The organism is Ruegeria sp. HKCCA5491, assembly GCF_013034565.1.
In the GTDB taxonomy this organism is placed as follows: Bacteria; Pseudomonadota; Alphaproteobacteria; order Rhodobacterales; family Rhodobacteraceae; genus Ruegeria.
Genome location: NZ_WQGG01000010.1, coordinates 54975 through 110564, shown reverse-complemented (window position 1 = coordinate 110564; position 55590 = coordinate 54975). Strand labels below are relative to the sequence as shown.

Below are 55590 nucleotides of genomic sequence, written 5' to 3'. Positions count from 1 at the left end.
AGGAGTGACGCCGGATGCCCTCGAAACTCGTCTGTCAGAATTTAGTGAGCTGATAGTGGAAGCCCTGAAAACAGATGCCGACGAAATTCTGGTCGTAGGACACAGTTCAGGGGCACATCTCGGAGTTAGTGTGCTGGCGCAGGTCTTACGGTCAACAGATCGTCCGGCAAAAGGGCCAGAGCTTTCGTTTCTTACGTTGGGACAGGTCGTTCCCATGGTGTCGTTTTTACCGGGCGCGCATAATTTGCGTAGTGACCTTCGCTATCTGTCTCAGCGGGACGATCTGACATGGCTGGACGTTTCAGCGCCCGGAGATGGGTGTTCATTTGCACTTTGCGATCCGGTTGCGGTTTCGGGTGTTGGAACGGACAGGTCGAAATGGCCACTTGTTCTGTCGGCGGCCTTCACGCAAACGCTGTCCGCCGAGCGTTGGAAAGAGCTCCGCTGGCGTTTCTTTCGCTTGCACTTTCAGTACCTTTGCGCGTTCGACCGGGTGGGGACATATGACTATTTTCGGATTACCGCCGGTCCAATGACATTGGCGCAAAGATATGAAGGGCGTGCGCCTTCAAAGTCCCGGATAGACGCACCAGTGTCAAAATTCAGGTCGGTGCAAGCATGACCCCGCCAAAGCCAGCCTCGCGCCCCGACAAGGTCTCGCTTTGGCGCTACTTCAAACTCTTTCGAAAAGATATCCTGTCAGCACAACCGCATCGTCTGTACCGGGCGTGGATGGCAGAGTTTCGAACCCCGTTCTTCAGTTCATACCTGATCAACCAACCTGAACTTGTTGATAAAGTTTTGAAAAAGCAACCTGATCAGTTTCCGAAATCGGAACGGATCAGCGAAGGGCTTCGCCCATTGTTAGGAAATTCGGTGTTCCTGACCAATGGCAAAACTTGGAAACGCCAGAGGCGCATTATCGACCCGGCATTTGACGGAGGCCGGTTGAAAGACACGTATCCAGCAATGCTGGACGCGGCGAATGCTGCGGTCGAGCGGTTGCGGCCTCTTGCGGGCACTGAATTGGAATGTGAACAGTTCACCAGCTACGCGGCGGCGGATGTCATCTTTAGGACGCTGTTCTCAGTCCCGATTGACCACAAGATCGCAGCCGAAGTGTTTGATAAATTTCACAGGTATCAGCGCGCGCAACCTCTGCTGAACCTTGCAGCCCTTTTTCCACTGCCAAAGTGGGCCCCGCGATTTCATTCGTCCGAAACCAAACGAAATGCCAAGGAGATCAGGTTTCTGATCAAACAGCTTACGGCTGACCGCGCGAAACAAATCGCCGCTGGTTGCGCCCCGAACGACCTGGCCACCAAGATCATGACCACGCCCGACCCGGCAACGGGGCAATGCTTTGGGCAAGATGAAATGGTGGATCAGGTCGCCATCTTTTTCCTCGCCGGTCATGAAACCAGTGCTTCTGCATTGGCCTGGACCCTCTATCTGATGGCGTTGTACCCAGATTGGCAGGACAATGTCGCCAACGAAGCGCAAAGCCTTTTCGACCAAGGTTTCACGACCATTCCCCGGTTGAAACTCAGTCGGGACGTGTTTCGCGAAGCATTGCGATTGTATCCGCCGGTTCCGATGATGGTCCGCGAGAATACCTGCCCGGTAACGTTTCGGGACCGGGTGGTTTCAGAAGGATCGCAAATAGTTATCAGTCCTTGGCATCTTCACCGGCACGAGCGATTGTGGGAAAACCCGGACGCATTTGATCCGGCCCGATGGGAAACCGAAAACGGACGCTCATGTCAAAGGGATGCCTTTATTCCCTTCTCGGCGGGCGCGCGCGTCTGCCCGGGTGCCGGATTTGCGATGATCGAGGGGCCTTTGTTGTTGTCGATGCTTCTGAAATCCTTCCGCTTTGAGCTGATTGAGGGGCGCGAACCCGTACCCGTTGCCCATCTTACGGTCAGATCGAAAGATGGGATTTGGTTGCGCGTGCGTGAGCGCTAAACGCCTATCAACATCCGACGCCTTGCTGTATGCGGTTGAAAACAGCGGAATCATTTCGAACGGGAAAGTCTTATGTCCAAATCAGAACAGCGCGAACAAATGTCTAACGGAGCGGGCTTTATTGCCGCTTTGGATCAAAGTGGCGGTTCAACCCCCAAGGCACTGGCGCTTTATGGGGTCGAGGCATCGGACTATTCTTCGGATGAAGAGATGTTTGGTGAAATCCAGAAGATGCGCGCTCGGATTATTCTGGGTAATGATTTCACCAAGGATAAGGTGATTGGCGCAATCCTGTTTGAACGCACTCTGTCCGAACAGATCGACGGGCGCCCCGTCGCCGACTACCTATGGTCGGTCAAGGGAATCGTTCCTTTTCTTAAGATCGACAAAGGGTTAGAGGACGAAGCGAACGGCGTTCAGATGATGAAACCTATCCCGGGGCTGGCCGAAACGCTGGCCAAAGCAGAGGGTGTGTTTGGCACCAAAGAACGCTCGGTCATTCACGAAGCAAACGCCGAAGGCATTGCGGCCATTGTCGCCCAACAGTTCGACGTCGCCCGTGAGGTTGTCGCCGCCTGTATGGTTCCGATTGTTGAGCCAGAAGTAAATATTAACTCTGCGACCAAAGCTGAAGCCGAGGACATCCTGAAAGCCGAAATCCTGAAGAATCTGGATCAGTTGCAGGATGGGCAGGATGTGATGCTTAAACTGACTATCCCCAGCCAAGCCAACTTGTACGATGAAGTGGCCGATCATCCACGCGTCGTCCGTGTAGTGGCCTTGTCAGGTGGGTACTCAACCGAGCAAGCCTGTGATCTGCTGGATCAAAATGAAAAGATGATCGCGTCTTTCTCACGCGCCTTGACCGAAGGCCTTTCAAAGCAACAGTCCGATGCAGAGTTCAACACCGCTTTGGGTGGGAACATCGACAAGATTTTCAAAGCCTCCGTCTAAAATCGGTTAGCTTACTGGTTTCGTGAAATCGCGGCGCAACTGCGCCGCTTTTTCGCGCATGATGCAACCAACAGCATGGTCGTTCACCAGACCCATCGCCTGCATAAAGGCGAATACCGTTGTTGGCCCTACAAATTTCCACCCCCGTTTCTTAAGGTCTTTCGACATCGCAATAGATTCTGGCGATGTTGAAGCTGTTTGCGGGTTTTCTGGCGTATCAGCCTCAAACCTCCAGACGTAGGCGGCAAGGGATCCTTCGGCTGCAACTAGTTCCTGGGCACGCCGGGCATTGTTGATAACAGCTTCGATCTTTCCACGATGGCGAACGATCCCTTCGTCCTGAAGCAGACGGTTAACATCAGCCTCATCAAACTCAGCCACCTGTGTGAAATCAAAGTGTTTAAACGCTTTTCTAAAGTTCTCGCGTTTAGACAAGATCGTGCGCCAACTTAGGCCAGACTGAAAACTCTCGAGGCACAGTTTTTCGAATAGCCGCTGGTCGTCCGCAACCGGATAACCCCATTCCTGATCGTGGTAGTCAAAAAACTCAGGCGCGGAGTTACACCATGCACAGCGTGGTTTGCCATCTGGCCCGGCTACGGTCTTGCTCATTAAATGTACCCCCTTTGTTCCCATATGACACTAAATAGTAATGTTCGAAAAACTCAACCGCTTTCCGTCAGGCCCGGTACCAATTCAGAATGAAAACGCGGATGGCCGATGCAAGCCCCACATCTGGGTCCCGCTGCACATCAATTTCCGCAGCTAACGCATTGATTGGAGTATTCTTTGACTTGGCGATATCCCGAAACGCCAGCCAAAACTCATCCTCCAACGACACGGATGTCCTGTGCCCTTTGAGCGTCAAAGATCGTTTGACAGGGCGGCCGCTCATTTATCCAACTCGTGCTTGTCGAGGTCTGAGCGTTGCTTTTCCTGTTGTTTTTGCAGGACTTCTTTTTCAGCCTTGCTGCGCCCGAATGCGACAGAGTTCTGATCCGCGCGGGCTTTTTTCTCAGCCCGCGCTTTTTCTTTTCGATACCGGTTGAGGTTAACCGGCTTTCCCATCAGCTTTTGGGTCCGATCATGTGTTCCGGACGGACCACTGCGTCAAAGGTTTCTTCGTCAACAAACCCAAGGGCGATCGCCTCTTCCTTGAGGGTTGTCCCATTCTTGTGGGCCGTTTTTGCGACGGTCGTAGCATTATCATACCCGATCGTGGGGGCCAGAGCGGTCACCAGCATCAGAGATTCTTTCATCAACTTTTCGATCCGAGGCTCGTTAGCCTGAATGCCCATCAACATGCGCTCGGTAAAGCTGTCGGCAGCGTCGCCCAACAACTGAATGGACTGCAGCAGGTTGTAGGACATCATTGGGTTATAGACGTTCAGTTCAAAATGTCCCTGGCTGCCCGCGAATTTGATTGCGGCGTCATTGCCCATAACATGCGCGGCGACTTGGGTAATCGCCTCGGCCTGCGTTGGATTTACCTTGCCCGGCATGATAGACGATCCGGGCTCATTTTCAGGCAAGATCAGTTCACCCAGACCCGAGCGCGGACCAGAGCCCAACAGGCGGATGTCATTCGCAATTTTGTAGCAGCTTCCTGCAATGGTCGCCAAAGCACCAGACAGGAAGACCATCGCATCGTGCGACGCCAAAGCCTCGAACTTGTTTGGGGCGGTGACGAAGGGCAGATCAGTAATCTCGGCCATATTGGCAGCGACGGCTTCGCTCCAGCCGTCATGCGTGTTCAGGCCGGTTCCGACGGCCGTACCGCCTTGTGCCAATTCATAAATTCCGGGCATCGCGGCCTTTACCCGTTCGATACCCTGACGAATTTGATGCGCATATCCACTGAATTCCTGACCCAGTGTCAGAGGCGTGGCATCCTGTGTATGCGTGCGCCCGATCTTGATGATCTCGCTGAATTCCTCGGATTTCTTCTCGAGCCCCGACGCCAGTTTTTCCAGTCCAGGCAGCAGAACATCGCGCACGCTCATGGCGGTGGCGATGTGCATCGCGGTTGGGAAGGTGTCGTTGGACGATTGCCCCATATTGCAGTGATCATTGGGATGAACCGGATCCTTCGAGCCGATCACGCCGCCCAAAATCTCGATCGCGCGGTTCGCAATCACCTCGTTCGAGTTCATGTTGGACTGCGTACCCGATCCGGTTTGCCAAACGACAAGCGGGAAGTTGTCGTCAAACTTGCCCTCGATCACCTCGCCAGCGGCCTGAATAACTGCGTCCGCGATCTTGGCGTCAAGCTTGCCGATCGCCTTGTTCTCCATCGCACAGGCTTTTTTGATCACACCAAGCGCGCGAACGATGGCGACGGGCTGCTTTTCCCATCCAATCGGGAAGTTCATGATTGAACGCTGAGTTTGCGCGCCCCAATATTTGTCAGAAGGAACTTCCAGCGGGCCAAAGCTATCGGATTCGGTGCGGGTCTGAGACATCGGTCACTCCGTCGTGTATACAGTCGTATGCCGTTTACCTGCAGCAGAGCCACCATGCAATCGGCCAGTTTCGCGCACCTTAAACTTAGGGAATGGAAAGGTATAGATAAGCGCGTGCCTGATTTTTCTTGAACCAATGACAATTCGCGCCATTGTCTGTGCCACCGGGTAGGCTAAGATAAACAGATCATAAATTTGGAGGCTAAGGTGGCCCAACTAACACGGCTTCACCCCCTGAAATTCTTCGCCTTTTTCACGGGCATCACTCTTTTCGTTTTCTTATTCAGCCTTCAGGCCCGCGCCGCAGACATTGAAGATTTTGTTGGCGATTACGTCGGTTCGGCGAATGTTGTGGATCAGGACGGCAGCGAAACACCGCGTGATATGAGCGTGTCAATCCAAGCCACCAAGGACGGCTTCAATGTCAGTTGGAAAACCACGACGTACAAAGCGGATGGCCGTGTGAAAGAGCAATCTTTTTCGATTGATTTCAAAGAATCCGAACGGTCGGACGTTTATTCTGCCGCAATGAGACGGAATGTCTTCGGTCACGAAGTCCCATTGGACCCGATGCAGGGCGAGCCCTTTGTTTGGGGCCGGATCGAAGGGGACACTATGACTGTGTTTTCGTTGTTTATTGACGAAAACGGCGGATACGAACTTCAGCAATTTGACCGGACGCTTGCCGACGGCGGATTAAACCTTTCATTTTCAAGGTTCCGAAATGGGATCAAATCCCGGTCGGTGGAGACCTTTCTAAAACGTCAGTAGAACAAGCCCGGGAATAATTACTTCCGAAAGCTGTCTAGTGACACTACATCCGCATCATGTTGATCCTGAGGTTCTTCTACCTGGATCGTTTCCTCGGCGACGTGCGGCATTTCTTCGTCATCTTCCGGGCTTTCAAAGCGAAGGCCGAATTCGACTGACGGGTCCACAAATGTCTTAATCGACGCGTAGGGAATATAAAGGGGTTCTGGCGCATCCCCGAAGTTCAGCGTAATTGCGAATCCGTTGTCACCCACCTCGAGGTTTTCGAACCAATGCTGCATGACGATAGTCATTTCATCGGGGTAACGCTCGCGCAGCCAATCCGCCAGCTCGACGCCGTCGTGGCCTGTGTCAAAAGTGATAAAGAAATGATGCGCACCGGGTAGGCCGCGCTCGGAAACTTCTGTCAAAACAGTCTTGATAAGGCCGCGCATGGCGGTGTGCATCAAGTTGCCATAATCAATGTCCTGCGACATGTGCCATCCTCAAAAGTAATTACCCCAAGCATAAGGGATTCCAACGGAAACGAAAGGCCGCGTATTCACAGGTTGTTCAAAGAAAATGAAATCCGATACCAGCCGCAGCCATGACCGCCAGCGTCAGCCCCATGCCAAATTTTAGTTTGAATATCAACACCCCAGCCAACATTGTCAGCACTACCGCCGACGGATTTAGACTGGCTGGATCAGGCCACGGAACCGAGGCAATGCCCAGCTGTTTCTGCGAAATATCGCCAAACAGAACATTAAGGCCAAACCAAACGGACAGATTGAGAATCACACCCACTACGGCCGCCGTTATCCCATGCAACGCAGCGGACAGTCGTGGGCGCGCGGCCAAGTGTTCCAGATACGGCGCGGCAAGAAATATCCAGAGGAAACATGGTGCGAACGTCGCCCAAAGCGCGACTGCACCTGCTGCGATCGCCAAAGACACACCGCCTTCGATCTGGCCCGTCAGCATGGCGACAAACTGTGTTACCAGAATTAGAGGTCCCGGAGTTGTCTCGGCAAGCCCAAGGGCGTCAATCATCTGGTCTGTGTTGATCCACTGATACTTGTCCACAACTGTCTGTGTCATATACGCAAGGACTGCGTAAGCGCCACCAAAGGTGACAACTGCAAGGCGGGCAAAGAACCAACCCAGATCACTCAGCAGTTTTTGTCCTGCTAGTCCCAACAGAAACAAAGGGGTCAGCCATAGACTCAACCAAATTACGCAGGTTCGAACCGGATGCGTCGCCGATACGGGCGGTGAGGAGCTCACCTGAGCACCTGTATTTTTGTACCGTGCGTATCCCCAAACGGCGGCCGCCAGGATGATCAGAGGAAAGGGCAGGTTCAACGCAAAAATTGCCAAAAACCCCAACCCGGCGATAATGCGATGTTCGGTGTCCGACAAAGCCTTGCGTGACAGTTTATGCAAAGCCTGCAGCACGATCACAATCACAGTCGCCTTAATGCCAAGAAAGCCGGCCTGAACCAAAGGCAGAGTGCCAAACGCAGCGTAGAGCCCAACCAGAACCGATATGACAAGGGCCCCGGGCAGAACGAAAAGACCACCTGCGATCAGACCGCCTGATACCCCACGAAGACGCCATCCAGCGAATGTGGCCAACTGCATAGCTTCTGGCCCGGGCAGCAACATGCACAGGGACAACGCCCTAAGATACGTCTGCTCATCCAGCCACGGACGCTTTTCCACCAATTCCTGATGCATCAACGAAATCTGCGCGGCGGGCCCGCCGAAAGACAACAGCCCAATCCGTCCGAAAACCCTGATCAAGTCGGCAATAGTCGGCGTCATGATTTCTTGTCCGTTGGCCAGTCGTGACGTTCTTCGAAACCGTCGCGTGCCCAGCGATACAGCGCATCATATAGCTGCAGTCCGGCCACAAGATTCTGGTGATCATCGCGGTATTGCCGGGACAGGCCTACAGAGATCGCCAGCAATCCCGCGGCTTCGGGGGATAGGTCATGACTGTTTGTATCCGCCGCGCGAATAACGGTTGCCATCCGATCCAATGCTGGGGTGCGCAGGGCAAATTCATCCAGCATCGTATCAAAGGTGCACTGGTCGTTACGGTGGCTCCAGAACACGTTTTCGACGTCAAAGGGGGTGGCTTCGAAAGCGTCTGCAACACTCTGAAACTCATTCGGGGCTACGAACAGAAACCGCGCTTTGGGGTCCACAAACCGTCGGATCAACCAGGGGCAGGCTATACGGTCAATCTTTGGCCGATGGCGCGTGACCCAAAGAGTATTCTCACCCCCCAATCCAGAGAGAGTTGATGCGGGGATCCGTGGCGCATCTGGTGTTTTCCGCCACGCATGCATCCCGCCGTCCAGATACTCGGCATCTACCCCCTCACTTCGCAACCAGGAAACAACTCCTTGGCTTAGTTTCTTGCCCTTTTGGCAGATGATCACAGCAGGGCGGTCGCCAACGGTCTCTTTCAAGCTGTCAAAATCAAGGGCGGAACGGCGGAACGATCCCGGTATCAGGAAAGGGTCCTTTTGAAAGTCTTCATCGACGCAAATGTCGACCAACACCGGGGCTTGAGGTGTTCCGATCAATCGTAACAGCTGCTTGGGGGTCATCGAATTGGGCGCGGGCATAGCATGTTTCCTGTGTTAGTCGGATACATGCGAAACTTGGGCAGGCGCCTCACGGGGCGTTCGCAATCTTACCCCATGCCCCTTGCTACAGTGCTTGGGACAGGGGGGTCAAGATTTCTTGCCGGGACTCTCAGGCCCAATCCAGCCTTTGACCTGTCATGCAGACGGGCAGGGTGTCTTGTGGAAATTGGCCGAGCTGCTCGAACAGTGAAATAAAGTCAAACTGGTTGTACGCCTCAACGACGCGCCCGTTTTTGATACGCCCGATCATGCTTCCGGTTGCCTGCAGCGGGGCACCGTTGTCGGCCCGGGTTGTGCTGACATGCAGAATCGCCGAAACCCAATCCCCATCCTCGATAATCTTGGGAATGTTGACCTGTATGTCGCCCAGAATATGCCGAAATGCCATGACCAAATCGCGAAGTTCGTCCGCGCCGACCTGCATTTCCGGGATCAGCCCCTCAGCCATGGCTTCCGGGGCAAAGTATTGGTCGATTGCGTCGGTATTGCCGTTTTCCCAAACCTCAGAATACCACTCTCTGAGCACTTCTGCATGCGACATCTCAGTTCTCCTGTCTTTATGAACAGAGCATCACTGCAATCAGTGAATAAACTCTGAACATAAGAACAGAAGACTTCCGGAGCGACTTTGGGAAAATGCAGGTTTCTGTTGCCAGGTACCTGCGAACCCCGCCTTACGCGGCTAGGCGCAAGGGCTTAAGTTTCGGTCTTGTTACTGCTTACGCAGCAACTGCAACCGGAGCACGATTGTCGTTTGCAATTGTACTATTTTCGCCGGTAACGGTGGCAGACAGCCGAGACAAAGCTAACCCCTTTAGACGTTCGTCGATCCTATTTCGGCCCCATGATCCCCAAACGAGAGATATTGGTGGAGCCGCCGGGTACCGCCCCCGGGTCCGATCCGCTTATTACGAGCGCGTTTATGTCTATAGTCCCGAAGGACTCTCTCTATATAAGTGAGCATACGCCCGGATGCAAACGCGGAAACATCTGCAGTCTTTCTTATAAATTTTAGATAATTAGGTGGTCTTGTTGAAGTTCGCGAGGATCAGCCACAACGCCAGGACCAATTCGATTCCACCGAAGGTCAGTGCCTTGACCAGTGGTGGATTGTCCAGCACGACCGATACGAACCGCCCCAGTGCGGCACCCGCATAGACGACACCCAGCATCACATAGCCCATTGGATTATTCAGCAGCAAAACCACTGCACCGGTCACGACAAACAGCCCTCCGACCGACGCGCGCATTTCGCTCAACCCCATATTGCTGTCGGTTGGAGCCAAGTCCAGCGAGGCTGCGGTGAAGGCCGGGGCAAGGAATCCAAACAAGCCGAAACCGATGGTCAGGATCGCGGCAATTACATTAAGTCCTGTGGTCATCATGCCCTCATTAAACAGTTTTTTTGCGCCGATCAGCGACATCCTGCGCCAGCTTTCGGGTATAGTTTTCCAGCTTTACGAGTGTTTCATCAACAATGTCGGGTTCTCTTTCTTGCAGAGCATCCACGATCCGGCTGTGCAGCGAGATGATCTCTTCGCGTGATCTTTCCGTAAAGGTAATCATGTTCATCAAGGGCTGCATCGCCTCAACCGCGCCCGCCAATTGGTAGGACAGAACCGGATTTCCTGCACCGTCGACCAACGCGCGATGAAAGGCCACGTCTGAGGCACAAAATGCCTCATCCGTAAGGCCGGGTTGTTCTTGTCTGAAAATTTCAGCCCGCATCGTTGCCAATTGATCCGCTGTTCGACGCTGTGCCGACAAAGGCGCACAGGCGCGTTCCAGCGCATAGCGGGCTTCACACGCGGTATCGAAGTCCACGGCGTTCATAGACAGCAAAAGGGTCGATGTCGTGATTTGCTGCGAATACGCGTCTTCAAAGCTTAGACGATTGACAAAGGCCCCACCGGTCGCGCCCCGCTGCGTACGGATCAGAGACTGTGCAGCAAGCCGTTTCAGGGCTTCGCGGACGGTCGGGCGCGAAACCTGAAATTGATCGGCAAGTTCCGCTTCGGACGGCAACCGCTCATCAACGATCAACTGCCCTGAGATGATCGCGTCGCGGATAGCCTGAGCGATCTGCGCGGAGAGATCTACAGGTTTTTGAGGGTCGATTTTCATAATCTTAGACATTTTTCTAATTTTTATTTGTCTGACATTTAAAAGTCTGACATTTGAAAAGCAAGGATTGAGTCGGGAGGCACAAGTGAGTCGCGCAGTTCTACGTAACGGCTTTTGGCTGGGCTTCTATGCTTTGATCCTTTGGGCGTGGTGGATGATGTTTGCCATGAGCCGTGACATGGACCTTGACTGGATTGGCCGCCCGGGCCCGATGGGTCAGGCGATGGCAGCCATGGACCCGCGCATGGATATGTACATGCCCATGGCCGAGTTCGGCCCTTTGTTCTGGATGTGGGCGATTATGATGGCGGCCATGATGCTGCCCACGCTGGTTCCAACCTTGCGCAGTTATGATGACCTGATCCGCAGTGCTGATGGTACGCGTGCTGGATGGCTTGGCGTTCTTAGCGGCTATTTTCTGGTTTGGGTCGGCTTTGCCGCGCTCATCACCGGCGTGCAGCTTGTTCTTCTGTATGGCGGCGTGGTGGATATGCTGGGCGTTTCCAAGTCCAACATACTTGCTGCCGGGCTACTTATCGCCGTTGGAGCGTTCCAATTCACCCGCGCAAAAGAAGTCTGCCATGGCGTGTGCCACGCCCCGATGACCTATTTTCTGGGCCATTGGAAAACAGGGTTTTCCGGCGGGCTGCGCATGGGGCTAGGCCTGGGCGCGTTTTGCGTGGGATGTTGTTGGGGCTTCATGGCGCTTGGGTTTGTCGGCGGCGTGATGAGCCTGTTGTGGATGGGTCTGGCGACCCTGTTCATGGTTTTCGAAAAACTACCTCAGATCGGGCACGCCGTGACGCGGCCGCTGGGGTTTGCTCTGATAGCGGGCGGACTTGTTCTGCTCGTTTACCCTTTTGCTTACGGAGGATAAGTATATGGCTAAAAACAGAAAACAAGACGCTGACCGTTTACCGATCAGCCAGCGCATCGACAGCCGTATGCCCAATCCAAAGCGGCGCGAAATGAGCCCGACAGATTGGGCGATCAAGGGTGAGCTGATACTTAACTGTTCCTGCGATGTGTTCTGCCCATGCGTCGTATCCCTGGGGGCGCACCCTCCGACGGAAGGGCATTGCCATGCATGGATGGGCGTGATCATCGACGAAGGTCACTATGAAGGCGAAGACCTCTCGGGGCTGAATGTCGGGCTGTTGGTCGATATTCCGGGTCGAATGGGCGAGGGCCAATGGAAAGTCGCCGCCTACGTGGACGAACGTTCCAGCGGAAAAGCTTATAACGGCTTGCTGCAAATCTTCAGCGGTCAGGCGGGCGGTACAACCGGTCTGTTCACCATGTTGGTAAGCGAAATAATTGGCGCCGAACGCGCCCCGGTGCAGATTGAGCGTGACGGGAACAAACGCCGCATCTCGATTGGCCGCAAAATTCAGGGCGAGATCGAAATGATGGCAGGCAAAGATGCCGACCATCCGGTCATGGTATCCAACTCCAAATACTGGATGGGGCCAGATATCATTGTCGCCCGTGGAACAAAGTCCAAGGTGCGCGATTATGGCAGGGTCTGGGACTTTGGTGGAAAGTCTGCGGAAATCTGCCCGATCGACTGGCACGGCCCCAAGTAGCGAGGATTTGCAATGGCACAGATTTCGCTTTCCCGTCGTTTGCGCCGTACCCCTTTTTCCGAAGGCGTTGAGGCTGCGGGTGTCAAGGCATACACGGTTTACAACCGCATGCTTTTGCCAACGGTTTTCGAATCCGTCGAAGACGATTACCGACATCTGAAAACCCATGTTCAGGTATGGGATGTCTCATGCGAGCGGCAGGTGGAATTGCGCGGGCCAGAAGCGACGCGCTTGATGCAGATGCTGACTCCGCGTGATCTGCGGGGCATGCTTCCGGGGCAGTGTTTCTATGTTCCCATCGTAGATGAAACCGGCGGGATGTTGAATGATCCCGTCGCAGTGAAACTGTCTGAAGACCGTTGGTGGATCTCGATTGCAGACAGCGATTTGCTGCTGTGGGTCAAGGGCATTGCGAACGGATACCGTCTAGACGTGCTCGTTGATGAGCCAGACGTGTCACCGCTTGCAGTGCAAGGCCCCAAGGCGGACGAATTGATGTCACGGGTCTTTGGTGATCGCGTTCGGGACGTCCGCTTTTTCAAGTTCGACATGTTCGACTTTCAAGGGCGCGATCTGGCCGTGGCCCGGTCAGGGTATTCCAAACAGGGCGGGTTCGAGATTTATGTCGAAGGGTCCGACATCGGGATGCCGCTGTGGAACGCCTTGTTCGAGGCAGGAAAGGACCTGAACGTTCGTGCGGGATGTCCGAACCTAATTGAACGCATCGAAGGCGGTTTACTGTCATACGGCAATGATATGACCGACGACAACACGCCGCATGAATGTGGCTTGGGCAAGTTCTGCAACACGCATACGGCCATCGGTTGCATCGGGCGGGACGCTTTGTTGCGCGTGGCCAAGGAGGGCCCGGTTCAGCAAATTCGGCCCCTGGCAATCGACGGAGACCCGGTACCTGCCTGTCATGGCACGTGGCCGATTTTGGCCGGCGGTAAACGGGTAGGGCAGGTGACCTCGGCCGCATGGTCCCCTGACTTCAAGACAAACGTGTCGATTGGGATGCTCCGGCTGAGCCATTGGGACGCGGGAACTGAAGTCATGGTTGAAACACCGCAAGGAACACGCCGCGCCGTCGTTCAGGAAAAATTCTGGATTTGATCACGTCGCCAGACGTGCAGCACACAAGAAATGAAAGGAAATCATATGTTTAACGCGCTGGTTATGGATAAGGATGAAGAAAGCGGGCTTGCAAGCGCCTCGATAAAGCAGCTTTCGACTGATGACCTGCCTCACGGTGAAGTCACCGTGGCTGTCGAATATTCTACCGTGAACTACAAGGACGGCCTGTGCTTGTCTGCAAAGGGCGGCGGACTGGTCAGAAACTATCCTCACGTGCCCGGCGTCGATTACAGCGGTACAGTCGAATCTTCGACCGACGATCGCTACAAACCCGGTGACAAAGTGGTTTCAACCGGCTGGCGCGTCGGCGAAGCTCATTGGGGTGGATATGCGCAAAGAGCCAGCGCTTTGGCCGATTGGCTGGTGCCTTTGCCCGACGGACTGAACACGCGGCAGGCGATGGCAGTTGGTACTGCGGGATTCACGGCCATGCTGGCCGTAATGGCGCTGGAAGACCACGGTCTGACACCTGGTAACGGACCTGTTTTGGTAACTGGCGCCGCTGGTGGTGTCGGATCTGTAGCGACCGCAATTCTTGCCAATCTCGGCTATGAGGTCGCAGCCGTCACCGGCCGCCCAGAAGCGGGCGAATACCTCAAATCACTGGGTGCGACCACCATCGTTCCGCGTGAGGACCTGAACGAGACTGTCAAACGCCCGTTGGAGAGCGAAACGTGGGCGGGATGCGTCGACGCGGTAGGCGGCGAGATGCTGGCGCGCGTTCTGGGTCAGATGAAGTATGGGGCATCTGTTGCAGCGGTTGGTCTGGCCGGAGGGGCAGGGCTTCCGGCCTCGGTCATTCCGTTCTTGTTGCGTGGCGTGAATCTTTTGGGCATCGACAGCGTGATGCAGCCTTATGAAAACCGCGTGCGTGCGTGGCAAAGGGTGGCAACCGACCTGCCGATGGACAAGCTTGATGCGATGATTCAACCCGCCACGCTGAATGATCTGCCACAATTGGGGGGCGATATCCTTAAAGGGCAGGTTAAAGGGCGTGTTGTTGTAGACGTAAACGCCTGATCCCGAAGTCTTCCTGGGGACCGACCGGTCAGTGGACCGGTCGGTCTTTTTGCCTTCTGAAGAACTCGAAAATACCGGAAACAACTCTGGTCATTGACGCATTTCCCCATCATCATTGCTATACATCCCAACCGTGATGTCTTATGAGCCTAGCAAATAGCACCTGAACACGGGGAGTGAGCAGCATGTCTGACGATTTCGAACTGGACACTGACGATCTAAAGCGCCGCATGGATGGCGCCATGTCCAACCTCAGAACCGAGTTTGCGTCACTGCGGACTGGTCGCGCGTCAGCGTCGATGCTGGAACCAATAATGGTTGACGCCTATGGCTCCATGACCCCAATCAATCAGGTTGGCACGGTAAACGTTCCCGAACCCCGTATGGTTACGGTCAACGTGTGGGACAAAGGTCTTGTCGGCAAAGTCGAAAAGGCCATTCGTGAAAGCGGGTTGGGAATTAACCCTCAACTGAACGGCACGATCATTATGCTGCCGATCCCCGAATTGAACGAAGAACGCCGCCGCGAGCTTGGCAAGGTCGCGGGACAGTATGCAGAACATGCACGGGTCTCGATCCGCAATGTACGCCGTGACGGTATGGACCAGATCAAGAAAGCCAAGGCTGACGGAATGTCCGAAGACGACCAGAAGTTCTGGGAAAGCGAAGTTCAGGACCTGACCGACGAGATGATCAAGTCCGTCGACGCCGCGCTTGAAACGAAGCAGTCTGAAATCATGCAGGTTTGACGCCACTATGCCCGACACCGCACATACTGCACCAGTGGATGGTCCTCGTCACGTTGCCATAATCATGGATGGCAACGGTCGCTGGGCTCAGGCACGGGGCAGGCCGCGCCTGTTCGGGCATCAGGCAGGCGCGCGCCGCGTGCGTGACGTGGTCGAGGCGTGCCCGGGCCTGGGAGTAAAATATCTGACCGTCTTTGCGTTCTCGACCGAAAACTGGAAACGCACACAGGCAGAAGTTGCCGGTCTGATGAGTTTGTTCCGGCGCTATATCATCAAGGAAACACGAAACCTGACCAACAATGGGGTGCGGGTTCGGTTCATCGGTGATCGCGTTCGTCTGGATCGAAAGCTTATCGACCTGATGGATACTCTGGAAGACGCTACCAAGAACAATGATCTGGTACACTTGACCATTGCCATCAACTATGGCGGTCGGGATGAGGTCGCACGGGCCACCAAACGTCTGGCAAAGGATGTCGCGGAAGGGCGTCTGAAACCAGAAGATGTGGATGAGGAAACCCTGCCCAAGTATCTGGACACACATGTTCTTCCGGATCCTGACCTTGTTATACGCACAAGCGGTGAAGCAAGGATTTCCAATTTCCTTCTGTGGCAATCCGCCTACTCGGAATATGAGTTTATCGACACGCTGTGGCCTGATTTCACCGCAGAGGAACTCGAACGTTTGTGCCGCAATTTCGGGACGCGAGAGCGTCGGTTCGGAGCAATTTCAGCATGAGCGAAGGCCGATGGTCTGACCTGACGGCGCGCGTCCTGTCGGCGGCAGTTCTTGTCGCGATTGGCTCGATCGAGGTTTGGCTGGGCGGTCTTTGGTTTGAAGCCTTCATCGCAATTGCTTGTGGCCTGATGACATGGGAACTGGTCCGGATGATCGACCCGGATCGAACTGCGGTGGCTGTGCAATTGTCTATCCTGACGGGTGTGGCCGTTGTTCTAAGCTACCACGTGCCGCCGCTTTATAAGTTGCCGTTCCTGCTGGCACCAGCCCTTGTCGGGGCGGGGCAGATCAGTCGCGCCAAGGGGACATATGCACTGTTTGCCGTGTGGATTGCCGCTGCGGGCCTTGGGTTCATCTCAATCCGCGAAAATATGGGCTTTGGCTGGATGGTCTGGTTGATTGCCGTCGTGGTCGCCACAGATGTTGCGGGTTATTTCGTCGGCAAGGCATTTGGCGGCCCGAAATTCTGGCCGAAAGTCAGCCCTAAGAAAACGTGGTCGGGCACCGCCGGCGGGTGGGTCGCCGCTGCGGTGGTCGGGACTATTTTTGCCGTCTATGCCGGATTTGGCGTCTTGTTCGTTCTGGTTTCGGTACTGGCTTCGATGGCAAGTCAGGCCGGAGACATCATAGAAAGCGCCACCAAACGTAAGTTCGGAGTAAAGGACAGCTCGAACCTTATCCCTGGCCATGGTGGCTTTCTGGATCGCTTCGATGGGATGATGGGGGCCGCGTTGTTCGTGTTGATTGCCGGTCTGATTTACACTCCGGGTGCAATGTAATGCGCAAAGTTTCAATTTTTGGCGCGACGGGTTCCATCGGCCAAAACACGATAGACTTGATTGGCAGGGACCCGTCTGCATATGACGTCGTTGCACTTACTGGGGGCGCCAAGATTGAACAGCTTGCCAAGGACGCGCGTCGTTTGAACGCCGACTTGGCTGTGACAGCCCACGAGGACAGGCTGGGCGATCTTCGCGACGCATTGGCGGGCAGCGGTATTGAAGCGGCCGCCGGACAGCAAGCCCTGACCGAAGCAGCCGCGCGTCCGGCAGACTGGGTTATGTCGGCCATTGTCGGCTCGGCAGGCCTTCCGCCTGGCCTTGAGGCGCTGAAGCAAGGCGCAACCCTTGCACTGGCCAACAAGGAAACGCTGGTCTGCGCAGGCGCTCTAGTGCTTGAGACAGCGCGCAAGCATGACGCAAAGCTTCTGCCTGTCGACAGCGAACACTCTGCCGTGTTTCAAGCACTGGTTGGCGAGGATATGCAGGCCGTCGAACGTATCATCATAACGGCAAGCGGCGGAGCATTTCGCGACTGGCCCCTTAGCGATTTGGCAAGCGCCACGGTCGAACAGGCGTCAAGCCACCCAAATTGGAATATGGGCCAGAGGATTACTATCGACAGCGCGTCGATGTTCAACAAAGCCCTGGAATTGATTGAGACAAAAGAGTTCTTCGGCGTCGCACCAAGTCAGATCGAAGTATTGGTTCATCCCGAATCCATCGTTCATTCCTTGGTGGGATTTACTGATGGCGCGGTCATGGCCCATATGGGTGCGCCCGACATGCGTCACGCCATAGGATACGCCCTGAATTGGCCGGACCGACGCGACCTGCCGGTTGACCGGTTGAACCTTGCAAAATTGGGTCAACTTCGGTTCCACGACCCGGACGAGGCACGATACCCGGCCCTAAGGCTGGCGCGTCATGTGATGGAGCGGGGCGGGTTGTCAGGCGCAATCTTCAACGCGGGCAAGGAACGGGCGCTGGATCATTTTATCGACCGCAAGATCGGCTTTTTGGAAATGGCTGACATCGTCGAAACCGCTCTGGACAGAGCAGAGGCCGAAAGCAGCCTTATTGATGCCCCTTTGACACTTGATAACGTGCTGCAAACGGACCATCTGGCACGTAAGTGGGTAGATGAAACCGTAGCCCAACGCGCAGGATAGAATTTTGGACGTACTTTCACTGATCCCCCAATTCGGTAATCTGGTTTACACCATTGTTGCGTTTGTCATTGCGTTGTCGGTGATCGTGGCGGTGCATGAATACGGCCACTATATCGTGGGTCGGTGGTCTGGGATCCACGCCGAGGTATTCTCGATCGGGTTTGGCCCAGTCCTTTGGAGCCGAGTCGACAAGCGTGGAACACGGTGGCAGATCGCGGCGCTACCCTTTGGCGGATATGTGAAATTTCTGGGCGACGCCAATGCGGCATCGGGCAAGGACGAAGCCGCCATGTCCGAGATCACGCAGCAAAGCTCGGAAGAGTTGCGCAGAACGATGCATGGCGCGCCGCTTTGGGCACGTGCGGCGACGGTCGCTGCCGGGCCAGTTTTCAATTTCGCCATGTCCATCTTGGTTTTTGGGATGATCTTCCTGTCTCAGGGCGTAACGAAAGAGCCGTTGACGGTTGGCGCACTCGCCCCCTTGCCGGGTACGGTTCAGGAGCTTCGTGACGGGGATGAGATCATCGCCATCGCAGGCGTTCCACTACCCGAATTTGGAGAAGAGGGGGTGTGGTCCGAATTCTTGGAAGCGCTACCAGTTGAACCTGTGCTGGACTACACGGTCGTCAGAGATGGTCAGACATTGGACGTTTCCGCCCCCTGGCTGATGCCTCCGCTAATCCAGCAGGTGGCCCCGCGCAGCGCCGCAATGGATATCGACCTGAAGCAGGGTGACGTCATCACTGCGGTTGACGGTGAGCCGATCTTTGCGTTCGAACAGTTGAAGGACCATGTGGAAGCGTCTGACGGCAAGGTTCTTTTGCTGGATGTATGGCGCGACGGAGCAGAGCTGGAGTTTGCGCTGGCACCACGCCGCACCGATGAACCTCAGCCGGACGGCGGTTTTGTCACCCATTGGCGGATCGGGATTGTCGGCGGCATGATGCTGGAACCAGCTACGGAACCGGCGGGTATCGGCGATTCCCTTTCCGGTGGCGTAAGGCAGACAATTCGGATCGTTGAAGGATCCCTTTCGGGGATTTGGCATATGGTTACAGGTGCTATCAGTACATGTAACATGTCAGGGCCTATCGGTATCGCCGAAACCTCAGGGGCGATGGCAAGCCAAGGCGCGCAGAACTTCATCTTTTTCATAGCGGTACTGTCGACAGCGGTTGGTCTTTTGAACCTGTTTCCCATCCCGGCTTTGGATGGCGGGCATCTGGTTTTCTACGCTTACGAGGCGGTTGCAGGTAAACCACCCAGCGATGGTGTACTGCGCGTGCTGATGGGTGTCGGTGTATCGTTGATCTTGGGCTTGATGCTTTTCTCGGTATCCAACGATTTGTTCTGCTGATTGTGGCGCGTTCGGCGCGGAAAGGCCGCAATTCCGCCCCAATTTATGAGTAATCTCTATGGCAATCGGATGATTGTTTCAGAGGATGCCATGACACGGGCCCTGCAAAAGTCGTATAAAAGCTTCAGCTTCCTATTCCTGTTGAACTGGGACTCGATCCTGTTCTTCGGCGCGACCGCCTTGGCGATGTTTGGATGCGCTTATCTGATCACGATGTGATTCTCGCATTCCACTGAAAAACAACAGTTGGCGACCTTCTGGGTCGCTTTACTTTTTGGGCTTTTGACAAGATTTCTGAATACCGCTACTCAAACCTAAAGTCCTGAAAATTTGGGTAGAGAAAAATATGACTGATAGGCGAGGCGCAGGCACATCCTGCGGGGGGCAAAAGCTAACAAACAATATTTTGTGGCGAACGCTATCCGTTTTTTCCCTTATTGTTTTAGTGAGTTTAGTGTCGGCGCCGCAGGTCGCACAGGCGCAGAGTTACACCATCAATTCCTTCGACGTTGACGGGAACCGTAGGATCGAAACATCCACGATTATTGCCCGTACTGGCATCCAGCCCGGTCAGACCGTGACCGCCGGAGAATTGAACGACGCGTTTCAGCGTTTGCTTGACAGTGGTGTTTTTGAGACAGTCGAACTGACCCCGCGCGGCAATACTCTGCTGATCGAGGTTCAGGAATACCCGACGATCAACCAGATCAGCATCGAAGGAAACCGCCGCGTAAAAGATGACGTTCTGATCGAAGCAATCTCGTCTCAGCCACGCCGCGTGTTCACGCCACAGGTCGCCGAAGCCGACGCAGATCTGATCGCAGAGATTTACTCGGCGCAGGGCAGGGTGTCGGCCACCGTTATTCCGCGCATCATACGCCGCAGCGACAACCGCGTTGATCTTGTCTTTGAAATTGCTGAAGGCACGACAATCGAGGTTGAGCGCGTCAGCTTTGTCGGCAACCGCGCGTTTTCCGACCGCCGCTTGCGTCGGGTGCTTGAGACCAAGCAAGCCAATTTCCTGCGGACTTTCCTGCGGGGCGACACGTTTATCGCGGACCGGATCGAATTCGACAAACAGGTCATCCGCGATTTCTATCTGTCTCGCGGCTATGTCGACTTTCGCGTCAACAGCGCGAATGTGGAATTCACCCGCGAACGTGATGCGTTCTTCCTAGTGATGAATATCACCGAAGGGCAAAAGTTCTCGTTCGGTAAGATCTCGACTGTCAGCGAAATTCCCGGCGTCGATGCGGCTCCGTATCAGCAGGCGTTAAAAATCAAGCCCGGTGTGACTTATTCACCGTCGTTGGTTGAGAACTCGATCGCTCGTCAGGAGCGTTTGGGTATCAAGCAGGGCGTTGATTTCCTGCGCGTCGAACCGCGTGTCACTCGTAACCCACGCGACCTGACGTTGGATGTTCAGTTCGTCCTGACCAAAGGACCGCGCATCTTTGTTGAACGGATCGACATTGAAGGCAACACCACAACGCTGGACCGTGTCATTCGCCGTCAGTTCGACACCGTTGAAGGCGATCCTTTCAATCCGCGCGAAATCCGGCAGGCAGCCGAACGTATCCGTGCACTGGGCTTCTTTGCGGTGGCAGACGTTGAACCGCGCGAAGGCTCGACGGCCAGCCAGGTCATCGTCGACGTGGACGTGGAAGAGCAGCCGACCGGCTCGCTGAGCCTTGGTGGTAGCTACTCGGTTTCCGACGGTTTCGGGATTGCAATCGGCCTGAATGAATCGAACTTCCTTGGCCGAGGTCAGAATCTGGGTGTGACCCTGTCGACCGCGCAGGATGCCGAGCAATATACGCTGAACTTCACCGAACCCTACCTGTTGGGACGTAGGTTGCGTTTTGATCTTGGTCTGGGCCTTGCGTCCACGAACTCGAGCTTTGCAAGCTACGACACAGAACGGGTTTTCTTCAACCCACAGCTTAGCTACTCGATTGGTGAACTTTCCGCCTTGCGCGTGCGCTATGGCTGGGACCGCAGCGAGATGACGCAACAGGATGACGAAGTAAACGGCGCTGTGATTTCGTCAGAGATTGATCAGGGTAAGCGTACAACCAGTTCCTTGGGCGTTTCCTATGTGTACGACAGCCGGATTGGCGGTCTGAACCCGAATGCTGGTGTGTTGTTCGAAGTTGGTCTTGATGCCGCCGGACTGGGCGGAGACAACGAGTACTACAAATCAACCGCCAGAGCGATCGCTCAAACCCGTGTGCTCAGCGAAGAAGTCGTCTTGCGTGCCACGCTTGAAGCGGGTGCACTGCATTGGAGAGGCGACGACTTTAGCCGGACGATCGACCGGTTTGTGCTTGGTCCGAACACGTTCCGCGGCTTTGAACCCGCGGGTCTTGGTCCGCGCGATCTGTCCAACGGTCAGGACGACGCGATTGGCGGCAACTACTACTGGGTTGCCAGATTTGAATCGGACTTCCCGCTGGGCCTGCCCGAGGAACTGGGACTACGCGGTGGCGTGTTCTATGACGTGGGTAACCTGTATAACATCGACGATGTGAATACGGCCGGTGCTGATATCGTTGGTGCAAATGGCTCAATTCGCCACGTCATAGGGGTGTCGGTGCTTTGGGAAACACCGTTTGGACCTTTGCGGTTCAACTTCTCGAAGGCACTAAAGAAAGAAGACTTCGACCAGGAGCAGAATTTCGACCTGACCATTCAGGCGCAATTCTGACCAGAGGATGATGAACACATTATCTCTTAAATTTCAGGGCCCCTTTCGGGCCCTGTGTGTTTTTTTGCTCATTTTCCTTGCCGGTCCTGCTCAGGCTCAGCAACTGGGGGTTCCGCAAACGGCGGTTCTGACGATTTCCAGTGAGCGTCTGTTCGCAGATTCCGAATTTGGCCAACGTGTCCTGCGTGAGATCGAGGCTGAGGGCACATTGCTGGCCGAAGAGAATGAACGGATCGTTGCTGAGCTTAGTCGTGAAGAAAAAGACTTAACAGAGCAACGGGCCGAGCTTCCGCCGGAAGAGTTTCGACCGCTGGCTGAAGCATTCGATGAAAAGGTGCAATCCCATCGGGACGGGCAGCGGGCAAAGCTGGACGCACTTGCTCGGCGAAGTGAAGAAGCCCAGCAGATGTTTTTTGAGTTGATTCAGCCCGTGCTGATAGACCTGCTTCGTGAATCCGGAGCAACTGTCATTATAGAACGTTCAAGTGTCTTTTTAAGCTCGGACCGCACAGATGTGACCGAATCTGCGATTGCCCGGATTAACGTGGTAATCGGGGACGGAAGCACAATAGAAAACCAGGCGAACGAATAGGTTTGCTTGCCCTTGGGTCGCGGTGTTGCTAACCACGCCGGAAAGAGAAATCCAGAACGGGACACCTTCATCATGAGTACGGAAACCAAGAGCGCAGACATTCAGCTGATCCAGCGGATATTGCCGCACCGCTATCCGTTTCTGCTGGTGGACAAGGTCATCAACATCTCGGGCTATCAGTCTGCGGTTGGCATCAAGAACGTCACCATGAATGAACCGCATTTTCAGGGGCATTTTCCAGGTACTCCGATCATGCCGGGCGTCACCATCGTCGAGGCGATGGCGCAGACCGCCGGTGTGATGTTGGGCGTGGGCATGGATGTGATTGACAGCGAACTTCTGATCTATTTCATGAATATCGACAAATGCAAATTCCGCCGCAAAGTCGTACCGAGCGACGTGCTTGAGATGCATGTGGAAACTGTGCGTGGTAAAAAAGGCGGTAAGATTTTCAAGTTCAGCGGCCGCGCGACTGTTGAAGGCGAGGTAGCCGCCGAAGCTGAATTCTCGGCCTATGTTGATTGGGGCATGGAAAAAACGACATGAGCGGCATTCACCCCAGCGCAATCATCGAAGACGGTGCGCAGATCGGTGAAGACTGCATCATCGGGCCGTTCTGCTATGTCGGGCCTCAGGTCAAACTGAGCGACCGGGTCGAGCTGAAATCGCATGTGGTCGTGACCGGCGATACCTCGGTCGGGGATGACACGGTTATCTTCAATTTCTCGGTGATCGGTGAGATTCCGCAGGACCTGAAATTCGGCGGCGAAAATACCCGACTTGAGATCGGTAAGCGCAATCGAATCCGCGAGCATGTGACAGTAAATACGGGCACGGATGGCGGTGGCGGCGTGACCCGGATCGGGGATGATTGTCTGTTGATGGCAGGCGTTCACGTGGCGCACGACGTTCAGATCGGCAACCGGGTGATCATGGTGAACCACGCCGGTGCGGCTGGGCACTGCATCATTGAAGATGACGTGATCGTTGGTGGTATTTCTGGTTTGCATCAGTGGGTCCGGGTCGGACGCGGCGCGATCATCGGTGCGCTGACGATGGTGCCGAACGACGTCATTCCCTATGGGCTGGTTCAGGCACCGCGCGGCGAGTTGGACGGGCTGAACCTGGTTGGTCTGAAACGCAAAGGTGTTTCTCGCGAGGATATCTCGGCCCTGCGCGCGGCCTTCCGTGAGCTATCGACGGGCGATGGCACATTTATGGAACGTGCGCAGCGTGTTGGCGCAGAAAACGAAAGCGAATACGTGCAACGGATCGTCGATTTTGTCACCGGACAGACGGACCGTTCTTTCCTGACCCCGAGGAAGTAACCCATGCTGGCGCTGATTGCGGGAACGGGCGCATTGCCGGATGAGGTGGTTGGCCACCTCGAAACCAAACCGATCATTTGCGCAATGGAAGGGTTCACTCCGGATAAGCTCACCGCCGATATCGTCTTTCCGCTGGAGCATCTGGGCAGTTTCATTGCCGATCTGAAAGGGCGTGGTGTCACCGAAATCTGTATGGCGGGCGCTGTAAAGCGGCCTCAGATAAACGCCTCGCGCATTGATGCCGCCACGATGCCTCTTGTGCCCGTGATTCAGCAGGCGCTGATGTCCGGGGATGATAGTGCGCTGCGCGCTGTGATCGGCATTCTTGAAGAATCCGGTCTGACGGTACGCGCAGCACATGAAATCGCACCGGCCTTGTTGCCGCAACTTGGTTGTTTGACTAACACGCAGCCGTCGGATGGCGATCTGGCCGATGTAGACAGGGCGGCTGGTATTCTGCGCGCAATGGGAACGGCCGACATCGGTCAGGCCTGTGCGGTCTCAAAAGGGCAAGCGCTTGCTATTGAAAGCATCTTTGGAACTGACTGGATGCTGCAATCGCTGACCCAACGCCCCGATGCGGGCGGAGGAGTTTTGTTCAAAGCCCCTAAACCAGATCAGGACCGTCGTGCCGATCTTCCAACAATCGGCCCCGGCACAGTCTCGGGCGCCGTGGCTGCGGGTCTGACCGGAATCGTTATCGAAAAGGGCGGTGTCATTGTGTTGGATCAGGCGCGTGTCATTGAAGAATGCGACCGCCTCGGCCTGTTCCTATATGTCCGCGAGCGGGCCAACTGATGCGAGTTTTTCTGGTTGCCGGCGAACCTTCGGGCGACCGTCTTGGCGGATCGTTGATGGAAGGGTTGTGCAGCCTTGTTCCGGATGTTGAGTTCGACGGTGTTGGCGGCCCCTTGATGCAGGCGCAGGGTCTAAACAGCCGCTTTCCAATGTCGGAACTCTCGGTAATGGGTTTGGTCGAGGTTCTGCCAAAGTTCTTTCACCTCAAACGTCGCATTGCCGAAACTGCTCAGGCGGTTTTGGATATAAAGCCGGATGTTCTGATTACAATCGACAGCCCGGATTTTTCCTTGCGTGTCGCCAAGATTGTCAAAGCTCAAAGCAATATCAGAACCGTACACTATGTCGCCCCAACCGTATGGGCGTGGCGACCGGGGCGTGCGGATAAAATGGCCAAAGTCATTGATCACGTTCTGGCGCTGCTGCCCTTTGAACCCGCCTACATGGAACGGGCGGGGATGGAGTGTGATTTCGTCGGCCACCCTGTCGCCACTGAGCCAGTCGCCTCGGATCAGGAAATCACCAATTTTCGTACGGCCCATGAATTGGGTGATGCTCCGCTTTTGCTTGCTCTACCGGGTTCGCGCCGGGGTGAGGTTGATCGTTTGGCTCCAGTATTTGGACAGGCGCTTACGCTTTTTCTTCGTGATCACCCGGACATGCGGGTGGTTGTTCCGACGGTTTCGCATATGGTCGATGCGGTCCGTGAACATCTCAAAGACTGGCCGGGCAATCCGGTGGTTGTGGATCCGCGCGACCTGCCCACAGATCAAGCCGTAGCCGAGAAACGGGCCGCGTTTGCATCGGCGGATTTGGCGCTTGCAGCCTCGGGCACTGTTTCACTGGAATTGGCCGCACAAAACACACCGATGGTCATCGCCTACAAGCTCAGCTGGCTGACCCAGAAAATTGCAGAGCGCATGGTAAAGCTGAAAACGGTCACCCTCGTAAATCTGGTCTCTGATACCCATGCGGTCCCGGAACGTCTGCTGGATGACTGCACTCCGGAACTCATATTTGAGGCTTTGGCCGAAGTTTATTCCAACCCCAAGGCGCAGCAGACAGCGATGGACGTGACAATGAATCGTTTGGGACGCGGCGGCGAGGCTCCGGGCCTTCGTGCGGCACGAGCGGTGTTGGACAGGCTGCCCGCGCGCCATGGTTGAACATATTCTATTTGCCATTTCTGCCGGGATTGTGACGATTTCGACCAACTTGGACAACCTTGTCATGTTGTTTGGTCTGGTAATGGTGATGAAGACGGCACGCGCCGTTATCGGTTTTGCGGTTGCGCAAGTTCTGATCCTGTCCTTGTCGCTCGCTATTGCCAGCGGGTTGGATCAAACGAGCTTTCTGCACTGGGTCGGGTATCTTGGGATTGTTCCTCTTGCGCTTGGCCTGCGCGGTTTTTGGCACCAGATGTCCGGGAAAGATGATCACAAGATACCTGAGCGTGGCGCGGTCACATCGGTCGTTGTCCTGTTTCTGAGCCTGTCAATCGACACACTTGCGGCGATGACGCCTTTGTTGGCGGATTCAACACCTGCGTTCCGGGCAACCGCACTGATCGGTGCGGCCTTCGCGCTTACCGGGTTGATTGCCTTGGCGAGCTGGGGTGCCCCTCGTGCGCAAAACCTTGGTCCACGCATCGCACGACTGGACAGAATAGCCCCTTACATCATGGTTTCCGTCGGTCTTTATATCCTGATCAACAGCCCAACCGACGCCATGTGATTTTAGCGGATCAGTAGCCGCGCCAAATCCAGCCACCGCCAAAGATTCGGCTGCCTTCAGACGCGTAGAAGACACAGGCCTGACCCGGAGAAATGCCCTCCTCGGGCGTCAGCAGCTCGACTTCGGCGGTGGTGTCTGACAGGGGGCGAACGATCGCCTCGCGCGGTGGGCGAGTGGACCGGACCTTGACCTTCAGATGCCATTCCTCGCGCGACGTGAACGGCTCATCCCCAAGCCAGTTGATTTCGCGCACGGGTACTGTACGGGTTGCCAGCATTTCCTTGGGGCCGACAACCACCTGCTTCTTGTCCACGTCCAGCTTGACGACATAAAGCGGTTCGCTCAGGCCGCCAATGCCAAGCCCGCGCCGTTGGCCAATCGTATAGTGGATTACGCCGTTATGCTGTGCCAGCACACGACCGTCGGCATGGACGATCTCGCCGGGTTCAGCCGCACCGGGGCGCAGTTTTTCGATCACACTGGCATAGTTGCCATCGGGCACGAAACAGATGTCCTGACTATCGGGTTTGTCGGCCACGGCCAGCCCGTATTGCGCCGCCATCTCGCGCGTCGCGTCTTTCGAGGGCAGGTGGCCCAGCGGAAACCGGAGGAAATCCAACTGTTCAGACGTCGTCGAGAACAGGAAATAGGACTGATCGCGGTTCGCATCCTCGGCGCTGTGCAATTCCGGGCCGTTCGGGCCCATCTTGCGCTGAATATAGTGACCGGTGGCCATGCAGTCAGCCTCAAGGTCCTTGGCGGTTTCCAGCAGGTCCTTGAACTTTACCCGCTCATTGCAGCGGATGCAGGGCACCGGGGTGGCGCCCGCCAGATAGCTGTCGGCAAACTCGTCGATCACCGCGTCCTTAAAGATGTTCTCATAGTCCAGAACGTAGTGCGGAAAGCCGCGTTCTTCCGCTACGCGCCGCGCATCGTGAATGTCGATCCCTGCACAGCACGCGCCTTTCTTAGCCAGCGCCGCACCATGGTCATACAACTGCAGCGTCACACCCACGACGTCATAGCCCTGATCGGCCAGATGTGCCGCCACAACAGAACTGTCCACACCGCCGGACATGGCCACAACCACCCGCGTTTCCGACGGGGGTTTAGCAATGCCAAGCGAGTTCAACGGTGTCTCGGTATCGAGGGCCATGACGATTCCAGTGCGGATTAAGAAAGACCGGCAGAATATAGGAAAATTCTACACACTCTCAAGGGGTGGTTTCACCCAGCGTTAAGCACGCTGGCTTCAGCGTTGTCGCAGCAGAAAAGGTTATGAAGATGTATTTGCACAAAGTTGAAGGACCACGATCCGTAACCCTGCCGGATGGAACGGTTTTGTCGCGCGCAGACCTTCCTCCTGCGGACACGACACGATGGGTGGCATCGCGAAAAATCGTTGTTGTTCGCGGCGTACTTTACGGCCTGATCACGCTGTCTGACGCAAAGTCACGGTATGGGTTGAGCGATGAGGAGTTCAATTCCTGGGTCTCGGCCGTTGCGGAGCATGGAAAAGACGCCCTGAAAGTGACGGCTTTAAAAAATATCTACAACGTAAAGATGAAAGTGAATAAGTGATTCAACGGTAACGTCAGGTTAACCATTTTTGAGCAGGCTTAACCTAATTGGTACGTTGAACCGAATTGGAGCAGTAAATGCGTATACTTCTTGTCGAGGATGATCCCACTACGTCGAAAAGCATCGAATTGATGTTGACCCACGCCAACCTCAATGTCTATGCGACCGACCTCGGCGAGGAGGGGATCGATCTAGCAAAACTTTATGATTACGACCTGATCCTTCTGGACCTGAACCTGCCTGATATGAATGGGCACGAAGTATTACGTCAATTGCGCATTGCGCGGGTTGAAACCCCGATCCTGATCCTGTCTGGCGCTGACGACACCGAAAGCAAAATCAAAGGTTTCGGTTTTGGTGCTGACGACTACATGACCAAACCTTTCCACCGTGAAGAACTGGTTGCACGTATTCACGCAATCATTCGCCGATCAAAGGGCCATTCCCAATCCGTGATCCACACGGGCCGCGTCGCGGTGAACCTGGATGCCAAAACGGTTGAAGTCGAAGGCAAAGCCGTGCACCTGACCGGCAAGGAATACCAGTTGCTAGAACTGTTGAGTTTGCGCAAAGGCACGACGTTGACCAAGGAGATGTTCCTGAATCACCTCTATGGCGGCATGGACGAACCCGAACTCAAGATCATCGACGTCTTTATCTGCAAGCTCCGCAAGAAACTCAGCAACGCGACGGGCGGCGAAAACTATATCGAGACAGTCTGGGGCAGGGGATACGTCCTGCGAGACCCACAAAGTAACAGAATGGTCGACAGGCGGGTGGCGGTCGGTGCGTAACCCGGATTTTGAAATCTGGCCGTTGGTTCAGAGCGGTACCTTCAGTCTGTGAACGGCACGTCTGGACGTGAGAATAACCTCGCCCTATCACTGAGTTCCAAGATTACGTGACAGGGCGAGGGCATGAGCGATTCAACACCAGTATCCGAGCTGACAGAAGCACAGGCCCGATCCGAGCTTGCACGGCTGGCCCCGCTGATTTTACAGGCCAACACACTGTACCACTCGGAAGACGCACCCGAGATTTCGGACGCCGAGTACGACAGCCTCAAACAGCGAAACGCTGAGATTGAACGCCGCTTTCCGCACCTGAAAAGAACGGACAGCCCATCCGACCAGGTAGGTGCCCGACCTTCTGACGGGTTTTCTAAGGTCTCCCACGCCGTCCGAATGATGTCTCTTGGAAATGCGTTCAGCGAAGAAGATGTCGTCGATTTTGACCGCTCAGTTCGCAAGTATTTGGGTTTGTCGGATACGCAGCCGCTGTCCTTTACGGCGGAGCCAAAAATAGATGGTTTGTCTCTATCGCTCAGATACGAAAAGGGAATTTTGGTTCAGGCAGCGACCCGAGGGGATGGAGAGGTCGGCGAAAACGTGACAGCAAATGCGCGTACGATTTCCGATATTCCCCAGATCGTATCAGATGCTCCCGATATTCTTGAGGTCCGGGGCGAAGTTTACATGTCTCACAAGGATTTTGAGGACCTGAATGCACGTCAGGAGGCTTTGGGTGACAAACTTTTTGCCAACCCACGCAACGCGGCTGCCGGATCTCTCAGGCAACTGGATTCGGCAATCACGCGATCGCGACCGCTCAGGTTTTTTGCCTATGCATGGGGCGAATTGTCCGAACCTTTGGCCGACACGCAAATGGGCGCAATTGAGCGATTGGCCGGTTTTGGGTTTTCGACCAATCCACTGACCGCCGTTTGTGACACCAAGGACCAAATCCTGAACCACTACCGAAGTATCGAAGCGCAGCGCGCAACGCTTGGGTATGATATTGATGGCGTCGTTTACAAAGTAAATGACCTGTCTTTGCAATCTCGGCTTGGATTCAGGTCCACGACACCCAGATGGGCAATTGCTCATAAGTTCCCAGCAGAACTCGCATGGACCCGGCTTGAGGCGATCGACATTCAGGTTGGCCGAACAGGGGCGCTTAGCCCGGTCGCGCGCCTGCATCCGGTGACAGTCGGCGGTGTTGTCGTATCTAATGCGACGCTCCACAACGAGGACTACATCGTCGGGCGCGACGCCAAAGGTGGGATTATTCGGGAGGGTAAGGATTTTCGCATCGGCGACTGGGTTCAGGTTTACCGAGCAGGTGATGTCATTCCCAAACTTGCGGATGTCGACATTTCGAAACGCCCGGCTGACGCAGAACCTTATGTGTTCCCAACGACTTGCCCAGAATGCCAAAGCGACGCGGTTCGCGAGGAAGGCGACGCCGTAAGGCGCTGTACAGGAGGCATAATCTGCCCAGCCCAAGCCGTTGAGAAGCTGAAGCACTTTGTCTCGCGTAAGGCATTCGACATCGAAGGTCTGGGTGCCAAACAAATTGAGATGTTCTATGACGACTCTGATCTTCCGGTCAGAACCCCAGTTGATATCTTCACCCTGCAATCCCGCGACGCCGCAAACCTGAACAAGCTGGCGAACCGCAAGGGCTGGGGCGCGCAAAGCGCTGGTAACCTGTGGGCTGCGATTGATGAAAAGCGGGACATACCGTTCGGACGTCTTTTGTTTGCGCTGGGAATCCGCCACATGGGCGAAGCCGCGTCAAACCTGATCGCCAACCATTATGGGTCCTGGGAAGAGTTCGAAGAAGCCATCACCGCCGCCGCGGATTTTGTCGGTCCTGAGTGGGAAGATTTGCTGGCCATTGACGGGATCGGAGAGATCATGGCCCGCGCATTAGTTTCAGCATTTGCCCAAAATGCCGAGCGGTCCAGCATCGACGCTCTGGTGGCTCAGTTGGACGTACAGAAAGCGACTAGACCCGACACCTCTGGTAGTCCTGTGGCTGGTAAAACAGTTGTCTTCACCGGCACACTGGAAAAAATGACCCGCGCCGAAGCCAAGGCACGGGCCGAATCCCTGGGTGCGAAAGTATCCGGCTCGGTCAGTAAGAAAACCGATTTGCTCGTGGCTGGACCGGGCGCTGGATCAAAGGCAAAAAAGGCGGCGGAATTGGGTATCCAAACGCTGGACGAAGACGGCTGGCTGACCTTGATCGGCGCGTCATGAGCGGAAGGCCCGAAGTCCTGTTCCCACTGTTTGCCGGGCTAGAAACACTGGAAGGAGTGGGTCCCAAGACCGCGCAAACCATGGTGCAGGCCGGGGTTGAAACACCCCGAGATGTGCTTTTCGGTTTGCCTTATGCAGTGATAGATCGACGTAAAAGGGATACGATCCAGGGCGCTGATCTCCCGACAACCTTGACGGTTGAGGTGACGGTGGGACCGCATAGACCGCCGCGCAATAAGGGTGGTGCCTATCGTGTTTACGTCGAGGATTCGCAGGCAGAGTTCCAATTGGTTTTCTTCCATGCACGCGGAGATTACTTGAAAAAGGTTCTGCCCGAAGGATCGCGACGGGTGATATCGGGCAAACTAGAGCTGTTCGACTGCATGGCCCAGATGGTTCACCCCGATCATATGCTTCCGTTGGAAAACGCCTGCGACATACCGGAGTTTGAATCGGTCTATCACCTGACTCAGGGGATAACGCAAAAGACGGCTTACAAAGCAGCTCGTAGCGCATTGTCCCATGCGCCTGAACTGGCTGAATGGATTGATCCGGCGCAAGTCACCAAACAAGAGTGGCCTGACTGGGCAACTGCAGTCAAAGCAGCCCACAACCCACAAGGCGCGGATGATATCGCAAGCCATGCCCCTGCAAGACAACGCTTGGCTTATGATGAGTTGTTCGCTCATCAGATGACCCTCGCTTTGGCCCGGCAAAGGGAGCGAAAGGCGAGGGGCGTTGTCAGTGTTGGAACAGGCGCGCTTCAATCCAAGGTTCTGGCGAGCCTTCCGTACAAGCCAACCGGCGCGCAGATGCGGGCAATTGATCAGATCGCGGCGGATTTGGCCTCGGACGCGCGGATGAATCGTCTGTTGCAGGGGGATGTCGGTGCCGGCAAGACGCTGGTGGCATTCATGGCGCTGCTGGTCGCGGTCGAGGCCGGAGGGCAGGGCGTGATGATGGCTCCGACCGAGATACTTGCCCGTCAACATCTTGAAGGGCTGCGCCCCCTTGCCGAAGAGGCCGGAATTGTTCTGGAGATACTGACAGGACGCGATAAAGGGGGCGAACGGCGCAACAAATTGGATGCATTAAAAAAGGGTGACATTCAAATTCTGGTCGGAACCCATGCGGTCTTCCAAAATGACGTGGAATTTCGCGACTTGCGACTGGCGATCGTGGATGAGCAGCACCGATTTGGTGTTCGGCAAAGGATGGAACTGTCCGAAAAAGGGCGTGGTGCCGATGTATTGGTGATGACGGCAACGCCAATCCCGCGCAGTCTGGCTTTGGCCCAATATGGCGACATGGACGTGTCTGTTCTGGATGAAAAGCCTCCGGGCCGCAAACCCATCAAGACGGCTGTTGTCAGCACAGACCGTATGGAAGAAGTGATCACTCACTTGCGGCGGGCCATTGACGAGGGGCGGCAATGTTATTGGGTGTGCCCGCTGGTTGACGAGTCCGAAGTATCGGACCTCACAGCCGCTGAAGAGCGCTTCAAGCGGTTGCGAGCAATTCTCGGGGATAACGTGGTGGGTTTGGTGCATGGCCAAATGCCACCGGCAGACAAAGACGCCGCCATGAAAGCGTTTCAGGAAGGTCAGACCAAGGTTCTGGTCGCGACCACTGTTATCGAAGTCGGCGTAAACGTTCCCAACGCCACCATCATGGTCATTGAGCGCGCCGAGATCTTCGGTTTGGCGCAATTACACCAACTGCGAGGCCGTGTCGGTCGTGGAGTAGCGGATTCGACCTGCTTGTTGATGTACCAACCCCCGCTGAGTGAGGGCGGGCGCAAACGTCTGGAAGTATTGCGTGAAACCGAGGATGGATTTCGGATATCCGAAACAGATCTGCAGATGCGCGGCGCCGGAGACCTTATTGGGACGGCCCAATCCGGGTTGCCCAAATTTCGGATCGCTGATCTTGAGCGGCAAGCCGGTCTGATGGCCATCGCGCAAACGGATGCCAGAGCTTTCCTAGCGAAAGACCCAAAACTAAGCTCGGACAGGGGGCAAGCGGTGCGTGTTCTTCTGTGGCTGATGAAGCAGGATCAGGCGATCCGTTTGATTTCAGTTGGTTAGAGAAAAATTTACCGTTAGTTCACAAATGTTCTCAAAAAGTTCTTTACCGACTCAATGAAATGTGAGAACAAAAGGTCAACAAAGGATTAAAGCTCTGACCGGAGGTGACCCATGTTGACCCAGATAAAGACCGCCATCACCCGCTCGCAATCTACGCTTTTGCAGGATGCAGCCGGTGCCGTTTCTTTGGTGGTTATTCTGATGGTTGCCCTCCACCTGCCCGGAGCGTTCTAACCTTTTCTGCCTGCGATCTCGTGCCGACCAAACCCGCGCTGTCATCCCCATATCAGTCAAGGGTGACCTGCCTGTCCCAATTCCCTTGAAGGGGCCTTGCCTCGGCCCCGTGCGGACCTCCGGACCCACACGAGAAACGCACATCCTGCCGCCGCCCTTTCCGCCCGGAAGGTGCGGCGGTTTTTTTACAATTGCCCGGTTTTCATAATTTCCAGCATCGCCGACAGAACAGAGTTCACGGCGACAGAGGCCAATATCATCCCCATGACACGGCTTATGATCGCGGCACCGGAATGGCCAATCAGCCGAATGATAGGCTCGGCCAGCAGCATAAGCACAAATGCAATGGCCACGACCGAAATCATGACAAGTGCCGTAATTCCCTGGTCAGCAACGCTGTATCTGTTGTTGTCCGTCAGAATTACGATGGCCAACATAGCACCGGGCGAGGCCAAAGATGGAACCGCCAGCGGAAAAATGGCCGGGTTGTGCTGGTGCATCTGGTCTTTGATATCTTCCTCGGCGGCGCGTTGTTCAGTGTCCTGCTTGCTTTCGCCAAAAATCATGGTCAGCGCGAACAGGAACAGAATAATGCCGCCTGCAACCTGAAATGAGTTCAGCCCGATATCCAGCGCCTCGATCAGCAATTGCCCGAAGACTAGAAAGAACAGAAGAATTCCAGCGCTGATAATTGATGCAACCAACGCCATCTTGCGCCTTGCTGCAGCCTCCAGCCCGGCGGTAACGGCAATGAAAACGGGGATCGTGCCGATGGGATCAATCACAACCCAAAGCGTGACGAAATGTTCCAGCAAGTTGTTCAAGTCACAAACTCCCCTTGATTTCGCAGGAGGTTAGACTGAATTGCCAGAAAAAACTATGGTTACGCGCAGTTTGCTTGTTCAGCCTGCTCCATCGCTTCGGCCGTTGCGTCCAAAGCAAGTAGAATCGAAGCATGGCGGTTCTTATATTCGCGGGCAGGCATCAAAACCTCCAACCCGTCAAACGGGGCGTCAGGGGCAGGGCCATCCTTTTTGAGCATATCGGCCAGTTGATCGCGCGCCGTTTCTATCTGCGCTCTGGTTGCCCCGATAACAGCGCCCCCAACAACGGCGGCCGATGCCTGACCCAAGGCACAGGCTTTCACATCCTGCCCAAATTCCGCAACACGCCCATCCTGAACCTTCACATCAACGGTCACGGTCGATCCGCAAAGAGGCGAGCGTTTCTTCACCGTCGCGTCCGGATTCTCAAGCCGGTCCAAATGGGGAATATCCGAAGCCAGCGCCAGAATTCGGCCAGAGTATAACTTAATCAGGTCATTATCGCCGGACATGGCTTTCCCTCGTTGATTGTTCCTCATACATAGTGAGCATCCACCCGGATGCAAAAGGTTTTTATGATGCAAGCAAGCGCCACATTCGACCCGACCACTTTGAAATATAACGATGCGGGTCTTATCCCTGCCATTGCTCAGGACGAAACTTCGGGCGAAGTTCTGATGATGGCGTGGATGAATGCGGAAGCCATTGAAAAAACGCTGGAAACGGGCCGCATCACCTATTGGTCGCGTTCACGTCAGTCCTTTTGGATCAAAGGAGAAAGCTCTGGCCACACGCAGGAGTTGGTGGATTTCCGTGTGGATTGTGACCGCGATTGCTTGCTTGTTCTCGTTCATCAGACCGGCCCGGCCTGCCACACAAATCGGCGGAGCTGTTTTTATACTGCCGTTCGGGAAGGTGACGAGATCGAACTAATGTCACCTATGACATAAACCCACCATCGCCCTTATATCCGCCGGGCTTTGGCCCTCGGCGCGGTACTTTGCGATTGCGCGCGCATCGTCACGTTTTGCTAGTCGTTTGCCGGTGTCATCACGGATCAATTTGTGATGATGGTAAACCGGAGAGGTCAAGCCAAGCAGAGACTGCAACAGAATGTGGATCCGTGTTGCCTCAAACAGATCCTGCCCGCGCACCACGTGGCTAACGCCCTGTTCCGCGTCATCCAATACAACGGACAGGTGGTATGAAGTGCCCATATCCCGCCGGGACAAAACGACGTCACCGATCGTTTCGATCATTTCTTGCCCGCTGAAAGTAATCCACCCGGTTTCACCTTCAGGCCCCACTCCATCTTCTTGAAACCCTGCCGATTTTCCAAACAAATCAACTGTGCGATCCACCGCCGCAACCATGTCCAATCTCAGCGGTACTGTTCGTGGCATCGGTCCGGTTCTATCCGATTTTTTCCGGCATGTACCCGGGTAGATTATGCCATCAGGCCCAAGCAAAGGGGCACCTTCCTGCGGTGCCCCAACGGCTGCAGCAATATCGCGGCGATTGCACGTACAAGGATAAAGCAAACCATTGTTCCAGAGCGTTTCAAGGGCGTGCTCATACACATCCAGCCGCAAAGATTGTCTCATAACCGGCGTGGGCCAAGTAATTCCAAGCCAGTGTAAATCGTCGAAAATCCGGGTTTCCCATTGCGGACGCGAACGTGCGCGGTCGATGTCTTCTATCCTGAGAAGAAATGAACCCTCATGCGACGTGGCCATATCGCAGGCCAAAAGCGCCGAATACGCATGTCCAAGATGCAGGGGGCCCGTCGGAGAGGGCGCAAACCTAGTTACGAATGTCACGACTTTTCAACAATATAGACATCTGATTTGAGGTCCATGCCCGGCAGATGAGGGCCATGCTCACGAAACAGCAGGCGCGTCGCCCCCATGTCCAGCCAATCGTTCAGCCGACAGGTATAAGTGTGATCTGCAAGTGTGTGATCATTGAATGAAAATGCCAGAAGACCCCCTTTGGGCAAAGCATTCATCAACAGATCAAATGTCTCGGGCGGGGCGGCGCCGACGCTGATGACACCAATGGCGGCAATCGCCTTGTACGCACCTTGCTGCAAAGGGTTTGGGTCGGACAGATCGAACGTCGACAACCGTCTGTAAACCCCCTTGGCCTCGGCGCCTTCTAACATCTTTGGTGAAGGGTCTACGCCGTCGATGACCCTGAATCCAACCGCGTGCAGCGCCTCGCCGGACAAACCAGTGCCACAGCCATAGTCCAGAACAGGCGTCTGAGCTTCGGGCATATGCGACCAAAGCGCCTCGGCAAGGCGACCGGGAGTGACATAGCCATGGGCAGCCACTTCGGAATCGTATGACGACGCCCATTTCTGATAGTGCGCGCGCGTGGCTTCGGGTGTGTCCAGCCCATACGCGTCTTTTAGGTAATCGTCGTTCATGCCCGTATGTTAGGCCGCTGACACGGGCTGCGTCCAGTCAGCAATGTGACAGCCACTTGGACCACTCGGCCTTGGCACGGTCTGTGTAGGCCTTGTAACGGTCTTTCCGCCCTCGGCGGCCCCCTTTGAGGCCATCAACAGGACGAAACAGGCCGAAATTTACGTTCATGGGCTGAAACGTCTTTGCTTCGGCCCCGCCTGTAATGTGGTGAATCAAGGCACCCATGGCGCTGTCCTGCGGGACCGTCGGCATATCCTGCCCAAGGATTTCCGCGGCGGCCAGACGCCCCGCCAGCAATCCCATGGCCGCGCTTTCCACATAACCCTCAACACCAGTGATTTGCCCGGCAAATCGAATGTTGGGCTTGGACTTCAACCGCATTTGCGAATCCAAAAGCGTGGGCGAATTGATGAAAGTGTTCCGGTGGATACCGCCCAGACGCGCGAAGCTTGCATTTTCCAGACCAGGGATCATCCGGAACACCTCAGTCTGAGCGCCGTATTTCATCTTGGTCTGAAAGCCCACGATGTTGAACAGCGTGCCAAGCGCGTTGTCGCGCCTAAGCTGAACAACCGCATGGGGTTTCACATCAGGCTGATGCGGGTTGGTAAGGCCGACTGGTTTCATAGGGCCATGTCGGAGAGTCTCGCGCCCGCGTTCAGACATAACCTCAATCGGCAGGCAGCCGTCGAAATAGCCAGCAGTTTCGCCTTCGTGAAACTCGGTCTTTTCGGCGGCCAACAGCGCATCAATGAACGCCTCATACTGTTCCCGATCCATTGGACAATTCAAATAGGCGGTCCGCTCTTCCTCGGTCTCGCCTTTGTCGTATCGCGATTGCATCCACGCTTTGCTCATGTCGATGCTGTCTGCATAGACGATTGGTGCAATCGCGTCGAAAAACGCCAACGAGTCCGCTCCGGTTTCCGCGCGGATCGAATCTCCGAGCGCTGTCGAAGTCAAAGGCCCCGTCGCAAAGATCCATTTGCCATCATCGGGCAGGGCGGTCACTTCCTCTTCCGAGATCTGCACACGGTCATGCGACTTGAGCTTTGCGGTCACGGCCTCGGCAAACGGGTCGCGATCCACGGCAAGCGCACCACCGGCTGGCAAGCGGTGTGCATCAGCCGTGGTCATGATCAAACCGTTTGCCGCGCGCATTTCCCAATGCAGCAGCCCAACCGCATTCTGCTCGTCATCGTCCGATCGGAACGAGTTCGAGCACACCATCTCGGCCAGGTTACCGGTTTGATGCGCAAAGGTGCCAACTTTGGGCCGCATTTCGTGGATGACCACGTCAACGCCCATTTCCGCTGCTTGCCAAGCTGCTTCGGACCCGGCCATGCCGCCGCCCACGATATGCAATGTCTTTGTCATGTGCTGCCACATAGGGCAGAGCGCACGCCAACGCAAACGACTGTTGATCAGGGGAAAGAAAAAGGGGAGGTTTTTTGGGATCGCCGCTGCGGGAATGTCAACGCCAGTGAGAGAAACCAGCTCGGAGGGACCTTCCGCCCACGGCGACCCAAAAGTTCAAGCAAGGCCTTAGCCTTGTCTCAGCATTGCCACAGTGTCGCCCTTTTGAAAAGTCCAAAAATACGAACAGTGGCGAAAAAGGTTTAATATCGTCGCCTTATTGATCCCAATTTGGCGGCCTTTTTTCGATAAATGCAGATATTCCTTCTTCGGTATCCCGATGCAGCATATTTTGTGCCATTACCTCACCCGTATACGCGTAGGCTTGTTCAATGGGCATTTCCAGTTGCTGATAGAAGGCCTGTTTCCCGATTTTCACCGCTGATCCAAGCTTGGTCGCCAGTTGATCTGCCAGCGCCTGTGTCTCGTGTTCCAGCAGCATTTCTGGTGCCACGCGATTGACCAGACCCAGTTCAGACGCCCGTTCCGCCGAGATGAAGTCGCCTGTTGTCAGCATTTCGAAAGCACGCTTTCGCGGGATATTGCGGCTGAGGGCCACCATCGGCGTTGAACAAAACAAGCCGATATTCACACCGTTGACACCAAACCGCGTCCCTTCGGCAGCAACCGCCAGATCGCAACTGGCAACCAATTGGCAGCCCGCTGCAGTCGCAATCCCATGTACCTGTGCAATAACAGGCTGAGGAAGAGATTGGATCGACAGCATCATTCGGGTGCACTGGGCGAACAAGTCCTGAAAATACGCCTTTCCTCTATCTTCAGCCTGACGACCAGCGGTCATCTGCTTTAGATCGTGGCCAGCGCAAAACCCTTTCCCGGCCCCCGAAAGGATAACGACGCGAATAGAACTGTCCTCTCGAAGCGCATCAAGTTCCGCTTGCAGAGCAGCAAGCATTTCCTCGCTGAGGGCATTCAGGCGATCCGGCGCGTTCATCTTCAGCCTGGCAACGGCACCTGTGTCGCTACGTTCCAGAATTCCCATCTTGCCCTCCGATCTGATGTGAGGCCAACTCTAGGTCGGCAATTCGAGGAGGGGAAGTATGTCGTTGGTTTTGAACCGCGAAGAGCTGTCGGATTACATGGCGCAGGTGTTTCCGCAGGTACAGGATGACTTTGTCGTTGAAGACGTGACAAAAGATACGATCGTCATGCGACTCGTCGTCGAGGACAGGCACCTGAGGCCGGGCGGAACCGTATCGGGGCCCTCGATGTTCGGCTTGGCGGATGTCTGCGTTTACGCGCTCATCCTTGCGCGAAAGGGGCGATTGTCCCTTGCGGTTACAACAGGATGCTCGATGGATTTCATGCGCAAACCAGATGGAGACAAGGACATGATTGCCCGTTGCAGGTTGCTAAAGCTTGGAAGGACTTTGGCGGTCGGGGATGTGCTTATGTATTCGGTAGGTTCGGACAAGCCGGTTGCCCGGGCCACAATGACGTATTCACTTCCGCCGGAAGGGTCTTCTGCCGAATCCTTTGGATAAAAAATGGCCGGGCGAGCCCGGCCAAGGAAGAGGTCCCTTATGGGACTGGGGAAAACCTATCCGTGCCAGAACGGACGATTGATCTCGCGGTCTGCCTGATGGCGGGTCAGCCCAACATCACGCAGCATCCGATCATCCAGTTTTGACAAATTGACCCTGCTGCGGCGTTGACGTTCCCACTTGGTGACAGTCGCCGCAAACCGCACGGCCAGCGCAGCGATCAAAGGCAGCCGAGGGCTGTCGTTCAGCAGCAAAAGGGCGGGGGTGTGCATTGCGCGTGTCATAGTGGGTATCCTTTCAATTGTATTGACACAAACGTAATATGTTCGGTATGTGTGATTGATACATTTCCAATTGTGTCGAAATCAAAGGAAGAATTGTAATGGATACAATTTGGCCGGAGTCACTGCCAAAATCCAAAGGCCCCAAGTATACATTGGTGGCCGACACAATTCGAAAAGCCATTGATAACAAGTTACTGGACGTCGGAGCCAAGCTTCCACCGGTCCGTGAATTGGCGTATCGGTTACAAATCACGCCCGGGACCGTTGCACGAGCCTACACGATCCTGACTGATGAGGGGTTGTTACAAGCCGAAGTCGGGCGTGGTACATTCGTGGCCCCTCCGAAATCACCGATTCTGGACGATGTCTGGGCGCGGCAGTTGCATCTGCGGGACGACAAATACAATGCCAATGTCAGTTTGTTCAGCCCGCGATTGGCAGATGTGGGGCAGGTGACCCTTATCCGGGAATGCCTTAACAAGGTTTCGCAGGCAGATCCGGGGCTGTTCCTGAACTATCCGACCCGCGACGCCTATCAATCCGTACGACAAACTGTGGTCGAATGGTTGTCGGACCTGCCGTTGGGGGCGCTGTCACATGACGACATTGTACTGACACATGGCGGCCAGAACGGACTTTGCCTTGTGTTTCAAACCATCTTGCGTGGACCTAAACCTGTCGTTCTGGTCGAAGACCTTTCCTATGCAGGGTTTCGCCGCGCCGGAGAGTTGATGCGCGCCGAAGTTGTCGGCGTGAAAATGGACAAGTGGGGGATTGATCCACAAGCCATGGAACAAGTTTTGCGCCAAACCGCCGCGCAGGCCGTCTGTGTTTCGCCCGAGGTGCAGAATCCAACTGGCGCCCACGCTCCGCTGGAGCGGCGCAAGGAAATCGTGGAAATTGCCCGCCGCTTTGATTTGCAAATCATAGAAGACGACTGCTATCGCATGGGCGATGCCCGCGAACCCAGCTACCGCGCACTGGCACCGGAACGCGGGTGGCATGTGTCGTCAATCTCAAAAACGCTGACACCGGCATTGCGGGTTGGCTTTGCGATCGCGCCGCGGGAACGAAGTGTCGATCTGCGTCGATCTGCGGAATACGGGTATTTTGGCCTTGCACAGCCTCTGGCGGAATTGACTCGGTTACTGTTGTCAGACCCGAGAACCCGACGGATCGCAAAGGATGTGCGCCTGAAAATGGGCGAATATGTGCGTGTGACTGTCAACGCTCTTGGCGGTTTCGACCTGAGCTGGGCGCCGGATGTGCCATTTGTGTGGCTGAATTTGCCCTCAGGCTGGCGCGCGGCCGCATTCAGCCGCGCTGCCGAACGGGAAGGCATACAACTGAGGTCGGCCGACGAGTTCGCATTGCGTGACGGTCGCGCCCCAAACGCGGTGCGCATTGCAATGAACGGCCATGTGTCTCTGGAACGGTTTGAAGAGGCAATGCAGCGGCTGAGATCCCTGTTGGACAATCCACCCGAGCAAATCAGCGTCTAATCATGGGGTAAAATAATACCTATTTTTCAAATCTTTGTTATTAAACAATTTTATTAGACTTAACGTTGTTGACGTGCACCACGCACCCCTCTAAATACGCTCCATCGAATTCGGGCCGCTCTGTCTTGGGGCGGTCTTTCACATCAAACAGGACTATCCTGCCATGAAAACCTTTTCTGCAACACCTGCAGACATCGACAAGAAATGGATCCTGATCGACGCCGAAGGCGTTGTTCTGGGTCGTCTTGCCTCGATCGTCGCCATGCGCCTGCGTGGCAAGCACAAAGCGTCGTTCACACCCAACATGGACATGGGCGACAATGTCATCGTGATCAACGCTGACAAAATCCAGATGACCGGCAAGAAGCGCGAAGAGAACTTCTACTGGCACACGGGTCACCCGGGCGGCATTAAATCCCGCACCAAGCAGCAGATCCTCGAGGGTGCACACCCCGAGCGCGTCGTGACCCAAGCGGTCAAGCGCATGCTGCCGGGCAACCGTCTGGCGCGTCAGCAGATGACCAACCTGCGCGTTTATGCCGGTGCCGAGCACCCTCATGAGGCGCAAGCGCCCGAAGTTCTGGACGTTAAGTCCATGAACAAGAAAAACACCCGGAGCTAATGACCGATGGCTGATCAGATCAATACTCTCGAAGAGCTGAGCGCCGTCGCAGGCGTTGAAACCGTGGCCGAAGAAGTCATCGCACGTGAGCCCGTGCGTGACGAGCTGGGTCGCTCCTACGCCACCGGCAAGCGTAAAGACGCTGTTGCCCGCGTTTGGATCAAGCCGGGTTCCGGCAAGGTCACCGTCAACGGCAAAGACCAGGACAAGTACTTCGCTCGTCCCGTTCTGCAGCTGATCCTGCGCCAGCCTTTCCAGGTTGCCGGTGTAGAAGGTGAGTTCGACGTTGTTGCAACCGTCAAAGGCGGTGGCCTGACCGGTCAAGCCGGCGCGGTCAAGCACGGCATCTCGAAAGCGCTGCAACTCTATGATCCGTCGCTGCGTGGCGCACTGAAAGCCGCTGGCTTCCTGACCCGCGACAGCCGCGTTGTGGAACGTAAGAAATACGGTAAGCGCAAAGCGCGTCGTTCGTTCCAGTTCTCGAAGCGTTAATCGCTGCGGATATCGAATTGGAAAGGGCTCGCGTCTGCGAGCCCTTTTTCTTTGGAACGGTTATTCTTCGTAGACTTTTTTCCAGACGCCGTTGTCAACAACACTGACATAGACGGTATCCGCACCCTGGTGATCGTCGGGACCGTAGGTGATCTCATTCCCAACCAACTCATCTGTGTAGCTCAACGACTCCATCGCGGCGATAAAGCTGTCATGCGTCAGATCGGGCCCTGCGGCTTCCAGCGCTTTGACCATCATTTCAGCCGCTGCGTAGCCAAGCATCGAAAATCCTACAGGGTCTTCACCGGTTGCGGCTTTGTATTCCTCGATAAAGGCGGCCGGGGCAGGTTCCTCCGCACGCGCCCACAGGTCCTGCCACGAGGCGGCGGCATAAAACCCGTCGGTCACTCCGCCAGGTACCTGAGCGACCACGGTCAGGAAACTGGCCGACGTTCCGAGGAATTTCATATCCTCCAAACCCATCTTCTTGGCTGTTCCGACGACCGTGATCACCTGACGGACCCCCAAGGCCATCGTTACAATGTCGCAGCCTTCTTCCTTGAGCTTGCTCAGCGATCCCACAAAATCGGTTTCATCAGGCTTGTGCGTTGTTTCAGCGGCGAATTCAATTCCGGCTTCTTCGGCACCGGCCTTGCTGCCTTCTAGAATTTCTTCGCCGAAATCCGTGGGCAGGTACATCGTGCACACCTTTTGCGACCCGAACTGGTCGGCGATGTATTTCACACCCACACGGCTTTGGTCAAAGTAAGTCGAGAAGGAAGTGAATTTGTTCTTCATCGGCTCTTGCAACATCTGACGCGCGGCGGTCAAAGGGGCAACGTTCGGAATACCTTTTGGATCCAACAGCTTGAACCCTGCAAGGTTCATAGGTGTGCCCAATGATTGCATCATCGCAAAAACCTTGTCTCGGTTCAGCAACTTGTTATAGCCCTGCATCGCGCGCGGCATCTGATAACCGTTGTCTTCAACGACAAACCGGATCGTGCGCCCGTGCACGCCACCTTCGGCATTCACGCGATCAAACACCACGTTGGCCCCCTTGGTGGACGGCACACCAACCGCAGCGAAAATACCGCTCAGATCATTGACCGATCCGATGACGATCTCATCATCTGTCACGCCCTGAGTTTGTGCGCTGGCAAATGTCGCCGAAGCGGTCAGCGCAGTGGCTGCAGCCATCCCTTTGATCAGAGTCCTCATGTTTTTCCTCCCTTTGGGTAATCCCTTGTCTATTTGTACATGTCTTCAATAAGGTGCCCGTGTTTCTTTTCGACAAAGCTGCGCTTAAGTTTCATGGTCGCAGTAAGTTCATCGTCATCTGCTGTCAGCAAAACGTCGATTAGACGAAAATCCTTGATCTGTTCTACGCGCGCGAACTCTTTGTTGACCTCTGCAACTTCTGACGCGATCTGATCCTTCACATCGGCTGCTGCACACAAAGATGCAAAGTTAGAGAACGGAATTTTTCGATCCTGCGCGAACTTCTCGACGTTTTCCTGATCTATCATAATCAGCGCCGTCAGGAACTTTCGCTTGTCACCGATCACCACTGCGTCCGAGATATAGTGGCTGAATTTCAGTCGGCTTTCGATCTCGGCCGGGGTGATGTTCTTGCCACCTGCGGTAATGATGATGTCCTTTAACCGGCCTGTGATGGAAACATAGCCTTCCTTGTCAATCTGCCCCATGTCACCGGTTTTCAGCCAGCCATCGGCCGTGAATGTCTCGGCGGTTTTTGCGTTATTACGCCAATATCCCTGAAAGACGTTCAGCCCCTTGATTTGAATCTCACCTTCATCTGAGATGCGAACATCATTGCCGGGAACCGGTTTGCCAATCGTGCCGATCTTATTGTCCTCGATGGTATTCAGCGTCGCCAAGCCAGAGGTCTCCGTCATACCGAATCCTTCGACCAACGGCACACCAATGGCCCAATACCACTTGAGCAGATCGGTCGAGATCGGAGCGGCCCCACTACCGCCCCGCCGCATTTTGTCCATGCCGAGCATTCGGCGAAGGTTGCGCAGCACAAGGCGGTCCCACAGCCAGAATTTTGCAGCCACACCCGCAGGCACGGGTTGGCCAGACAGAATGTACTCTGCCCGGGCAAGCCCCGCCTTTAACGCCATCCCAAAAGCGGCACGACCAGCAGGGGTTGCATCCTGCGTCATGATCTGGACCTGAGAATATATTTTCTCCCAAACGCGCGGAACCGCGGTGAAGGTTGAAGGAGAAACCTCTTGCAGGTTCGAAAAGACAGTCTCGGGGCTTTCTGCGAAATTAACCACGCACTTAGCAGCCAATGGGAAATACACGGACACATCCCGTTCCAGGATGTGGCACAGCGGCAAGAAACACAGTTGCTCATCCGTTTCATGGGTCGGCAGAGAATTGGCGCCACACTCGATTGCCGCCAGAACATTTTCATGACTCAGCATTGCCCCCTTGGGAGCGCCCGTCGTACCCGATGTATAAACCAGCAGGGCCGTGTCCTGCGGTGATGCCAAGGCGATTTCGGCCTCGAACCGATCGGGTTCTTCGGCCTCGGCCTGACGCCCGATGTTGTATAGGGCGTCGATCATCATACAACGGTCGTGGTCCAGATCGTGCAGGCCCTCATCCTCAAGGATGATGACGTTCAACAGGCCAGAAACTTCGGTTTCGATTTCAAGGAATTTGTCCAGTTGCTCTTCATTCTCGACCACCAGAAACCGGCTATCGCTGTCATTCACCAAGTATTTCAATTGATTGGCGGAATCAGTCGTGTAGACCCCCGAAGCGATCCCGCCCACGCATTGAATTCCCATATCGAACCAGGCCCATTCCTTGCGGTCCTCGGACAGGATCGAGACAACCTCACCCCTTTGCAAACCCAGCTTTCGCAGGGCCAACCCGATCCACTTTGCGTGTTGCCAGTAATCTGCCCAGGAATAGGCTTTCCAGATGCCGAAGTCCTTTTCCCGATGCGCCGTGCGCGTACCCAGATCGGCACAGCGTTTTTGGAATAGCTGGCTGATGGTCTGGCATTCGTCCACCAGCACGGGGCGTTGGCCGGGGGTGGCGTTGAATTGCACGCCGTTGATCTTGGTCTGAGGGGGCAGGGTGCTGATATTCATTCCACTCACCTCCAGGTCTTTCTGCGTTTCCAGCGGCGGTTTTCCCGCGCGCCTTCTTCCTGAACGCCCAAATAAAAATTCTGGATGTCTTCGGATTTCATCAAGACATCTGCGTCGCCATCCATCACGATGCGCCCGACCTCCATCACGTACCCATGATGCGCTAGCTCCAGCGCAGCGTTGGCGTTCTGCTCGACCAGCATCATGGTCATGTTCTGCTCGTCATTAAGGCGTTTTAGGATGCCGAAAATCTCCTGCACCAGTAGGGGCGACAGCCCTAGTGAGGGCTCGTCCAACAGCATGATCTTCGGGTTCGCCATCAGCCCACGCCCGATTGCCAGCATCTGTTGCTGTCCGCCCGACAGGGTTCCGGCCTCTTGATTGCGGCGCTCTTTGAGGATCGGGAAGTACGAAAACACCAGCTCGCGGTCATGGTCGATCTGTCCCTTATCCGTCGCCGTATAGGCCCCGAGGCTGAGGTTTTCATCGACCGTCAGAAGCGGAAACACTTCGCGTCCTTCGGGGACATGGACGATGCCTTTTTGCACGACCTTATGCGGCTCTGATCCTTGGATTTCGTCGCCGTCAAAGGTGATCTTGCCCTTTTCTGGGTCCATAACGCCTGACACGGTTTTCATCAGCGTCGTCTTGCCTGCACCGTTCGCGCCCAGGATCGACACGATCTGCCCGGGATGTACGTCCAGCGACACGCCGCGAATGGCCATGATCGGGCCATAGAAGCTTTCGATATTGCGAATGGTCAGGATCGGCGCGCTCATGAGGCTTTCCCCAGATAGGCTTCGACCACCGCCGGATGGGACTGCATTTGCGCCGGTGTCCCCAGCGCCAGCATCGCGCCATCGGCCATTGCCAACACCCGGTCAGACACGCCCGAGACCAGCCCCATGTCATGTTCCACCATCAGTACCGTGATCCCCATCTGCCGCCGGATATCGTCGATCCACCAGCGCATATCCGTTGTTTCCTCGACCGACAGGCCCGAGGCCGGTTCGTCCAGCAACAGCAGCTTGGGATCGGTGGCCAATGCGCGGGCGACCTCGACCACTTTGCGCACTCCGTAGGGCAGGCCCGAGATCATCTTGTCGCGGTACGCCTGAAGATCGAGGAAGTCGATGATCTCCTCGACCTTTTCGCGGTTTTCCAGTTCTTGCCGACGAGCCGAAGGCAGGAACAGCACCTCGGACAGCAGGTTGGTTTTGCGGTGCCGATGCCGCCCGACCAGCAGGTTCTGCAACACAGTCGCATGTTCGAACAATTCGATATTCTGAAACGTCCGCGCCACGCCATACGCCGCCACGCCCGAGGGCTTGACCTGCAGCAGATCATGCCCGTCAAAACGGATCGACCCGGCAAACGGATCGTAGAACCGCGAAATCAGGTTGAACACGGTCGACTTGCCCGCGCCGTTGGGGCCAACGATGGCAAAGACTTCGCTTTCCTCAACCGCAAAGGACAGGTCATTCACCGCCGTCAGGCCACCGAATTTCAGGGTCACGTTCTGGAACTCAAGCAAGCTCATCTCAGGCGCTCCGTCTTGAGGTAAGATTTCTGACGTTTGAACATGTCTTTGCGGTAGAAGGGGAACAGTTCGAACCATGTGCGGATTTTCAGCCATCGGCCATACATGCCCATCGGTTCGAACAGGATGAAAGCGATCAGAATCATGCCGAAGATGCCGAACTCCAGCCCTGGAATAGCAACGGTATTGCCGCCGAACAGAGCGCCCACATATTCCTTTGAGATCGACAGGAATTGCGGAAGGAACCCGATAACAACAGCACCCAGAAATGCGCCGTGGATCGACCCCAGCCCACCAATCACGATCATCATCAGCAGTTGAATCGAGATCACAACGCTGAAGGTTTCATTGTTGAACGCGCCCGAGAACATCCCCATCAGCGCACCCGCCCATCCAGTGACGGCGCAGGATAGCGCGAATGAGATCATCTTGGTCCGCGCGATATCAACACCCATCGCCTGCGCTGAAACTTCAGAGTCGCGAACGGCGATAAAGCTGCGCCCCAAAGGTGCACGCAGCAGATTGATATAGCCCAGCGTGACCAGAACCGTAACGCCCAAGACCAGCCAGAAGAATTGAACAGGGGTACCCCAACGGTCGATCGTCAGGCCAAAGATATCTACGCCTCCGATGAATTTTCCGCCGACACCGCCCGTAAGAGGCTCGGCCAGTACGATCACGTCATCCATCAGAATCGAAAGTGCCATGGTGAAGATCGCGAGGTAAATACCGTGCAACCGCAGGGCAGGGATGGCGACCGTCACGCCGGCGATGCCTGTTAGGATACCGGCTAACGGGAAAGCGATCAGGAAGGGTACCCCGGCCTCGAGCAGGATGACATTGGCATAGCAGCCAAAAGCTAGAAACGCCGCGTGGCCCAGACTGACTTGCCCGGTGTGGCCCGTCAGCACCATCAGGCCCAGACCGGCGATGGCCCAGATCAGGACGTTCGTCAGCTCACCCAGATAGAAGTCGTCCAGCCACCAGGGGGCCGCCGCCACCACTGCCAGCAGAGCAAGGTAAAGCCCAAGCTGATAGCCGTCTTTCCAAGGCCGGATGTCCTGCATGTAGTTGGTTTTGAAAACAATCCGCATATGCCTAGACCTTTTTGACCCGAACCTGACTGAACAGCCCGTTGGGGCGGAAGATCAGCACCGCCAGCAACAGCGCATAAGGTGCAATCTGGCTGTATCCTGCAGCGATGTAGCGGCTGGCAAAGGGCTCGATGACGCCGACGATCAACCCTCCGGCCAGCGCACCGGGCAGGCTGCCGAACCCGCCGATCACAGCCGCGGCAAACGCCTTGATCCCCAGCAGGCCCGTAGTTGGATCGACCGAACCTTTGGCGGCAAACAGGATACCCGCGATACCAGCGACCACGCCAGCTAGCCCCCAGATAAACCCCTGAACACGTTTGACGGGGATACCCATGTAATAGGCCGCCAACTGGTTTTGCGATGCCCCCTGCATGGCCAATCCCAGCTTCGTGCGGCTAAAGAAGATGTATAGCCCCCAAGTCAGCAAGACTGTGACGACGATAACCGCAACATCCTCCATCCCCAGCACGAGGCCGCCAAAACGGACCTCTTTCCCGGCCAAAGGGTTCTGCAGCGTTTGCGGCTCGTGCCCCCAGATCAAACCCGCGGCAAACCGGATCACGAAGCCCAATGCGATAGTCAGAATCACAACCGCCGTCTGGCTTTCACCGAACAGTCTTCGGATGATCAACCGGTCCAGCAAATACCCCAGCGCACCCATGATCCCCAACGAGATCGGCAACGCCATCCAGAAAGGAAGCCCCATATATTCGGTATTTGTAAGCCCGATGGTGACGAAAGCCCCCAGCATCATGAAATCGCCTTGCGCGAAATTCACAGCTTCGGTCGCCTTATAAATCAAAACAAAGCCAAGAGCGATCAGGCCATAGACACAGCCGTTCGCCAGCCCGCTGATCAACAGCTGAGCGTTATCCAACTTCACCTCCCATTACCGGTTCAACCGGTATTTTTGGCGCTCCGAACATCCTCCTTTGTTCAGAGCTTTGTTCTACTATGGCGCGATTATCACCTTGCCGTCACCCTTTTTCAGCGCATCCGCCAGACCCGTCACCACGTTCCTAAGAGGAAGCCGTTGCGATACATCCGTTTTCCAGCGACCGTCAGCGAAACGCGCCTGCACTTCACCAACAACGCGCATCTGATCCTCAGGCGGAGTCGAGGTCATCCATTTCGTCAACCAGAACCCTTCAATCTGCTTTCCCATAAAAATTAACTGGCCGGTCTGCGTCAGCGCGGGGGTTTCCGTGCTGAGCTTGCCATAACAAACCCAACGTGCACCGTTAGGCATGGCGCAAAAAATCTGCTCAGATATCTGGTCAGCAACTGCGTCCAGAAAAACCCGTGGCTTCAACTCAGAACTCAGCTTGGAAAATTTCTCCAGCATCATTGAATCCGAGGTAACCAGCACGTCGTGCGCCCCCAAGGATTTCAACGCTTCAACTGCATCTGCGCGACGAACGATCGCGATGGGCTTTAGCCCCAGGTCGCGCCCCAAGCTGCACATCAGCTTGCCTAACTGGCTGGTCGCCGCAGACACGATGAAGGCCTCGCCCGAGTTCTTTGCGATATCGACCATGGCAATGGCGGTCAGCGGGTTTACGATCTGTGCCGATCCATCCTCGTCACTGACATCTGGTCGAAGCGGAATACACATCAGCGCCTGTGTCACGACATATTCGGCCCAAGCCCCAGCGCCCGCCGCAATAAAAGCCACGCGTTTCCCTTGTAACGCCTCGGCGCCTGTGCCCGTTGCCACGACATCCCCACAGCCTTCGAACCCCGCTGCGGTCCCTTTGACACGTGGCTGGCCGTATTCACCTTTGATGAAATGGATATCCGACGGATTTACAGAAGAAGCCCGCAGCTTGATTAAAACCTGTCCGGGACCGGGTACCGGTACCGGTAGATCAGCTTCCGCAAGCCAATCGGCGGCATCATCAATGAATGGTCCTGAGGCTGTGTCCGAATAGCCGTCATGCGTCTGAATAACTGCAAACATTTTAGAGGGCAGGGCGGCCATCGCAAATCCTCTTCTTTGGGTGTTATCTCCACGCCGTGCCAAAAATATTGACAAGACTTCGCGAAAACACTTCCAGGTACGTGTCAGGTTTTCAGTCAGCCAAACAAAGGTTTCGCGCTACGTCAACTTTGTCGGAGACTTACCTAACGGAACTCCGCCACGCGGCCAACGCATCGGGCCGCCACCAATTTGGCGGCCCGCTTTTTTTATTGTCCCTGAAGCAAGGCCTGCAATTCCTGCAGTTTTGCTGCGAACAATTCAGGAGAGGCTTTGATTTCGTCCAGAATGGATATGGCCTTCGTTTTCATATCCTGCGCCAATGCGCTGTTCTGGACCGACGCGACCATCGCATCATAATCGAAATTTTGCACCGTCAGCGTGCCTTCTTCGATCCAGGAATTCAGTAGATCCTGACCTTGCTCTGCCAAAGCAGCCACTTCTTCGCCAGCTTGATTTGCAAGGTCCGTCGCTGCCTGACCTGCTTGATCTGTTGCGTCAGAGGCCTGTTCTGTAACCGACTCCACGGCGTCACTGACGGCATCACCTGCATCCTGAGCCGCTGATTGCAACCGTTCCGCTGGGGTCGGCTCGGGTTGATTCAAATAGTAGTAGATACCAGCACCAATAGCGGCGACCACTACACCTAACACGATAGTACGCGACATCGAAATCTCCTCAGAATATGTGTAACCGGGATGGCTTAAAGATAGGGATTATCCAAGGGGAAATCCTCGGCCACGTCATCAATAAGCGAGTTTAAGCCGGGCAACGCCGATCCCATGCGAAACACCGGCAACATCGCGCCACAAAGGCAAAAAAGCGCACAATACATTTGGGGATAGTGGCGGAGAGACAGGGATTCGAACCCTGGGTGGGCTTGCACCCACAACGGTTTTCGAGACCGCCCCGTTCGACCACTCCGGCACCTCTCCGCGGGGGTCTGTGAGGGGGGGATTTAGTGAGGAACGCGCAGGGGTGCAAGCAGAAAATTCCTGAAATTCAATCTGACGGGATTTTCCATTGCCTGTTGGCGTAAAACGCCTAGGCTCTGATACCATGATACACTCTGCACGCTCTGCCTTTCAGTCGATTTCAGCCCTTGTTGCCACGCTTGCCACACTGTCCCTTCCGGCTGGTGCGGCGGATAGGGACCGGATCGAAGCCTTTCTAACCACCACCGGTTTCGACGTCGCATTGGAAAGCATCGCGCTGGCGTCGGCGTCGGCACCGCAAATGCTGGGAATTGACCCCGAGGGATTCGGCTCGGACTGGACACGCCTGACCGAAGAGGTCTTTGACACCGAAGACATGCACGAAACGGCCGTGTCGATATTGGAACAAACACTCAGCGACGATGCGCTGAACCACGCGGTCGAGTTCTATGCCTCGGATCTTGGGCAGCGTCTGGTCGAGGCCGAGAACGAATCTCATATGATCGAGGATGACGACACCAAACAGCTTGAGGGTCAGGAAATCGTTTCCAGTTTGGTCCAGGAGGGATCCAAGAGGGTGGAAAGCCTCAAACGCATGAACACGGCCATTGACGCCAGTGGTACGGCTTTGCGCGCCCTTCAGGAAATCCAGGTCCGATTCCTGTTGGCCGCCAGCGCGTCCGGCGTCATTGACCTTCAGCTTAGCGCCGACGAACTGCGCCAGATGATGCAGCAAAACGAAATCGGTATGCGACAGGCTTTGCAGCTTTCCGCACTGGCAGGCGCGGCGTACACCTATCAAGGCTTTTCCGACGACGAGGTGATCGCCTATGCCGAAGCGTTGGAAGACCCCCTGATGCAGGAAGTATATGAATTGTTAAACGCGATTCAGTACGAAATCATGGCGATGAAGTTCGAGGTGCTGGCAGTACGAATGGCGGATCTACATCCCGCACAGGATATCTGATGCGCTTCTTGACCACTTTGTTCGTCGCTGTGCTGTGGATCACTCCGCTGAGTGCCGCAGAAAAAGTGGACCGCCTTATGGAGGCGCTGCGCCTGTCCGAGGTTGTCGACATCCTGACAAGCGAAGGTAAAGCGCAAGCGCACACGATGAACGAAACCTTTCTGGGAAACTCAGGCGGTGAGTACTTTCACACCCAGATAGAAGACATCTATAATCCGGACTGGATACATGATCAGATTTCCATGGCTTTCCTCGAAACCCTGACAGACAGCCAGTTGGACCGCGCAATCGTGTTTTTTGAAAGCGACTTGGGTCAAACGATTGTTTCGCTTGAAAACTCGGCTCGATTGGCAATTCAGGACGAAACCATCAAGGAAATGGCGCAGGACAGCTATTTCGCAATCGACCGATCCTCGCAATCTTATCGGCTGATTGACGAATATATCGAGGTCAACGACCTGATCGAAAAGAATGTCCAGAGTTCCCTAAACGCCGACTACAACTTTTTCCGTGCACTCACAGAAGATGCTGGCGGTGACGGGACTGACTTGATTGAGCAATTGCTTCTCGACAAAGACAACATTGAACGGGAAACTGTTACGTGGTTGTATTCCTTCCTGCTTTTGGCCTATCAGCCACTGACCGAGGCACAGATGCGTGAAAACATTGCATTCTCGCGAACGGACACGGGCCGTGCCATGAATGATGCGTTTTTTCTTGGCTTCAATCGTATGTACGACGACGTGTATTACCGCCTCGGTCTAGCAGTTTCGCATGTCCTGAGCGGATCGGACCTGTAAACCGTATTTGATGTTGACTTTCCTCTTCAATCTATGGATAAGCGCGCATCCCGGCCGGATTTTCCGCGCCGGGTCTCGTTATTATTGACCTAAGGGGTTACCCCGAAAGGTCGTCACACAGCCCGAAAAGGGCGCGCTGTTCGAGGTGGCTGAGGCCATTAATGCCCGCAAGGGGACCACAGAACGCGGTTAGACAAAGGAAAGACGCAATGTTTGCGGTCCTCAAGACTGGCGGCAAGCAGTACAAGGTTCAGGCGGGCGATATCCTCCGCGTTGAAAAGCTGGCTGCCGACGCAGGTGAAAAAGTTCAATTCAACGATGTTCTGATGCTGGGCGGTGACGCTCCGGTCGTTGGCGCACCTTTCGTTGAAGGCGCAGGCGTACAGGCCGAAGTGATCGAACAGATCAAAGGTGACAAGGTCATCAAGTTCGTCAAGCGCCGTCGTAAGCACAGCTCGAAGCGTACCGTTGGCCACCGTCAGAAACTGACTCTGGTCAAGATCACTGACATCCTGTCGTCGGGCGCTGACAAGTCGGGCATCAAAGCCGCAACCGGTTCCGCGCCTGCTGGCGAAGCTGCTCCGGCGGCGAAAAAGCCCGCTGCGAAGAAAGCTGAAGCCAAAGCAGAAGCACCCGCTGCTGCTGCCGCTGACGATCTGACCAAGCTGAACGGTGTCGGCCCCGCCGCCGCCAAAAAGCTGAACGACGCTGGTATCGAGAGCTTTGCCGCTCTGGCCGCCTTGTCGGACGAGCAGATTGCTGCTATCGACACCGTCAAAGTGAAACCCGAATGGGTTGAACAGGCCAAAGAACTGGCCAAAGGCTAAGGAGAGAGAGAATGGCACATAAAAAAGCTGGCGGTTCCTCCCGTAACGGTCGCGACTCAGCGGGTCGTCGCCTTGGCGTAAAACTCTATGGTGGCCAAGCGGCCATCGCAGGCAACATCATCGTACGTCAGCGCGGCACCAAGTTCTGGCCGGGCGAAGGCGTAGGCATGGGCAAGGATCACACAATCTTTGCAACTGTTGATGGCGCCGTGAAGTTCCATAAGGGACTCAAGAACCGCACCTTTATTTCGGTCCTGCCAGTGGCGGAGGCCGCAGAGTAAGCCGAAACCCATAAGGTTTAGAAATAAATGGGGGACCGGCAGAAAATGCCGGTCCCCTTTCTCGTTTTTAACACAGTTTTGATCTATGAGCCCGATGACACACGCAGCAAGCACCATACCGCCCCTGTTTCAGGGACGGATTGCCCATGCGGTTGAAGATCGTCTGGGCCGCAAATATCTGATGTGGGCGTTAATTGGTTTCACTGTTGCGTCCGCAATTTACGTGTTGTTCGGAGGAGGAACGCACTCATGAAGCTTGAGACAATAATAAACCAGCCGGTGATAGAAACCGAGCGGTTCGACCTGCGCCCGTTGCGCCGGTCGGATATGGGTCTCATTGAACACTATGCAGGTGATGAACGCGTGGCGCGGATGACGACAGCAATCCCACATCCGCTGCCGCCTGGATCGACCGAAGCCTTTGTGACCCGTGCCATGTCTGATGACCGGGACGAGGATGTTTGGGCCATGGACGCGACCAAGGATGGCGGCCCCGAGCTTATCGGCCTGATTTCGTTGACGCGACTGGATCGCAACCAATCCGAAGTTGGCTATTGGGTCGCGCCCGTCTACTGGAACACGGGCGTCGCTTCGCTGGCTGTAGAAGCGTTGGTAAACTCCAACCCGTTGGAGAACGCCAACATGTTCGCCAGTGTATTTCAGGACAACCCTGCCTCGGCGCGGGTTCTGACCCATTGTGGGTTTGAATATCTGGGCGATGCGGAAAGCTATTCGGTGGCGCGCGATGCAAATGTGCCCACCTGGACATATACAAAGAAACTCTGACTTGTGGCCGATGGGGCCTTTGCAGTAGGGGACAGACATGAAATTTCTCGATCTTGCAAAGGTCTACATCCGGTCCGGGGCCGGTGGGGGCGGCTGCGTCAGTTTCCGGCGCGAAAAATACATTGAATATGGCGGCCCTGATGGCGGCGATGGCGGCAAAGGCGGTTCCGTTTGGGTTGAGGTTGTAGACAGCCTGAACACACTGATCGACTTCCGCTATCAGCAGCATTTCTTTGCCAAGAACGGCCAACCCGGCCGCGGCCAGCAGCGTACCGGCAAGGACGGCGATGATATCGTCCTCCGCGTGCCTGTTGGGACCGAAATTCTGGACGAAGACGAAGAGACCGTGATCTGCGACCTGACCGAGGTCGGGCAGCGCGTGCTGCTGGCCAAGGGTGGCAATGGCGGTTTCGGCAACCTGCATTTCAAGTCGGCCACCAACCAGGCGCCGCGCCGGGCCAATCCGGGGCAGGCAGGGATCGACCGCACCATCTGGTTGCGGCTCAAACTGATCGCCGATGTCGGTCTGTTGGGGATGCCCAATGCGGGCAAATCGACCTTTCTGGCGGCGACCTCGAACGCACGGCCCAAAATCGCGGATTA

Annotated in this window: 63 protein-coding genes, 1 tRNA gene and 1 other RNA gene (2 of these 65 running past the window's edge); 37 read left to right on the top strand and 28 right to left on the bottom strand. The window is 55.4% G+C overall.

Going from position 1 to position 55590, the window contains the following annotated elements; genetic code table 11:
* The 3 genes from GOV88_RS14290 to GOV88_RS14280 all read left to right on the top strand — a co-directional run.
* On the top strand, positions 1 to 622 hold the 3' portion of the coding sequence (locus tag GOV88_RS14290; RefSeq protein WP_171240852.1) for a hypothetical protein. The gene continues 593 nt to the left of window position 1, outside the view; the window shows 622 of its 1215 coding nt (coding positions 594-1215); the start codon falls outside the window, past its left edge; the stop codon is at positions 620 to 622.
* Entirely contained in the window at positions 619 to 1968 is a 1350-nt protein-coding gene (locus GOV88_RS14285; RefSeq protein ID WP_171240851.1) for a cytochrome P450, read from the top strand. Before GOV88_RS14290 ends, GOV88_RS14285 begins: the two co-directional genes overlap by 4 nt.
* Before the next feature lie 72 nt (positions 1969 to 2040).
* Entirely contained in the window at positions 2041 to 2922 is an 882-nt protein-coding gene (locus GOV88_RS14280; protein WP_171240850.1) for a fructose bisphosphate aldolase, read from the top strand.
* Positions 2923 to 2928: 6 nt separating this feature from the next.
* Here the strand turns inward: GOV88_RS14280 and GOV88_RS14275 are convergent, their stop codons facing one another.
* The 4 genes from GOV88_RS14275 to fumC all read right to left on the bottom strand — a co-directional run bounded on the left by GOV88_RS14275 (position 2929) and on the right by fumC (position 5384).
* On the bottom strand, positions 2929 to 3534 hold the full coding sequence (locus GOV88_RS14275; RefSeq protein ID WP_171240849.1) for a DNA-3-methyladenine glycosylase I: 606 nt from the start codon (positions 3532 to 3534) through the stop codon (positions 2929 to 2931).
* Between the two features lie 67 nt (positions 3535 to 3601).
* Positions 3602 to 3817: a ribbon-helix-helix domain-containing protein gene (locus GOV88_RS14270; protein WP_171121370.1), complete on the bottom strand. Its 216-nt coding sequence runs from the start codon at positions 3815 to 3817 to the stop codon at positions 3602 to 3604.
* Positions 3814 to 3990: a DUF4169 family protein gene (locus tag GOV88_RS14265; protein WP_171211531.1), complete on the bottom strand. Its 177-nt coding sequence runs from the start codon at positions 3988 to 3990 to the stop codon at positions 3814 to 3816. Before GOV88_RS14265 ends, GOV88_RS14270 begins: the two co-directional genes overlap by 4 nt.
* Positions 3990 to 5384 carry a class II fumarate hydratase gene (fumC, locus tag GOV88_RS14260; protein WP_171121372.1) on the bottom strand — a complete coding sequence of 465 codons (1395 nt, stop codon included), beginning with the start codon at positions 5382 to 5384 and terminating at the stop codon, positions 3990 to 3992. Before fumC ends, GOV88_RS14265 begins: the two co-directional genes overlap by 1 nt.
* Before the next feature lie 234 nt (positions 5385 to 5618).
* Between fumC and GOV88_RS14255 the strand changes: the two genes are divergently transcribed.
* A complete protein-coding gene (locus GOV88_RS14255) occupies positions 5619 to 6155 on the top strand; it encodes a hypothetical protein (protein ID WP_254447346.1) in 537 nt (178 codons plus the stop codon).
* 17 nt (positions 6156 to 6172) lie between these two features.
* Here the strand turns inward: GOV88_RS14255 and GOV88_RS14250 are convergent, their stop codons facing one another.
* The 7 genes from GOV88_RS14250 to GOV88_RS14220 all read right to left on the bottom strand — a co-directional run bounded on the left by GOV88_RS14250 (position 6173) and on the right by GOV88_RS14220 (position 10918).
* Complete coding sequence (locus tag GOV88_RS14250) at positions 6173 to 6631, bottom strand: SspB family protein (protein WP_171240848.1); 459 nt, start codon at positions 6629 to 6631, stop codon at positions 6173 to 6175.
* Positions 6632 to 6707: 76 nt separating this feature from the next.
* Positions 6708 to 7961 (bottom strand): chromate efflux transporter, encoded by a 1254-nt coding sequence (chrA, locus tag GOV88_RS14245; protein WP_171240847.1) that lies wholly within the window; start codon positions 7959 to 7961, stop codon positions 6708 to 6710.
* Positions 7958 to 8773, bottom strand: coding sequence for a sulfurtransferase/chromate resistance protein (locus tag GOV88_RS14240; protein ID WP_171240846.1), 816 nt, complete (start codon positions 8771 to 8773; stop codon positions 7958 to 7960). The genes chrA and GOV88_RS14240 overlap by 4 nt, the downstream gene beginning before the upstream one ends.
* 130 nt (positions 8774 to 8903) lie before the next feature.
* Complete coding sequence (locus tag GOV88_RS14235) at positions 8904 to 9335, bottom strand: ester cyclase (RefSeq protein ID WP_171240845.1); 432 nt, start codon at positions 9333 to 9335, stop codon at positions 8904 to 8906.
* 94 nt (positions 9336 to 9429) lie between these two features.
* Positions 9430 to 9776: a transfer-messenger RNA gene (ssrA, locus tag GOV88_RS14230) on the bottom strand.
* A gap of 37 nt (positions 9777 to 9813) precedes the next feature.
* Positions 9814 to 10176 (bottom strand): DUF4345 family protein, encoded by a 363-nt coding sequence (locus GOV88_RS14225; protein ID WP_171121377.1) that lies wholly within the window; start codon positions 10174 to 10176, stop codon positions 9814 to 9816.
* Between the two features lie 10 nt (positions 10177 to 10186).
* Entirely contained in the window at positions 10187 to 10918 is a 732-nt protein-coding gene (locus GOV88_RS14220) for a FadR/GntR family transcriptional regulator (RefSeq protein ID WP_171240909.1), read from the bottom strand.
* Between the two features lie 85 nt (positions 10919 to 11003).
* Here GOV88_RS14220 and GOV88_RS14215 point away from each other — a divergent pair, with 85 nt between their 5' ends.
* From GOV88_RS14215 to GOV88_RS14140, 17 genes are all read left to right on the top strand, one after another.
* A complete protein-coding gene (locus tag GOV88_RS14215) occupies positions 11004 to 11795 on the top strand; it encodes a DUF2182 domain-containing protein (RefSeq protein WP_371808246.1) in 792 nt (263 codons plus the stop codon).
* 4 nt (positions 11796 to 11799) lie between these two features.
* A complete protein-coding gene (locus GOV88_RS14210) occupies positions 11800 to 12504 on the top strand; it encodes a DUF1326 domain-containing protein (protein ID WP_171121379.1) in 705 nt (234 codons plus the stop codon).
* Between the two features lie 12 nt (positions 12505 to 12516).
* Complete coding sequence (locus GOV88_RS14205; protein ID WP_171240844.1) at positions 12517 to 13620, top strand: dimethylsulfoniopropionate demethylase; 1104 nt, start codon at positions 12517 to 12519, stop codon at positions 13618 to 13620.
* 45 nt (positions 13621 to 13665) lie between these two features.
* Positions 13666 to 14661 carry an acryloyl-CoA reductase gene (gene acuI / locus GOV88_RS14200; protein WP_171121381.1) on the top strand — a complete coding sequence of 332 codons (996 nt, stop codon included), beginning with the start codon at positions 13666 to 13668 and terminating at the stop codon, positions 14659 to 14661.
* 185 nt (positions 14662 to 14846) lie between these two features.
* Positions 14847 to 15410, top strand: a complete 564-nt coding sequence (frr, locus tag GOV88_RS14195; protein ID WP_171121382.1) for a ribosome recycling factor — start codon at positions 14847 to 14849, stop codon at positions 15408 to 15410.
* 7 nt (positions 15411 to 15417) lie between these two features.
* Positions 15418 to 16149, top strand: a complete 732-nt coding sequence (locus GOV88_RS14190; RefSeq protein WP_171121383.1) for an isoprenyl transferase — start codon at positions 15418 to 15420, stop codon at positions 16147 to 16149.
* Positions 16146 to 16928, top strand: a complete 783-nt coding sequence (locus tag GOV88_RS14185; RefSeq protein ID WP_171121384.1) for a phosphatidate cytidylyltransferase — start codon at positions 16146 to 16148, stop codon at positions 16926 to 16928. Before GOV88_RS14190 ends, GOV88_RS14185 begins: the two co-directional genes overlap by 4 nt.
* Positions 16928 to 18100, top strand: coding sequence for a 1-deoxy-D-xylulose-5-phosphate reductoisomerase (gene dxr, locus GOV88_RS14180; RefSeq protein ID WP_171240843.1), 1173 nt, complete (start codon positions 16928 to 16930; stop codon positions 18098 to 18100). The genes GOV88_RS14185 and dxr overlap by 1 nt, the downstream gene beginning before the upstream one ends.
* A 4-nt stretch (positions 18101 to 18104) precedes the next feature.
* Complete coding sequence (gene rseP / locus GOV88_RS14175; protein WP_171240842.1) at positions 18105 to 19457, top strand: RIP metalloprotease RseP; 1353 nt, start codon at positions 18105 to 18107, stop codon at positions 19455 to 19457.
* A 90-nt stretch (positions 19458 to 19547) separates the two neighbouring features.
* A complete protein-coding gene (locus GOV88_RS20640; protein WP_255431721.1) occupies positions 19548 to 19676 on the top strand; it encodes a hypothetical protein in 129 nt (42 codons plus the stop codon).
* Between the two features lie 127 nt (positions 19677 to 19803).
* Positions 19804 to 22164, top strand: a complete 2361-nt coding sequence (gene bamA, locus GOV88_RS14170; RefSeq protein WP_171240841.1) for an outer membrane protein assembly factor BamA — start codon at positions 19804 to 19806, stop codon at positions 22162 to 22164.
* A 7-nt stretch (positions 22165 to 22171) separates the two neighbouring features.
* The gene (locus GOV88_RS14165) at positions 22172 to 22756 is read left to right on the top strand and encodes an OmpH family outer membrane protein (protein WP_254449240.1); all 585 of its coding nucleotides are present in this window, start codon (positions 22172 to 22174) and stop codon (positions 22754 to 22756) included.
* A 72-nt stretch (positions 22757 to 22828) separates the two neighbouring features.
* Positions 22829 to 23302 (top strand): 3-hydroxyacyl-ACP dehydratase FabZ, encoded by a 474-nt coding sequence (fabZ, locus tag GOV88_RS14160; RefSeq protein ID WP_171240840.1) that lies wholly within the window; start codon positions 22829 to 22831, stop codon positions 23300 to 23302.
* A complete protein-coding gene (gene lpxA / locus GOV88_RS14155) occupies positions 23299 to 24084 on the top strand; it encodes an acyl-ACP--UDP-N-acetylglucosamine O-acyltransferase (protein WP_171240839.1) in 786 nt (261 codons plus the stop codon). Before fabZ ends, lpxA begins: the two co-directional genes overlap by 4 nt.
* Positions 24085 to 24087: 3 nt before the next feature.
* On the top strand, positions 24088 to 24882 hold the full coding sequence (locus GOV88_RS14150) for an LpxI family protein (protein ID WP_171240838.1): 795 nt from the start codon (positions 24088 to 24090) through the stop codon (positions 24880 to 24882).
* Positions 24882 to 26048, top strand: a complete 1167-nt coding sequence (lpxB, locus tag GOV88_RS14145) for a lipid-A-disaccharide synthase (protein ID WP_171240837.1) — start codon at positions 24882 to 24884, stop codon at positions 26046 to 26048. The genes GOV88_RS14150 and lpxB overlap by 1 nt, the downstream gene beginning before the upstream one ends.
* Entirely contained in the window at positions 26041 to 26616 is a 576-nt protein-coding gene (locus tag GOV88_RS14140; protein WP_171240836.1) for a hypothetical protein, read from the top strand. The genes lpxB and GOV88_RS14140 overlap by 8 nt, the downstream gene beginning before the upstream one ends.
* A gap of 10 nt (positions 26617 to 26626) precedes the next feature.
* Here the strand turns inward: GOV88_RS14140 and mnmA are convergent, their stop codons facing one another.
* On the bottom strand, positions 26627 to 27772 hold the full coding sequence (gene mnmA / locus GOV88_RS14135) for a tRNA 2-thiouridine(34) synthase MnmA (protein ID WP_171240835.1): 1146 nt from the start codon (positions 27770 to 27772) through the stop codon (positions 26627 to 26629).
* 128 nt (positions 27773 to 27900) lie between these two features.
* On the opposite strand from mnmA, the gene GOV88_RS14130 reads away from it, so the two are divergent.
* The 5 genes from GOV88_RS14130 to GOV88_RS20635 all read left to right on the top strand — a co-directional run bounded on the left by GOV88_RS14130 (position 27901) and on the right by GOV88_RS20635 (position 33562).
* Positions 27901 to 28197: a DUF1153 domain-containing protein gene (locus tag GOV88_RS14130; RefSeq protein ID WP_171240834.1), complete on the top strand. Its 297-nt coding sequence runs from the start codon at positions 27901 to 27903 to the stop codon at positions 28195 to 28197.
* Positions 28198 to 28274: 77 nt separating this feature from the next.
* A complete protein-coding gene (gene ctrA / locus GOV88_RS14125; RefSeq protein ID WP_171240833.1) occupies positions 28275 to 28991 on the top strand; it encodes a response regulator transcription factor CtrA in 717 nt (238 codons plus the stop codon).
* Between the two features lie 123 nt (positions 28992 to 29114).
* Positions 29115 to 31241: an NAD-dependent DNA ligase LigA gene (gene ligA, locus GOV88_RS14120; protein ID WP_171240832.1), complete on the top strand. Its 2127-nt coding sequence runs from the start codon at positions 29115 to 29117 to the stop codon at positions 31239 to 31241.
* Entirely contained in the window at positions 31238 to 33328 is a 2091-nt protein-coding gene (gene recG, locus GOV88_RS14115) for an ATP-dependent DNA helicase RecG (RefSeq protein ID WP_171240831.1), read from the top strand. Before ligA ends, recG begins: the two co-directional genes overlap by 4 nt.
* A gap of 111 nt (positions 33329 to 33439) precedes the next feature.
* Positions 33440 to 33562, top strand: a complete 123-nt coding sequence (locus tag GOV88_RS20635) for a hypothetical protein (RefSeq protein ID WP_256367685.1) — start codon at positions 33440 to 33442, stop codon at positions 33560 to 33562.
* 185 nt (positions 33563 to 33747) lie between these two features.
* Here GOV88_RS20635 and GOV88_RS14110 read toward each other — a convergent pair whose 3' ends face one another.
* Both GOV88_RS14110 and GOV88_RS14105 read right to left on the bottom strand, forming a co-directional pair.
* Positions 33748 to 34386, bottom strand: a complete 639-nt coding sequence (locus GOV88_RS14110) for a MarC family protein (protein WP_171121398.1) — start codon at positions 34384 to 34386, stop codon at positions 33748 to 33750.
* Between the two features lie 59 nt (positions 34387 to 34445).
* Complete coding sequence (locus GOV88_RS14105) at positions 34446 to 34898, bottom strand: iron-sulfur cluster assembly scaffold protein (protein ID WP_171121399.1); 453 nt, start codon at positions 34896 to 34898, stop codon at positions 34446 to 34448.
* 48 nt (positions 34899 to 34946) lie between these two features.
* Between GOV88_RS14105 and hisI the strand changes: the two genes are divergently transcribed.
* A complete protein-coding gene (gene hisI / locus GOV88_RS14100; protein WP_171240830.1) occupies positions 34947 to 35336 on the top strand; it encodes a phosphoribosyl-AMP cyclohydrolase in 390 nt (129 codons plus the stop codon).
* On the opposite strand, the gene gluQRS is transcribed toward hisI, so the two are convergent.
* From gluQRS to GOV88_RS14080, 4 genes are all read right to left on the bottom strand, one after another.
* The gene (gluQRS, locus tag GOV88_RS14095) at positions 35322 to 36206 is read right to left on the bottom strand and encodes a tRNA glutamyl-Q(34) synthetase GluQRS (RefSeq protein WP_171240829.1); all 885 of its coding nucleotides are present in this window, start codon (positions 36204 to 36206) and stop codon (positions 35322 to 35324) included. The genes hisI and gluQRS overlap by 15 nt on opposite strands.
* Positions 36203 to 36817, bottom strand: a complete 615-nt coding sequence (locus tag GOV88_RS14090) for a class I SAM-dependent methyltransferase (RefSeq protein WP_171240828.1) — start codon at positions 36815 to 36817, stop codon at positions 36203 to 36205. Before GOV88_RS14090 ends, gluQRS begins: the two co-directional genes overlap by 4 nt.
* 37 nt (positions 36818 to 36854) lie before the next feature.
* Positions 36855 to 38195 carry a methylenetetrahydrofolate--tRNA-(uracil(54)-C(5))-methyltransferase (FADH(2)-oxidizing) TrmFO gene (trmFO, locus tag GOV88_RS14085; protein ID WP_171240827.1) on the bottom strand — a complete coding sequence of 447 codons (1341 nt, stop codon included), beginning with the start codon at positions 38193 to 38195 and terminating at the stop codon, positions 36855 to 36857.
* Positions 38196 to 38451: 256 nt separating this feature from the next.
* On the bottom strand, positions 38452 to 39237 hold the full coding sequence (locus tag GOV88_RS14080; protein ID WP_171240826.1) for an enoyl-CoA hydratase: 786 nt from the start codon (positions 39235 to 39237) through the stop codon (positions 38452 to 38454).
* A gap of 58 nt (positions 39238 to 39295) precedes the next feature.
* Between GOV88_RS14080 and GOV88_RS14075 the strand changes: the two genes are divergently transcribed.
* Positions 39296 to 39739 (top strand): PaaI family thioesterase, encoded by a 444-nt coding sequence (locus GOV88_RS14075; RefSeq protein WP_171125096.1) that lies wholly within the window; start codon positions 39296 to 39298, stop codon positions 39737 to 39739.
* Positions 39740 to 39795: 56 nt separating this feature from the next.
* Here GOV88_RS14075 and GOV88_RS14070 read toward each other — a convergent pair whose 3' ends face one another.
* The gene (locus GOV88_RS14070) at positions 39796 to 40023 is read right to left on the bottom strand and encodes a DUF1127 domain-containing protein (protein WP_171121406.1); all 228 of its coding nucleotides are present in this window, start codon (positions 40021 to 40023) and stop codon (positions 39796 to 39798) included.
* A gap of 98 nt (positions 40024 to 40121) precedes the next feature.
* Between GOV88_RS14070 and GOV88_RS14065 the strand changes: the two genes are divergently transcribed.
* From GOV88_RS14065 to rpsI, 3 genes are all read left to right on the top strand, one after another.
* Positions 40122 to 41525: a PLP-dependent aminotransferase family protein gene (locus tag GOV88_RS14065; RefSeq protein ID WP_171240825.1), complete on the top strand. Its 1404-nt coding sequence runs from the start codon at positions 40122 to 40124 to the stop codon at positions 41523 to 41525.
* 163 nt (positions 41526 to 41688) lie between these two features.
* Complete coding sequence (gene rplM, locus GOV88_RS14060) at positions 41689 to 42147, top strand: 50S ribosomal protein L13 (protein WP_039536983.1); 459 nt, start codon at positions 41689 to 41691, stop codon at positions 42145 to 42147.
* Between the two features lie 6 nt (positions 42148 to 42153).
* A complete protein-coding gene (gene rpsI, locus GOV88_RS14055; RefSeq protein WP_170388395.1) occupies positions 42154 to 42639 on the top strand; it encodes a 30S ribosomal protein S9 in 486 nt (161 codons plus the stop codon).
* A 60-nt stretch (positions 42640 to 42699) separates the two neighbouring features.
* Here the strand turns inward: rpsI and GOV88_RS14050 are convergent, their stop codons facing one another.
* From GOV88_RS14050 to GOV88_RS14010, 9 genes are all read right to left on the bottom strand, one after another.
* On the bottom strand, positions 42700 to 43860 hold the full coding sequence (locus tag GOV88_RS14050) for an ABC transporter substrate-binding protein (protein WP_171240824.1): 1161 nt from the start codon (positions 43858 to 43860) through the stop codon (positions 42700 to 42702).
* A gap of 29 nt (positions 43861 to 43889) precedes the next feature.
* Complete coding sequence (locus tag GOV88_RS14045) at positions 43890 to 45776, bottom strand: long-chain fatty acid--CoA ligase (RefSeq protein ID WP_171240823.1); 1887 nt, start codon at positions 45774 to 45776, stop codon at positions 43890 to 43892.
* A 5-nt stretch (positions 45777 to 45781) separates the two neighbouring features.
* Positions 45782 to 46555, bottom strand: coding sequence for an ABC transporter ATP-binding protein (locus tag GOV88_RS14040; protein ID WP_171211507.1), 774 nt, complete (start codon positions 46553 to 46555; stop codon positions 45782 to 45784).
* Entirely contained in the window at positions 46552 to 47316 is a 765-nt protein-coding gene (locus GOV88_RS14035; RefSeq protein ID WP_171240822.1) for an ABC transporter ATP-binding protein, read from the bottom strand. Before GOV88_RS14035 ends, GOV88_RS14040 begins: the two co-directional genes overlap by 4 nt.
* Positions 47313 to 48410 (bottom strand): branched-chain amino acid ABC transporter permease, encoded by a 1098-nt coding sequence (locus GOV88_RS14030; RefSeq protein ID WP_171121412.1) that lies wholly within the window; start codon positions 48408 to 48410, stop codon positions 47313 to 47315. Before GOV88_RS14030 ends, GOV88_RS14035 begins: the two co-directional genes overlap by 4 nt.
* Positions 48411 to 48414: 4 nt before the next feature.
* Positions 48415 to 49290, bottom strand: a complete 876-nt coding sequence (locus tag GOV88_RS14025; protein ID WP_171121413.1) for a branched-chain amino acid ABC transporter permease — start codon at positions 49288 to 49290, stop codon at positions 48415 to 48417.
* A gap of 75 nt (positions 49291 to 49365) precedes the next feature.
* Complete coding sequence (locus GOV88_RS14020) at positions 49366 to 50394, bottom strand: alcohol dehydrogenase catalytic domain-containing protein (protein ID WP_171240821.1); 1029 nt, start codon at positions 50392 to 50394, stop codon at positions 49366 to 49368.
* 206 nt (positions 50395 to 50600) lie between these two features.
* A complete protein-coding gene (locus GOV88_RS14015; protein ID WP_171240820.1) occupies positions 50601 to 51059 on the bottom strand; it encodes a hypothetical protein in 459 nt (152 codons plus the stop codon).
* Positions 51060 to 51236: 177 nt separating this feature from the next.
* Positions 51237 to 51326 (bottom strand) — tRNA-Ser (locus GOV88_RS14010).
* Positions 51327 to 51450: 124 nt separating this feature from the next.
* Between GOV88_RS14010 and GOV88_RS14005 the strand changes: the two genes are divergently transcribed.
* From GOV88_RS14005 to obgE, 6 genes are all read left to right on the top strand, one after another.
* Entirely contained in the window at positions 51451 to 52293 is an 843-nt protein-coding gene (locus GOV88_RS14005) for a DUF2059 domain-containing protein (protein ID WP_171211503.1), read from the top strand.
* Positions 52293 to 53093: a DUF2059 domain-containing protein gene (locus GOV88_RS14000; protein WP_171121417.1), complete on the top strand. Its 801-nt coding sequence runs from the start codon at positions 52293 to 52295 to the stop codon at positions 53091 to 53093. The genes GOV88_RS14005 and GOV88_RS14000 overlap by 1 nt, the downstream gene beginning before the upstream one ends.
* Positions 53094 to 53302: 209 nt before the next feature.
* Positions 53303 to 53920 carry a 50S ribosomal protein L21 gene (locus tag GOV88_RS13995; protein WP_171240819.1) on the top strand — a complete coding sequence of 206 codons (618 nt, stop codon included), beginning with the start codon at positions 53303 to 53305 and terminating at the stop codon, positions 53918 to 53920.
* Positions 53921 to 53931: 11 nt separating this feature from the next.
* Positions 53932 to 54201 (top strand): 50S ribosomal protein L27, encoded by a 270-nt coding sequence (gene rpmA, locus GOV88_RS13990; protein WP_010440093.1) that lies wholly within the window; start codon positions 53932 to 53934, stop codon positions 54199 to 54201.
* 249 nt (positions 54202 to 54450) lie between these two features.
* Complete coding sequence (locus tag GOV88_RS13985; RefSeq protein WP_171211500.1) at positions 54451 to 54987, top strand: GNAT family N-acetyltransferase; 537 nt, start codon at positions 54451 to 54453, stop codon at positions 54985 to 54987.
* A gap of 37 nt (positions 54988 to 55024) precedes the next feature.
* Positions 55025 to 55590: the 5' portion of a GTPase ObgE gene (gene obgE / locus GOV88_RS13980; RefSeq protein WP_171240818.1), read on the top strand. 469 nt of this gene lie beyond the right edge of the window; the window shows 566 of its 1035 coding nt (coding positions 1-566); its start codon is at positions 55025 to 55027; the stop codon falls past the right edge of the window.

Coding starts and splice junctions, on each gene's coding strand:
- GOV88_RS14265 (WP_171211531.1), bottom strand. CDS start 3,990: ATGGGAAAGCCGGTTAACCTCAACCGGTATCGAAAAGAAAAAGCGCGG.
- GOV88_RS14250 (WP_171240848.1), bottom strand. CDS start 6,631: ATGTCGCAGGACATTGATTATGGCAACTTGATGCACACCGCCATGCGC.
- GOV88_RS14070 (WP_171121406.1), bottom strand. CDS start 40,023: ATGACACGCGCAATGCACACCCCCGCCCTTTTGCTGCTGAACGACAGC.
- GOV88_RS14185 (WP_171121384.1), top strand. CDS start 16,146: ATGAGCGAAGGCCGATGGTCTGACCTGACGGCGCGCGTCCTGTCGGCG.
- rpsI (WP_170388395.1), top strand. CDS start 42,154: ATGGCTGATCAGATCAATACTCTCGAAGAGCTGAGCGCCGTCGCAGGC.
- rplM (WP_039536983.1), top strand. CDS start 41,689: ATGAAAACCTTTTCTGCAACACCTGCAGACATCGACAAGAAATGGATC.
- GOV88_RS20635 (WP_256367685.1), top strand. CDS start 33,440: ATGTTGACCCAGATAAAGACCGCCATCACCCGCTCGCAATCTACGCTT.
- GOV88_RS14080 (WP_171240826.1), bottom strand. CDS start 39,237: ATGGGAATTCTGGAACGTAGCGACACAGGTGCCGTTGCCAGGCTGAAG.
- acuI (WP_171121381.1), top strand. CDS start 13,666: ATGTTTAACGCGCTGGTTATGGATAAGGATGAAGAAAGCGGGCTTGCA.
- GOV88_RS14015 (WP_171240820.1), bottom strand. CDS start 51,059: ATGTCGCGTACTATCGTGTTAGGTGTAGTGGTCGCCGCTATTGGTGCT.
- GOV88_RS14130 (WP_171240834.1), top strand. CDS start 27,901: ATGTATTTGCACAAAGTTGAAGGACCACGATCCGTAACCCTGCCGGAT.
- GOV88_RS14165 (WP_254449240.1), top strand. CDS start 22,172: ATGATGAACACATTATCTCTTAAATTTCAGGGCCCCTTTCGGGCCCTG.
- rpmA (WP_010440093.1), top strand. CDS start 53,932: ATGGCACATAAAAAAGCTGGCGGTTCCTCCCGTAACGGTCGCGACTCA.
- GOV88_RS14225 (WP_171121377.1), bottom strand. CDS start 10,176: ATGACCACAGGACTTAATGTAATTGCCGCGATCCTGACCATCGGTTTC.
- GOV88_RS14270 (WP_171121370.1), bottom strand. CDS start 3,817: ATGAGCGGCCGCCCTGTCAAACGATCTTTGACGCTCAAAGGGCACAGG.
- GOV88_RS14035 (WP_171240822.1), bottom strand. CDS start 47,316: ATGAGCTTGCTTGAGTTCCAGAACGTGACCCTGAAATTCGGTGGCCTG.
- GOV88_RS14050 (WP_171240824.1), bottom strand. CDS start 43,860: ATGAGGACTCTGATCAAAGGGATGGCTGCAGCCACTGCGCTGACCGCT.
- GOV88_RS14040 (WP_171211507.1), bottom strand. CDS start 46,555: ATGAGCGCGCCGATCCTGACCATTCGCAATATCGAAAGCTTCTATGGC.
- GOV88_RS14105 (WP_171121399.1), bottom strand. CDS start 34,898: ATGTCCGGCGATAATGACCTGATTAAGTTATACTCTGGCCGAATTCTG.
- fabZ (WP_171240840.1), top strand. CDS start 22,829: ATGAGTACGGAAACCAAGAGCGCAGACATTCAGCTGATCCAGCGGATA.
- GOV88_RS14045 (WP_171240823.1), bottom strand. CDS start 45,776: ATGAATATCAGCACCCTGCCCCCTCAGACCAAGATCAACGGCGTGCAA.
- GOV88_RS14020 (WP_171240821.1), bottom strand. CDS start 50,394: ATGGCCGCCCTGCCCTCTAAAATGTTTGCAGTTATTCAGACGCATGAC.
- chrA (WP_171240847.1), bottom strand. CDS start 7,961: ATGACGCCGACTATTGCCGACTTGATCAGGGTTTTCGGACGGATTGGG.
- GOV88_RS14190 (WP_171121383.1), top strand. CDS start 15,418: ATGCCCGACACCGCACATACTGCACCAGTGGATGGTCCTCGTCACGTT.
- GOV88_RS14275 (WP_171240849.1), bottom strand. CDS start 3,534: ATGAGCAAGACCGTAGCCGGGCCAGATGGCAAACCACGCTGTGCATGG.
- dxr (WP_171240843.1), top strand. CDS start 16,928: ATGCGCAAAGTTTCAATTTTTGGCGCGACGGGTTCCATCGGCCAAAAC.
- GOV88_RS14210 (WP_171121379.1), top strand. CDS start 11,800: ATGGCTAAAAACAGAAAACAAGACGCTGACCGTTTACCGATCAGCCAG.
- GOV88_RS14030 (WP_171121412.1), bottom strand. CDS start 48,410: ATGCGGATTGTTTTCAAAACCAACTACATGCAGGACATCCGGCCTTGG.
- GOV88_RS13995 (WP_171240819.1), top strand. CDS start 53,303: ATGTTTGCGGTCCTCAAGACTGGCGGCAAGCAGTACAAGGTTCAGGCG.
- GOV88_RS14065 (WP_171240825.1), top strand. CDS start 40,122: ATGGATACAATTTGGCCGGAGTCACTGCCAAAATCCAAAGGCCCCAAG.
- bamA (WP_171240841.1), top strand. CDS start 19,804: ATGACTGATAGGCGAGGCGCAGGCACATCCTGCGGGGGGCAAAAGCTA.
- GOV88_RS14235 (WP_171240845.1), bottom strand. CDS start 9,335: ATGTCGCATGCAGAAGTGCTCAGAGAGTGGTATTCTGAGGTTTGGGAA.
- recG (WP_171240831.1), top strand. CDS start 31,238: ATGAGCGGAAGGCCCGAAGTCCTGTTCCCACTGTTTGCCGGGCTAGAA.
- GOV88_RS20640 (WP_255431721.1), top strand. CDS start 19,548: ATGACACGGGCCCTGCAAAAGTCGTATAAAAGCTTCAGCTTCCTATTC.
- trmFO (WP_171240827.1), bottom strand. CDS start 38,195: ATGACAAAGACATTGCATATCGTGGGCGGCGGCATGGCCGGGTCCGAA.
- hisI (WP_171240830.1), top strand. CDS start 34,947: ATGCAAAAGGTTTTTATGATGCAAGCAAGCGCCACATTCGACCCGACC.
- GOV88_RS14205 (WP_171240844.1), top strand. CDS start 12,517: ATGGCACAGATTTCGCTTTCCCGTCGTTTGCGCCGTACCCCTTTTTCC.
- GOV88_RS14090 (WP_171240828.1), bottom strand. CDS start 36,817: ATGAACGACGATTACCTAAAAGACGCGTATGGGCTGGACACACCCGAA.
- mnmA (WP_171240835.1), bottom strand. CDS start 27,772: ATGGCCCTCGATACCGAGACACCGTTGAACTCGCTTGGCATTGCTAAA.
- GOV88_RS14005 (WP_171211503.1), top strand. CDS start 51,451: ATGATACACTCTGCACGCTCTGCCTTTCAGTCGATTTCAGCCCTTGTT.
- GOV88_RS14150 (WP_171240838.1), top strand. CDS start 24,088: ATGCTGGCGCTGATTGCGGGAACGGGCGCATTGCCGGATGAGGTGGTT.
- GOV88_RS14000 (WP_171121417.1), top strand. CDS start 52,293: ATGCGCTTCTTGACCACTTTGTTCGTCGCTGTGCTGTGGATCACTCCG.
- GOV88_RS13985 (WP_171211500.1), top strand. CDS start 54,451: ATGAAGCTTGAGACAATAATAAACCAGCCGGTGATAGAAACCGAGCGG.
- ligA (WP_171240832.1), top strand. CDS start 29,115: ATGAGCGATTCAACACCAGTATCCGAGCTGACAGAAGCACAGGCCCGA.
- frr (WP_171121382.1), top strand. CDS start 14,847: ATGTCTGACGATTTCGAACTGGACACTGACGATCTAAAGCGCCGCATG.
- lpxB (WP_171240837.1), top strand. CDS start 24,882: ATGCGAGTTTTTCTGGTTGCCGGCGAACCTTCGGGCGACCGTCTTGGC.
- GOV88_RS14220 (WP_171240909.1), bottom strand. CDS start 10,918: ATGAAAATCGACCCTCAAAAACCTGTAGATCTCTCCGCGCAGATCGCT.
- lpxA (WP_171240839.1), top strand. CDS start 23,299: ATGAGCGGCATTCACCCCAGCGCAATCATCGAAGACGGTGCGCAGATC.
- GOV88_RS14240 (WP_171240846.1), bottom strand. CDS start 8,773: ATGCCCGCGCCCAATTCGATGACCCCCAAGCAGCTGTTACGATTGATC.
- GOV88_RS14140 (WP_171240836.1), top strand. CDS start 26,041: ATGGTTGAACATATTCTATTTGCCATTTCTGCCGGGATTGTGACGATT.
- fumC (WP_171121372.1), bottom strand. CDS start 5,384: ATGTCTCAGACCCGCACCGAATCCGATAGCTTTGGCCCGCTGGAAGTT.
- GOV88_RS14285 (WP_171240851.1), top strand. CDS start 619: ATGACCCCGCCAAAGCCAGCCTCGCGCCCCGACAAGGTCTCGCTTTGG.
- GOV88_RS14075 (WP_171125096.1), top strand. CDS start 39,296: ATGTCGTTGGTTTTGAACCGCGAAGAGCTGTCGGATTACATGGCGCAG.
- ctrA (WP_171240833.1), top strand. CDS start 28,275: ATGCGTATACTTCTTGTCGAGGATGATCCCACTACGTCGAAAAGCATC.
- GOV88_RS14280 (WP_171240850.1), top strand. CDS start 2,041: ATGTCCAAATCAGAACAGCGCGAACAAATGTCTAACGGAGCGGGCTTT.